This window comes from Trinickia mobilis, assembly GCF_017315705.1.
GTDB lineage: Bacteria > Pseudomonadota > Gammaproteobacteria > Burkholderiales > Burkholderiaceae > Trinickia_A > Trinickia_A mobilis.
Genome location: NZ_JAFLRF010000003.1, coordinates 112,926 through 163,131 on the forward strand (window position 1 = coordinate 112,926; position 50,206 = coordinate 163,131).

Here is a 50,206-nt window from a genome sequence, read left to right on the forward strand (position 1 = left end):
GGTGCGAGAACGGCACGCTTTGCGCACGCCCGGCATGAAGCGTATCGATGCGCTTGGCGCTGACGCCCCAGGCGAGCGTATCGGGCCGGTAGTCGATGTGCGGCAGCAGCGCGGCCATCGCCGCATGCAGGCGATCGGCCTTCTTTGCCTCGAAGCCATACAGGGTTCGCTTCGATCGCGCGAAGCCGCCCGTTGCCGGCGGCTGCCGATAGATCTGGCCGCCCCAGCGCGCGTTCTCGTCGAGCACGACCGGCGCGAGACCCGCGGCGACGAGCGTTTCGGCGGCGCGCACGCCGGCCGGACCGGCGCCGACGATCACGATGCGAGGGGCTTCGTTCGATGGCGAGCTCATCGGGCGGGCTCCGCGTTGGTGCTCGACCGGGCATCCGGCACGCCGGTGACGATCCGCATCCCGGCTTCGACGAGCGTCGAGCACGCGCGTATCCGTACGCCGTCTTCGGTTCTTACCCAGCAGTCCTGACACGCGCCCATGAGACAGAAACCGGCGCGCGGCGCGCCGCTGAATTCGCTGTCGCGCACGCGCTTGCCGGCGAGCAGGATCGCGGTCAGCACGGTGTCGCCGGCAAGTGCATCGACGTGGCGGCCGTCGAGCGTGAAGGCAACGGGCGCGCGGGCTTGTTCGGCAACGCGCACGAATTGCGGACCGTCGCCGCCGCTCGAATGCGCATCGCGTTCGCGATTCCCGGCAGCGCAGGTATCGGGCGAGAGGTGTGCCATGAGGGACGAGGAAGTCATCAGTGATGCCCGGCCAAAATGCGATTGAGGCCGTATGCCCGGTCGATCAGCAGCATCGCGCCGGCCGTGATGACGATCACGAGCGCGGAGACGGACGCCATCATCGGGTCGATCGATTCGGTCGCATACATGTACATGCGCACCGGCAGCGTGACGGTTTGCGGCGACGTGACGAAGATCGACATCGTCAGCTCGTCGAAGCTGTTGATGAACGCAAGGAGCCAGCCGCCGGTGATGCCGGGAACGATCATCGGCAGCGTGATGCGCTTGAACGTCGTCCATGGGTCGGCGCCGAGCGAAGCGGCGGCGTGCTCGACGCTGCGTTCGAGCCCGGCCACCGAGGCGAGCAAGAGCCGCATCATGAACGGCGTGACGATGATGATGTGCGAGACCGTGAGCCACACGAACGAGCCGGTCGCGCCGATCAGCGCGAAGAAGCGCAGGAACGCGATGCCGAGCACGAGGCTCGGAATCACGAGCGGGGACAGCAGCAAGCCGTTCAGCAAGCCGCGGCCGGGAAAGCGCATCCGTCCGATCGCGAGTGCGGCGGGCAAGGCGAGCGCAAGCGACAGCGTCGCCGACAGCAACGCGAGCTTCACGCTGTTGAAAAACGCGCTGATGAAATCCGGATAGTCGAGAATCGCGCGGAACCAGCGCAGCGAGAAGCCGTGCGTCGGCAGCGTCAGCGTTTCATCGGGTGTGAATGCGACCAGCACGACGATCGCAAGCGGCGCGAGCACGAACAGGATCACGAGCGTGTGAAATGCGAGCGCGATGGGGCCGTTTTTTCTCATTGCCGGAGTCCTCGTGACGCCTCCCGCCGGGCCGTCCCAAGGGAGGCGTCCGCCCCCTCGGGGGGCAGCGAACGTAAGTGAGCGTGGGGGTAGTTCATCTAGCCCATGCTGCGCTGATAACGTCGTTCGAGCACGCGGTAGTACGTGAGCATGATCGCGAGATTGGCGACGAGGAGCAGCACCGCGATCGTCGCGCCGAGCGGCCAATTGAGCGAACTCAGAAATTCGTCGTAGACGGCGGTTGCGGCGACTTTGAGGCGCCGTCCGCCCAATAGGCCGGGAATGGCGAACGCGCTTGCGGACAGTCCGAACACCATCAGGCTGCCGGACAGGATGCCCGGCGTCAGTTGCGGCAGGACGATGCGCCGCAGCGTGGTCGCGGGCGACGCCATCAGCGACAGCGCCGCGTTCTCCGTTTGCGGGTCGAGCTTTTGCAGCGACGTCCAGACCGGAATCACCATGAACGGCAGCATGACGTGAACGAGCGCGACGACGATCGCGAACTTCGTGTATTCGAGCCGATAGGGGCCGAGCCCGAAGACGCCGAGCGCCTGGTTCACGAGGCCGTTCGTATTGAGCAGCATGCTCCAGCCGAACGCTCGCACCACGACCGATACCAAGAGCGGCGCGAGGATCGCGAGCAAGAAGAGCGAGCGCCACGGATCGCGCATCCGGTAGAGCACATAAGCCTCGGGTGCGCCGATCAGCACGCACAGGAGCGTCGTCACAATCGCGAGGCCGAATGTGCGCGCGAAAATCTCGTGGTAATACGACGAGCCGAGCACTTGCGCGTAGTTGCCGAACTGGAACGCCGCGATCGGGCCGCTTTGAGGATCGAAGCGGTAGAACGTCAGCGCGAGCGTCATCGCGAGCGGCACGAGCACGAGCGTCGCGAACAGCACGAACGCCGGCGCGCACAGCAGCCATGCGGGCAGGAACGCGCGCCAGGGCGCTTGCGACGGCGAGGGGGCGGCGGAGTCGGCGGCCGCGGCGGCGCGAAGCGTGCTAGTGGGCATGGCGGACATCCTTTTCGATGAAGCGCACGGCGTCGCTCGCCCAGTCGACGCCGACCGCATCGCCTTCCGAGAACGGCTCGCCGCCTTCGTTCTGGCAGCAGACGAGCATGTCGCCGAGCGCGCTGTCGACGCGGTAGAGCCACTGGCTGCCGAGGAAGAAGCGGCTCGACACGCGCGCCGAGAGGCGGCCCGCATCGGGCGCGCACAGGCGCAGCTTTTCGGGGCGGATGCAGAGCGTGACAGCGTCGCCGAGGCCGAGCGGACGTTGAGCGCACGGCCCATGCGAGGCGTCGCGCGTCTCGCTCAGATCGTGGCCGAGGTCGATGCGGATCCGGTCGCCCGCGGCATGCACGACCACGCCCGGCAGCATGTTCGCCTTGCCGAGGAACTGCGAGACGAAGTGCGTTTGCGGGCGTTCATACGCGCGATACGGCGTATCGACCTGCGTGATGCGGCCGGCCTCCATCACGACGACGCGGTCGCTGATCGACAGCGCTTCCGCCTGATCGTGCGTGACCATCACCGTCGTGGTGCCGACCTTGCGCTGGATCGCGCGCAGTTCGAACTGCATGTCCTCGCGCAGCTTCGCGTCGAGATTCGACATCGGTTCGTCGAGCAGCAGCACGGGCGGCTCGATGACGAGCGCGCGGGCCAGCGCGACGCGCTGCCGTTGCCCGCCCGACAGCTCGCGCGGGAAGCGCTCGCCGAGCTTGTCGAGACGCACGAGGCCGAGTGCGTCGCGAATGCGCCCGGCGCGCTCGGCTTTGGCGACGCCGCGCATTTCGAGCCCGAAGCTCACGTTCTCGGCGACCGTCATGTGCGCAAAGAGCGCGTAGCTCTGGAACACGACACCGAGCCCGCGCTTGTTCGGCTTCACGTGCGTGATGTCTTTGCCGTCGAGCGCGATGCGCCCGCGCGTCACGTCGATGAAGCCCGCGATCATCTGCAGCGTCGTCGTCTTGCCGCATCCGGACGGGCCGAGCAGCGAGACGAACTCGCCTTTTTCCACCGAGAGATCGAAATCGGCGACGGCGTGCAGCGTGCCGTACGACTTCGAGAGATCCGTGAGAGTGAGGAACGACATGGTCTGGCCTCTGAGTGCGGCGGTGGACGAAAAGCCGGTGAAGCGACTCTAGCCAGCCAAATTACGCAACGTCAATTTCAAATTCCATTCAATGGGATAAAAAGTTAAAAAATTCCGTTGAATGGAATGAAAGAGGATTTGACGACTTTGCTTATTCCATTGTAGAAGTTCGCAGGAGGCCCGGAAAAATAGGGGTAAATGCCAATAAACGGCTTCCGGGCGGCGTCGGGCGCGAAGATTCCGTGCGGTTAGAAATTTCTATATGATTCCGCCCATTGGAATGAAGCCATGGGATAAGCGATGAATTCTGCCGACGATCAATCGAAGCCGGTGACCGGCAATGTGCCCGGCGCGCCCGCACCCGGCGCATTGCAGCGCGCGTTCTCGATCATCCGCGCGCTCGCGCATGCGCCGGCCGAAGGCGCGCGCGTCACGCGCATCGCCAAGGAGGCGGGGCTCACGCAGGCCACCGCGCATCGCATCCTGCAGTCGCTCGCGGACGAGGGCATCGTCGAGCAGGACGGCCACTCGAAGCTGTATCGCCTCGGCATCGATTTTTTCGCGCTCGCGGCGCAAGCGAGCAACCCGAGCGGCCTGCGCACGCTCTGCCGCCCGGCGATGCTGCGGCTCTGCGCGAGCCTTGGCGACACGATCTTCCTGCTCGTGCGAAGCGGGTTCGACGCCGTCTGCCTCGATATGTGCGAAGGCCCGTTTCCGATTCGCTCGTTCACCGGCGATATCGGCGGACGCGTCGCGCTGGGCGTCGGGCAGGGCAGCCTCGCGATTCTCGCGTTCCTGCCCGAAGCGGAGCGCGAAGAGATCATTCACTTCAACGTGCCGCGCTTGCGCGGCTATGGCGTACTCGACGAGGTGTATTTGCGCACGGAGATCGAGCGCGTGCGCCAGCTCGGCTACGCGGGCAGCAATAGCGGGGTGCTGGAGGGCATGGCGGGCGTCGCGGTGCCAATTTTGGACCGCGCGGGCGCAGCGGTCGCCGCATTGAGCGTCGGCACGCTGGCAAGCCGCTTGACGCCGGAGCGCCTGCCGACGGTCGTCGAATTGCTCAAGCGCCAGGCCGATGCGATCGGGCCGCGAACCAATCCGTTCGATGTCGCCTTGCGCCGCACGGCGCAACGTCCGGCCATTGCGCCGAGCCGCGACGGCATCGGGTGACGGCGCTTACCGCTCGGAGACGTTCGCCGCTCGATCGTCTCTGCCGATCAGCGGCTGCAGCGCCGGCGCAAGCGATTTGAGCAATTGCACCGCAAGCGCGCTCGTATAGTCGTAGCGCGCCGCATACGGCTCGTGCACGTACGCGGTCAGCGTGCCGTAGAAGTGCTGGCCGATCTCGAACACGAACGTCGCCGTGCGGTTCACCTTGCGCGATTCGATCAGCCGGTGGCCCGGCGCGAACACTTCGAAGCGCTGGTCGCCGGTTCCGGTTTTGCCGTACACGTCGAGCGTCTTGCCGTTGGCAAGCGGCATGCCGTCGGCGAGCCGCCTCGCCGTGCCGCCGAGCACGACGTCGCGCAGCAGTCCCTGCACGATCCCGACGATTTCCGGCGGCAACACCGGATCGGTCGGCCGGCTCGCATGCGCGAGGTGCGTTTCATACGGCGTGCCGGTCGCGAAGTCGAGGGAGCTGATGCTTTCCGTCGGCAGCATCTTGCCGCCGCTTTCGACGATGCCGATCAACTTCGCGAGCGCCGCCGGCCGGTCGCCCGACGCACCGATGGCCGCGGCAAACGACGGCGTGAGCGTCTCGAACGGATAGCCGAGCGCGCGCCACGATTGGCCGATTCGCTGATACGCCTGCAGCTCGACCATGTGCCGGATGCGGCGGTCCTGCGTCAGGTGATAGCGCGTCTTGTAGAGCCACTTGTACGTATAGAAGCGCACGTCGCGGCTCGCGTCCTGCAGTTGCGCCTCGGTCGCGTTCGGATGCTCGCGCAGGTAATTCGCAGTCCAAAGTTCGAGCGGATGCACTTTGGCGATGTAGCCGCGGTCGTTCAAGTTGAACTTGTCGATGCCGTATTTCTCGTAGAGCCGCGCGAGATCGTAAATGTCGAGCGAGGCGTCCGGCGTGCCCTTGAGCGCGGCGCGCATCTCCGCGCTGAACCACGTGATGGACGCGTCGGGGGCGACGCTGCGCAGCACCGTCGCGACTCTCTGCGGCGACTTGTGCACATGCGCGAGCAGCGTGGCGAGCGCGTCGTCGGGCGTCTCGCCGTGGTAGCGCGTGTAGAAGCGGTGCAGATAGACCTTGCTTTCCTGATCGACGAATTGCGCGAGATACGCTTGGCGCACTGCGGGATCGGCATACCAGCTCGCCGACGGCCCCGCCGCCTGAATCATTTCGTAATGGACGATGTCGCGCATCAGCCGCACGAACACGAGGTTCACCGAATGCTGGAATGCGCGGTGCACGGTGAGGATCTGGCTGTTGTCCGAGGCCTCGAAGTTCGTGAAGGTCTGCGCGCCGCCGCCCGTATAGAACAGTTCGCCCGTGCTTGCCGAATACTTGCGTTCGATCGCCGCATTCAGCATCGCCGAGAGAGAATGGTCCGGCGTGTGCAGCAGATAGTCGACTGCCCATTTGGTGAGCCCATCGAGCGGATCGGGCTCGACCTGCTTCAATTCGGCGTTGCTCATCGACGCATAGCGCGCGTGCAGCTCGGTCACGACCTGCAAATACGTGATCACCGTGCGCAGCTTCGCCGTCGATCCGAGGTTCAGGCGCGCGCCCTGATTGATGTCGAACGGCTCGTTCACGCTGTCGGTTTGCACGCGCATGAGGTTTTCGCCGTTGCGCCGCTCGAATAGCGTGAAGCTGAAGGTGATCTTCGACGGGTCGTCGCCCGGCCGCAGCATCTCGTAGCCGTAGAGGCCCGCGGCTTGGGCGCCGTCCTTGGTCGCGGCAAGCGCGAGACGGTCGCTGACGGCCTGCTGCACGGCGTTGTCGAGCGTCGCGCGGGCGCTCAGGTCGAGCCGGTCGAGATCGTAGAAGCTCTTCACGCCGAGCGTGCTCAATAGATGCGCGCGCAACGAAGTGACCGCCTTGCGCGCGATGAACGATTCGGGAGGCGGCAGCGTCGTCTTGCGCTTGAGCTCCAGGTGCGCGGCGAGCGCGGCGTCGCGCAGCGGCGCCGAGATCACGCCGTTGGCCGCCAGCACGCGCAGATAGCTGTCGGTCAGAGGCTCGAGTGCGGGGCTGTCGGGGCGCAGGAAGCTCGACGGCGCGCGTTGCGCGACGAGCAGCGACAGCACCTGCTTGAACGCGAGCGCCTGTTCGTCCAGCGTGCCGGGGGCGATCGGGCCGTTGCCCGTTTCGGCGCCGGTGTCCGCCAGAATCCGGTTCACCTCGTCGAAATCGCGCCCGTACCAGGCAGCGAGACCGTCGCCGAGACCTTCGATCTCGCCGATGCCGGGCTGCGCGGCAAGCGGCTCGGTGTTCAGGTAGTGCACGACGATCTCTTTGCGGGCCGGCAGCGTTTCGGGGCCGTCAAGGTAAGCGAGCACCGATGCCGACGCGATCTGCCGCAGTTTCTCAGGCGGCGTCGCGGTCCGACCGTCCGGCGAATGGCGGAATTTCTCGATCTGCGTGGCGAGCGTGCTGCCGCCCGGCGTGGCCTGACGGCGGTCGACGAACCGCACGGCCTGATCCATCAGCGCGCGCGAGAAGCGCCCCCAGTCGATCGCAGGGTTGCGGTAAGGCGCGTCGGGGTCGAGCAGATAGCGGTCTTCGATGAACGTCAGCGCGTCGACGACGAGCGGCGGAACCTGTTCGAAGCTGCCGTAGGTGCGAATCGGGTAGCGCGCGCTATAAAGCGGAGCCCCTGTCGCATCGAATAGCTGCAGGCCGGCGCGGTCCTTCTCGTCATAAGGGAGATAGAGGCCGCGGTCCGCAAGCGAGAGCATCGTCCGGGAATCGCGCGCTTGGCTCGTGATTGCAAAGCCGCGTTCGGTGAGGCGCGTAATGAAACCGGGCAGCGCCGCGTAGCCGAGGCGCACGTCGTAGGGGCCGCTTGCCGGGAAATGGATGCGGTCGCTCGGGCCGCGCTCGAGCGAGTAGGTGAGGTTGCGCGCAAGGTCGGACAGGTAGCGCGCCTGCAGCCGCGACGTTTCGATTTCGATGTCGGCGAAATGCGCCGCGATCCCGATGAGCACTGCCGCGACGAGCAGCAGCAGCCATTTGAGGCGCCGGCCGAGAGGCATCGTGGCGATGGCGCGAAACGGGAATCGAGCGAGAGGGCGGTTCATGGCGGCAATCCCCGACGGGCCACGGTACCGGGCTTCTGACGGCGGGACTGCGGCGCGGGGCCAAGCGCTGCCGGCTTCGTCAAGAGAATCCGGTGCTCGCACCCTCGCGCGTCGCGTGGTTCCGGCGCGCCCAGCACTCCATGTCTTAGTTTAATCATGCTGGATCGCGCTTGCAGCAGATGTGGGCTAGCGCACGCGGCGCGGGGAAGACAGATGCTCGAAAACCAGGGCTTTCCGGCAAAGTTTGGCGCCTTTCGGCCGGTGCCGGCGAGGGGGGCGGTAATGTTTGCTGTCGTGCAATAGCGACACGCCGCACCGCCGCCTTGCACACTGCGCCATTCGGAAGGCGCACGCCGGCTGACTTTCCGTCGATAAGCGCGCTTTGCCGGTTCTGTCCGTGCGCAACGACACGCTGTAGCTGTCAGAACTAGCAGTTGTAGCCGGCTTTTCCGGTGGGTGAAATCTAAAACTACAGCCACGAGCCGGAACGCACCCGCGGCGCGTTTCGGCAAGCGGCCTCGACAGCCGCCGGCGATGCCGCCCGTGCGCATATTAATCGGATGTTTGCCATTCAAAACGGGGGAGAGCGTCAATGGAGCTGAAAGCACACTCATTCGCGCGCAGTCATCATTCGTGCTGGACGGACGATCTGCTGGCCGACGCCTACGCGGGCGAAGTCGCGTGCGACGCCGCCGAGGACGCGCTCACGCACGGCGGCGTCTATCCGCTCGAGCAGATGCAGCAGGCGCTCGGCGCGTACGACCGGGCCGCGCTTGCGGTTCTGAGGCGTCATCGCGAGCTGCGCGTCGAGCCGCTGCCAGTCGTGCCGTCCCGAACGCTGGGCGCTGCTGCGCTGCTGTCGCTCTATATCAACGCGCACGGACGCCTGCATATTCGTCCGGCGTCGCACGCGAGGATCGATTGCGGCGGCGACGCTTGGATCGGTGTCGGCCAGGTTGCGGCCGGCGCGCCGGTGATGGCGGAAATCGGCGGCGTGCATGCTGCGTGGCAGCGCAGCGAAGCGGAGTACTTCGTGCAGGTTCGCGCAGCGGTGGAGCGCCTCTTTAGCGACGGCGGATTGCAGCGTGCGCTGGAGCAGGTGATCGACGAGATCGATTACATCGATTCGCTGTGCTTCTACATCGGCGACCGCTATGTGGCGCTCATCGACGAAGCAGGCCGCCCCGCTCTCCTGTATTCGCTGCGCGAAAAGTGCTACGCGAGCTGGGCGGACGACGAGGTGCTCATCGCTGCGGCACTGCATGTGCTCGTCCGCTCGGGACGCGCGTCGTGCTTCGACGAGTTCAACGGCGCGCTCCTTACCGCACGCGATCTGATCGCGCGCATCGAGCATTTCTCGCTCGGCGATGCGCGCGCAAGCCACGACCGTATGGCATTCGAAAGCCTGGACTTGTTCGAGCGCGTCGCGAAGATCCGCGCGCTCAAGCGCTTCTGATCTCGCGTATACCCTTCCCCAGCCGGCGGCGCAGCTGCGTGCGCAACGTGACGCCGCCGGCATGGCCCGCCATGTCGACTCATGCCGCCGCGATGCGTGTGCCCGCGTTCGCCCAGACGCGCTGCATTCTGTAAAGTGTGATCCGTCGCAACGTTCGCGATGCACCCTCAACCGGAGATCGATGATGATTCAGTACGCACTGTTCGCACGCTTTGAAGCCAAGCCCGGCAAGGAAGCCGAAGTGGCGGCGTTTCTTCAGAAGGGGCTCGAGATGGCGAATCGGGAACACACCACGCCGATCTGGTTTGCGTTGAAATTGTCCGACCAGGTGTTCGGCGTGTTCGACGCATTCCATAGCGAAGCCGACCGTCAGGCGCACCTGGACGGCGAAATCGCCAAGGCGCTGATGGCCAATGCACAGACGCTGTTCGTGCAGCCGCCTGCGATAGCAAAAATCGAGGTGCTTGGGATGAAGAACAATCCGTGAGCCTCCGCGTCGTCCGGCTTGGTTCTCCGCGCGCGCCGATCAATTCCGCCTGACTAGTCCGCCTAAGCCGCGGGTTGCAATCAAGCGCCGCTGCACACCGGCTGCAAATCCTCGGTAACGGCGCCGAGGATTTCCTTCGACAGCGCCGCGTCGCCAACCGCGCGCGACAACACCACGGCGCCGGCGAGTTCCGCCATCATCGCGATCGCCGTGCGGCGTGTGTCTGCGCTTGCCTCGCCGGGAAGCAACTTTTCGAGCGATCCGATCATCGACGTCACGCCGTCGGCGAAGCACTTGCGGATCTCCGGGCCTTCGCGCCCGGCGTCGCTGGCGAGCGCGGCGAGCATGCAGCCTTCGCCGGGGCTGTCGCGATGGCGCTCGGACAGGTAGTGGCCGATGAACGTCGAGAGCGCGCTATCGGGATTGCTTTGTCGCTGCTGGCTCCATTTTTCGACGGTGTGCGTCATCGACGCTTCGCTCGTCTTGACCGCGAGATCCTCCTTCGAGGCGAAGTGGCGATAGAAGCCGCCGTGCGTCATGCCGGCGCCGTTCATGATGTCGGCGACGCCGACGCCGTTGAACCCGTTCTCGCGAAACATCCTGCTCGCGACTTCGAGGATGCGTTCGCGATTTTCCAGAAACTGCTCTCGGGACACTTTCATCGTCTGGCTCCCTGATGTTGACATTTTAGATTGTACAAAACATCATTAATAAATTCGATGTTTATCCTCATCTATCAGGTGATTCTGCCATGGATATTCCGGCCCCGGTTTCAAACGAGCTCGAAGGGCTCGCGCAGTTGCGTCAATTGATTGCGTCCGGAAAGAAGCCGGGAATATTGGTGTCGCTGGGTTTCGACTTCGTCGAAGCCGATGTCGGCCGTGCGGTCTTTGCGGGCAAGCCGGGCGATCACGCCTACAACCCGCTCGGTACCATTCATGGCGGCTACGCTGCCACGCTGCTCGATTCGGCGTGCGGCTGTGCCGTGCATTCCTGTCTGTCGGCCACGCAGGCCTATACGACGCTCGAATTGAAAGTGGCCTATCACAAGGCGATGACGCGCGACACGGGCGTGGTGAGGGCGGAAGGGCGCGTGCTGTCGATCGGGCGGCGGGCGGCTTTTGCGGAGGCGAAGCTCGTCGACGCTGATGGGAAGCTGTATGCGTCGGCGACGTCGACGCTGATGGTTTTCGAGCGATAGCGCGTGCCGCGTTCTACCGCATGTGCCGATGGAATGCAGCACGGTGCGCGCCGCGCGTGCCATCGAGAGCCAGCTCATCAGGAGGCACGATGGAGGATAGGGAATCGCAGGCGCTCGGACCCGAACCCGAGCCGATTGCGCTGGCCGCGGCCGACGGCTGCCCGATCAACGGCTTTGTCTGGCGCCGTCCCAAGCGGGCGATGAGCGGGGAGCAGGTCGTGGCGCACGCTGCCGGCGTTGCCGCGCGGCCCGTGGTCGTCGTCAATGCGGCGACCTCGGTGCGCTGCCGCTACTACTTCAGGTTCGCGGAGTTTCTCTACCGGCAGGGATGCGACGCGATCGTCTACGACTACCGCGGCATCGGCGAATCGCGGCCCGCGACGCTGCGCGGGTTTCGCGCGTCGTGGCTCGAATGGGGCCAGCTCGATTTCGAAGCGGTGCTGCAATACGCGGCCCGCGAATTCGCGGGCCAGCCGATCGACGTCGTCGCGCACAGCATCGGCGGCTTCGTCGTCGGGCTCGCGCCGTCGAACGCGATGATCCGGCGCATCGTCACGATGGGCGCGCAATACGCCCATTGGCGCGACTATGCGCCGGCTCACCGGCGCGCGATGCTGTGGCGCTGGCACGTGCTGATGCCGGTGCTCGCGGCGCTCGTCGGCTATGTGCCCGCCAAGCGGCTCGGCTGGATGGAGGACACGCCCAAGGGCGTGGCGCTGTCGTGGAGCCGCAGCAAGGCGCGTTTCGAGGACACGTACCGGCGCGGCGCGTTCGCTCGCGGCGAGGCCGAGCGTGCGCGTCTCGTGGAGCAGTTTGCAAGGGTGCGCGCGCCGCTCCTGGCGATCAGCGTCACCGACGACGAGTTCGGCACCGTCCCCGCCATCGAACGCCTGCTCGGCTATTTCATCGGCAGCGCGTTCACGCATTTGCGCATCGCGCCGATGCAGATCGGTCACCCGGCGATCGGGCATTTCGCGTTCTTTCACAGCCGCTTTGAAGACAGCCTGTGGTGGATCGCGCTGGCGTGGCTGAAGACGGGAGCGCTGCCGCAGGACGCGCCGGGCAGCGTCGTGTTTCAGCGGTACCGTGCGCGGCGCGACGACGCGGCGGCCCGCGAGCAAAGCGCCAGCCTGGGCTGACTGCGGCTGGCGGATTGCCCGGTCAAACGCGTCGGCGCAGCCCGCTCGTCACGAGGGATTCGCGTCTGATTTGGCCGGCGATGCCGCAGGCGCCGGCTCGCGATCCGCTGCACCGCACTCGGCCGCGCCGTCCAGCATCGTCCGGTTGCGTCCCTCGGCCTTCGCCGCGTAGAGCGCGGCATCGGCGGCATCGATGAGCGCGCGCAGATCGGCAAAGCGGCGCGCCTCGGTGCTCGCCACCCCGATGCTGACGGTCAGCACCTGATGGGTGCTGGCCACGTGCCGCATGCCGAGCGACTGCACGGACTCGCGCATGCTTTCCGCGACGAGCCGCGCGCCCGCGATGTCCGTCGCCGGCAGCAGCACGACGAACTCTTCGCCGCCGTAGCGGGCGGCGTGATCGGCCGGGCGCCGCAAGCCGTTCTTGATGCAGTGCGCGACAGCCGTCAGCGCGTCGTCGCCCGCGGCGTGCCCATACAGATCGTTGAAGCCCTTGAAGTGATCGACGTCGATCAGGAGCACCGACAGCGGCTGCCCGCCGCGCCGCGCGAGACGCCATTCCTTGGCGCCGACTTCGTCGAGCGCGCGGCGGTTGCCGAGGCTCGTCAGGCCGTCGGTGCGCGCGAGCATCCGCAGCTCGGCTTCGACGGCGGTGCGGCGCCGCATTTGCTGCGAGAACAGCATGGCAAACCAGATGATGAGGACGTCGAGCACGGCGACGATCGTCCCGAAGACCCAGGCGCGGCGCCGCCAGTTCGCGTACATGTCGTCGGTCGAGAGCGCGACGTCGTAGATCAGCGGAAAACGCGCGACGTGGCTGAACGCATACCAGCGCTCGACGCCGTCGATCGCCGCGGTCCCGTAGAACGAGCCGCTTGGCGCCTGCGTGAAGCGCGTGTAGTTGGACGTGTTGAGGAGGCTGCGGCCGATGATGTTCGGGTCGTATGGGCGGCGCATCAGCATCGTGCCGTCGGCGAGCATCAGCGCCATCGAGCCGTGCGGGCCGAGCTTCATGCCGTCGAAGAGGCTATGGAAGTAGTCGAGCCGCAGCGTGCCGGCGACGACGCCCGCGAAGCTGCCGTCCGGATTCGACAGCCTTCGGCTCAAGGCGATGCTCGGGCTCTTGCCGGACAGACGCGGAATGAACGGGTGGCTCACGTAGAGGCCCGCGTCCGGTGTATCGCGCTGCACTCTGAAATAGTCGCGATCGGCGACGTTGAGCTTGCGCGGCGGCTCCGCGCGCGAGTCGTAGATCACGTTGCCCTGCGCATCGACGACGAGGATCGAACCCAGGTGCGTGGCCATGGCCGAACCGTCGAACAGCACCGCCTGCCGGATGGCGGGAGGCAGCTTGTCGAGGCCCGGCTGCCTGAGCCCGTCGATGACGGCTTGCAGCGACAGAGCGTAGATCTCGAGATTGCGCGCGGTATCCCGTTCCACGAGCAAGAGCAGGTTGGTCGCCGCGTCCTGCGCGCGTTGCGCCGCGTCCTGCCGCATCTGGATCAGCACCGAGACGCAGATCGCGAGGACGGTGCCCGCGAGCGCGACGCTGAGCGCGACGATCAGGGCTGGGCGGCGCGTCAGGATCAGCATCGCAGCGGCGCCGCGCTAACGGTGCAAAAAAAATGGGGCTCCAGTTTCATCGGACGTTATTGGGTCGATTGTTGCCGACGAGCGGCATCTGCGAGCGGAATCAGGTGGGGTTCGCAGGTACAGCGAAGCCTGGAAAGTATAGCGGCGAAGCGCCCGTTTGAAAGCGGCGAAAATGCGCGGGTTTACCGGGTGGTTCAAACTTTCGGCGGCGCCGGCCTGGCCGGATAAGGCGGCGCGCGGGCGCTGGGGAAAGGCGGGGAAAGCTGGGCGGCGGGCCGGCGGCGGCCCGCCCGGCCGGATGGTCGATCCGCCGGGGAGCGGGTGCCGCGCTTTTCGCCTGCGGCGGCAGTCGCGCCGCAGGCGGCCGCGTCAGGATTGCGTTTCCTTTAATTCCTCCGAAGGCGTGGCAGTCGTCCGTACCGCTTCCGCAAAACGCGCGAGCGCCGCCAGCGAACCGCTGACGCTCACGTATTCCTCGCGCCCGATTTTTCCGTCGAGCAGGACGGCCATGCCAGACTCCTTCGCCAGTTCAATGATGTTCACGTGCCGTTCTCCGTGCGTTTTGCGTGACTCACGCTTTGTCGCAGTTTGTCGTTCAAGGCGGCCGGATGGGTCCGGTCTCTTGCTTCTTTGAGTGGCCCGCGGTCGAAGCGGCCGGCTCACCTTCACTAAAGCATTGGCTATGCCCGTTGGAGCTTTTCCGGCTCGGCACCGCATGCGGGCGCGGCGGCCCGCCCGGCGCGCGAAACGGCGCAATTCCGGTGCGCCGGCGCATCCATCCTGGTGCGCGGCGCGCGCTGTCCTGGGGCGGATGGCGTAAGGGTTATCGCGGACCGTGGAGTTCTTTCAAAACTTGGGCCGGGACCGGGACGCCGTCCTGCCGCGCCGGCATTTTTATTTGCGGCGCAGTTGGGAGCAGCAGACAATGTGTCTATACAACTCGATGGAGGTCCGCCCCCACCTTCGATGAAGCCCGCCCACCGGCGTCGAATTTGCTGCAAAGCAAAAGAACAGGGATTCCCGGGAAATGAGAACGCTCGATCGCACTAATGGAAAGCCCTTATCCGGAAATCGCAAAAACAAGTTGTCTATACAAGATCGCAGCGCTAGACTGCCTTCACGTTTTCGATATGACAGGACCTTCGAACCCATGATGACTCTCACGCCCGGCCATCTGACCCTCCCGCAGTTGCGCCAAATTGCCCGCGGCCCTGTGAAACTGCAGCTCGATCCGGCCAGCTTCGGCGCGATCGACGCTTGCGCGAAGGCCGTCGCCGATATCGCCGCGAAGGGCGAGCCCGCGTACGGGATCAATACCGGCTTCGGGCGCCTCGCCAGCACGCATATCCCGCACGATCAGCTCGAACTGCTGCAACGCAATCTCGTGCTGTCGCACGCGGTGGGCGTCGGCGAGCCGATGTCGGCGCCCGTCGTGCGCCTCCTGATCGCGCTCAAGGTGTCGAGCCTCGGCCGCGGCCACTCGGGCATCCGCCGCGAAGTCATCGACGCGCTCATCACGCTCTTCAACCAAGACGTGCTGCCGGTGATCCCGGTGAAGGGATCGGTCGGCGCGTCGGGCGACCTGGCGCCGCTCGCGCATATGTCGGCGGCGCTGCTCGGCATCGGCGAAGTGTTCATCCGCGGCGAGCGCGCGAGCGCGACCGAAGGCCTGCGCGCCGCGGGCCTCGCGCCGCTGACGCTGCAAGCGAAGGAAGGCCTCGCGCTCTTGAACGGCACGCAGGCGTCCGCCGCGCTCGCGCTCTACAACCTGTTCGCGATCGAAGACCTGTACCGCACCGGCCTCGTGGCGGGCGCGCTGTCGGTCGACGCGGCGGCGGGCTCGGTCAAGCCGTTCGACGCGCGCATTCACGAACTGCGCGGCCACCAAGGCCAGATCGACGCGGCCGCGGCCTACCGCACGCTGCTCGAAGGCTCGGGCATCAACCTCTCGCATCGCGATTGCGGCAAGGTGCAGGACCCGTACAGCCTGCGCTGCCAGCCGCAGGTGATGGGCGCGTGCCTCGACCAGATGCGCCATGCGGCCGGCGTGCTGCTCATCGAAGCGAACGCGGTCTCCGACAATCCGCTGATCTTCCCCGATACCGGCGAAGTGCTCTCGGGCGGCAACTTCCATGCGGAGCCGGTGGCGTTCGCCGCCGACAATCTCGCGCTCGCCGCCGCCGAAATCGGCGCGCTCGCCGAGCGGCGCATCGCGCTCTTGATCGACGCGACGCTGTCCGGCCTGCCGCCGTTCCTCGTCAAGGACGGAGGCGTCAACTCGGGCTTCATGATCGCGCACGTGACGGCCGCCGCACTCGCCTCGGAGAACAAGACGCTCGCGCATCCGGCCTCGGTCGATTCGCTGCCGACTTCCGCCAACCAGGAAGACCACGTCTCGATGGCGACCTTCGCCGCGCGCAAGCTCGGCGACATCGCGGCGAACACCGCGCACATCCTCGCGATCGAATTGCTCGCCGCCGCGCAAGGCGTCGACCTGCGCGCGCCGAACCGGACCAGCGCCGCGCTGCAGCGCGTGATGGACACCGTGCGCGAGTCCGTGGCGCACTACGAGCTCGACCACTACTTCGCACCGGATATCGCGGCCATCGCGCGTCTGGTGGAAAGCGGCACGATCGCGTCGCACAGCCCGTTCTCGTTCGTTTCCGAGCAGCGCTGACTCACACGGGCCGAACGAAAACGAACCGGCCGAACCAGAGGGCACCGGCATGAACGCTCCCGCATACCTGGAAATCAAGAACTTCATCCTGGCGCGCATCGACGCGGGCGAATGGGGGGAGGGCGACCAGGTGCCTTCGGAAAACGAACTCGCGCGCGACTTCAAGGTGGCGCGCATGACGGTCAACCGCGCGCTGCGCGAGCTGACGTCGGAGCAGGTGCTCACGCGCGTGCAGGGCGCCGGCACGTTCGTCGCGCGGCCGAAATACGAGTCGACGCTGGTGGCGATCCGCAGCATCTCGGACGAGATCGTCGCGCGCGGGCATCGTCATCATGCGAGCGTGCTGCACTTGGGCGCGACCGTCGCCGACGACGCGCTCGCCGACGAAATGCAGGTGAGCGCCGGCAGCCCCGTGTTCCATTCGCGTGTGCTGCACTTCGAGAACGACGAGGCGGTGCAGCTCGAAGAACGCTGGGTCAATCCGGCCGTCGCGCCCGAGTACGCGCTGCAGGACTTCTCGCTGACCACGCCGAACCAGTACCTCGTGCGCGTCGCGCCGCTGCAGCGCGTCGAGTACCGGATCGAAGCGGCGCTGCCTGAAGACGAGACCCGCAAGCACCTGACGATGAACGACACCGAGCCGTGTTTGATGCTGCATCGGCGCACGTGGTCGCAGGGGGCGGTCGCTTCGGTGGCCAATCTCTGGCACCCCGGCAGCCGCTACCGTTTCACCGGACATTTCTGAACCGAATCCCGAAGCCGTTGCGGGGCGGCCCGCACGGTCCCTCGCGCACCCGACGAACCCGACGAACCAAAAGAGAGCCGACATGAACAACCCGAAGCACATCGACCCGCGTCTGGACCCGACCCGCACGATCCGCGCACCGCGCGGCACGGAAAAAACCTGCAAGAGCTGGCTGACCGAGGCGGCGTTCCGGATGATCCAGAACAACCTCGACCCGGAAGTGGCCGAGCATCCGCATGCGCTCGTCGTCTATGGCGGCATCGGGCGCGCGGCGCGCAACTGGGATTGCTTCGACCAGATCCTCGCGTCACTCAAGGACTTGAACGACGACGAGACGCTGCTCATTCAATCGGGCAAGCCGGTCGGCGTGTTCCGCACGCATGCCGACGCGCCGCGCGTGCTGCTCGCGAATTCGAACCTCGTGCCGCACTGGGCGACCTGGGATCACTTCCACGAGCTCGACCGCAAGGGTCTCATGATGTACGGCCAGATGACGGCCGGCAGCTGGATCTACATCGGCAGCCAGGGCATCGTGCAGGGCACCTACGAAACGTTCTTCTCGGTCGCGAATCAGCACTTCAACGGCAACCCGAAGGGCCGCTGGATCCTGACGGGCGGCCTGGGCGGCATGGGCGGCGCGCAGCCGCTCGCGGCGACGATGGCGGGCTTCTCGATGATCGCCGTGGAATGCGACGAGACGCGCATCGATTTGCGCCTGAAGACGCGCTACGTCGACAAGAAGGCGAAGACGCTCGATGAAGCGCTCGCGATGATCGAAGACGCGAAGCAAAGCGGCAAGCCGGTGTCGGTCGGTCTCGTGGGCAATGCGGTGGACGTGTTCGCCGAATGCGTGGCGCGCGGCATCACGCCCGATTGCGTGACGGACCAGACGAGCGCGCACGATCCGATCAACGGCTACCTGCCGCAAGGCTGGAGCGTCGAAGCCTGGCGCGAGCGCCAGAAGGTCGATCCGCAAAGCATCGTGGAGCCCGCGAAGCAATCGATGGCGAAGCAAGTCGAAGCCATGCTCGAGCTGCAAAAGCGCGGCGCGGCGACGCTCGACTACGGCAACAACATCCGCCAGATGGCGCTCGAAATGGGCGTGAAGAACGCGTTCGATTTCCCCGGCTTCGTACCTGCGTATATCCGTCCGTTGTTCTGCGAAGGCAAGGGGCCGTTCCGCTGGGTTGCGCTGTCGGGCGACCCCGAGGACATCTACAAGACCGATGCGAAGGTCAAGGAATTGATTCCCGACGACGCACACCTGCACAACTGGCTCGACATGGCGCGCGAACGCATCGCGTTCCAGGGATTGCCCGCGCGGATCTGCTGGGTCGGCGTGAAGGACCGCTATCGCCTCGGCCTCGCGTTCAACGAGATGGTGAAGAAGGGTGAGCTGAAGGCGCCGGTCGTGATCGGCCGCGACCACCTCGATACGGGTTCGGTCGCGAGCCCGAACCGCGAGACCGAATCGATGAAGGACGGCTCGGATGCGGTCAGCGACTGGCCGCTGCTGAATGCGCTGCTCAACACCGCGGGCGGCGCGACGTGGGTGTCGCTGCACCATGGCGGCGGGGTCGGGATGGGCTTCTCGCAGCACTCGGGCGTCGTGATCGTCTGCGACGGCACGGACGCCGCCGCGCGCCGCATCGAACGCGTCCTGTTCAACGATCCGGCGACAGGCGTGATGCGCCACGCCGATGCGGGCTATGAGCTCGCGCAGCGGACCGCGCGCGAAGCGGGTCTCAAGCTGCCGATGCTGGGGCGCTGATCGTGGCGGCCGGCGCAGGGGAAGGCACGGCTCAGGCGCACCCGGCGCACGCGGGGCGCGCAGGGGCCGTTACGCTGCTGCGCGCGGCCGATCTCGCCGCGACGCGCTGGAAGAACGGCGGCGGGCTCACGCGCGAGATCGCCGCGTATCCGGCGGGCTCTGACCTCGACACGTTCGTGTGGCGCGTGAGCGTCGCGGAGGTCGAAAAGCCGGGAGCGTTCTCGCGTTTCCCGGGCATCGACCGCACGCTCGTCCTGCTCTCGGGCAACGGCATGCTGCTCGACGAACGCGGCGGCATCACGTACTCGCTGATGAAGCCGCTCGACGCCGCGCATTTCAACGGCGAGACGGCGATCGAGGCGAGCCTGGTCGACGGCCCGACGCGCGATTTCAACCTCATGCTGCGGCGCGGCCGCGTGCGGGGCTTGATCGACGTGTGGCGCGGCAACGCGGAACACACGCTCGACGCCGATGTGATGCTGCTGTTTTGCGCGAGCGGGACGTTCGATGTGACGCTCGGCGTGGACGTGCAGGAAAGCGGCGCGCCGGTCACGCTCGGCGACACCGACACGCTGTGCATCGAAGCGCCCCGCGCGCTGTCGTGCGCGGTGGCCGGCTCGGGCGTGATGCTCGCGGTGTACATCCGCTACGTGTGAACGGCGCCTGGCGCGCACGCGCCGGCATGGCCGTCACGCTTTGCATGGTTTTTCCGAGCCTGCTACCGCAAACCGTTTCGAGCACCCGATGAACGATACAGTCTGGCAGCACTTCCATCTCTGTCCTCAAGGCGACCCCGATCACACGATCCGCGACGCAGCGCTCGCCGTGCGCGACGGCAAGGTCGCCTGGCTCGGCGCCGCGAGCGACCTGCCCGCCGAATTCGCGGCGTGGCCGCGCGAGAACCTGGGCGGCGCGTGGGTCACGCCGGCCCTCGTCGATTGCCACACGCACCTGGTCTACGGCGGCCAGCGCGCCGACGAATTCGCGATGCGCCTCGCGGGCGCCAGCTACGAAGCGATCGCCCAGCGCGGCGGCGGCATCGTATCGACCGTGCGCGCGACGCGTGCGGCGAGCGAGGCCGAATTGCTGCGTGCGTCGGCGGCACGCCTTGAGCCGTTGATCGCCGAAGGCGTCACGGCAATCGAGATCAAATCGGGCTACGGCCTCGATCTCGCGAGCGAGCGCAAGATGTTGCGCGTCGCGCGCGAGCTGGGCCGCCGCTATCCCGTGACGGTCTACACGACCTTTCTCGGCGCGCACGCCTTGCCGCCGGAATTCGCGGGCCGCGCCGACGACTATATCGACGAAGTCTGCCGCCGCATGCTGCCGGCGCTCGCGGACGAAGGGCTCGTCGATGCGGTCGACGTGTTCTGCGAGCGGATCGGCTTCACGCTCGCGCAAAGCGAGCGCGTGTTCGAAGCGGCCGCGCAGCGCAACCTGCCCGTCAAGATGCACGCCGAGCAGTTGAGCAACAGCGGCGGCGCCGCGCTCGCGGCGCGCCATCGCGCGCTCTCCGCCGATCACCTGGAATTCCTCGATGAAGCGGGCGTCGCCGCGATGAAGGCGGCGGGCACTGTCGCCGTGCTGCTGCCGGGCGCGTACTACTTCATCCGCGAAACGCAATTGCCGCCGATCGATCTGCTGCGCCGCTATCACGTGCCGATCGCAATCTCGACCGACAGCAACCCCGGCACGTCGCCGTCCACGTCGCTCGTATCGATGCTGAACCTCGCTTGCACGCTGTTCCGCCTGACCGTGCCCGAAGTGCTGAAGGGCGTGACACAGCACGCGGCGCGGGCACTCGGGCAGCACGAGCGTCACGGCGAACTCGCGGTGGGGCGTTCGGCGGACTTCGTCGCGTGGTCCGTCGACACGCTTGCCGAACTCGCTTACTGGATCGGGCGGCCGCTCGCGCAGCGCGTCGTGCGCGCAGGCGGCACCGTCCATCTGCGCGACGCCCATCCGATCCTGGAATCGTCACCTCTTCACGCTTTCGATCGATGACTGAAAATCACACGCTTTTTGCCGAGCACGCGTATTTGCCGGAAGGCTGGCGGCGCAATGTCTTGCTCGAATGGGACGACGCGGGCGTAATCGTCGCCGTGACGCCCGACAGCGCGCCGCGCCCCGATGCGGCGCGCGCAGCCGGCCCGGTCATGCCCGGCATGCCGAACCTGCATTCGCATGCGTTCCAGCGCGCGATGGCTGGGCTCGCCGAGTATCGCGCCAACGGTGCCGGCAACCCCGCGGACAACTTCTGGAGCTGGCGCGACCTGATGTACCGGTTCGCCGCGCGCATCACGCCCGAGGGCCTCGGCGCCATCGCGCGCTGGCTCTACGTCGAAATGCTGAAGGCGGGCTATACGTCGGTGTGCGAGTTTCACTACGTGCATCACACGGCCGACGGCAGCCGCTACGCGAACGCGGCGGAGCTGGCCGAGCGCGTCGTCGATGCGGCGGCGAGCACGGGCATCGGCATGACGATGCTGCCGGTGCTCTATCAGTACAGCGGCTTCGGCGCGCGCGCGCCGCGCGACGATCAACGCCGCTTCATCAATACGCCCGACAGTCTGCTCGATCTGCTCTTGACGTTGCGCCGCGCGCGGCCCGAGCACGCCGCGCTGCGCTATGGCGTGGCGCCGCATTCGTTGCGCGCGGTGTCGGAAGACTCATTGCGCGCGCTGCTTGCCGGACTCGACGCGAGCTTGCCGCAAGGCGCTCCCGTGCATATCCACATCGCCGAACAAACGGGCGAAGTCTACGACTGCCTCGCGACGACCGGCGCGCGGCCCGTGCAATGGCTGCTCGATCGCTTCGACGTCGATACGCGCTGGTGCCTCGTGCACGCAACCCACGTCGACGCCGCCGAGACCGTCTCGCTCGCGAGGAGCGGCGCCGTGACCGGCCTGTGCCTGACGACCGAAGCCAACCTCGGCGACGGCATCTTCCCCGCGCATGCGTATCTGGAAGCGCAGGGGCGCTTCGGCGTCGGCTCGGATAGCCATATCGGCGTCGACTGGCGCGCGGAATTGCGGCTCCTCGAATACGGGCAGCGTCTCGTGCGGCGGCAGCGCAATGTGCTGGCGTCGGACGCGCATTCGCACGTCGCGGACCGTCTCTTCGACGCTGCGTGCTCGGGCGGCGCGCAAGCAACAGGGCGTGCGGCGGGCGCGCTCGCCGCCGGGTGCCGCGCCGATTGGCTCGTGCTCGACCCGGAGCATCCGAGCCTTGCCGAGCATGCGCCCGGCAAGTGGCTGTCGGGTGTCGTATTCTGCGAGCATGGCGAGACGCCGATTCGCGACGTCTACGCCGGCGGCCGGCATGTCGTTCAGGCACGCCGGCATGTCGACGAAGCGCCGGCCTACGCCGCCTATCGCGCGGCCGTCGCGGATCTGCTCGAATGACGGCTTCGCCGGCTTTGCGGGCGATCTCTCGCCGGCAACCCCATCGACACCAACCCGTTCAGTGACGCGCACCGCCATGACCGCTTCCACCGATCTCCCGATTTTTTCATTGCATCGCGGCAGCTTGCCGCTGTTGATCTCGATCCCGCATCTGGGCACGCGCATAGCCGACGACATCGCGGCGACGATGACGGCTGCCGCGATGCGCGTCGACGATTGCGACTGGCATCTGGACCGCTTGTACGCGTTCGCGAAGCGGCTCGGCGCGTCGATCCTGAGCCCGACGTACGCGCGCTACGTGATCGACCTGAACCGTCCGCCCGACGGCGCGAACCTGTACCCGGGGCAGGACACGACCGGGCTTCTGCCGCTCGATACGTTCGACAAGGAGCCGCTGTACCAGGCAGGCCGCGAACCAGACGACGCGGAGCTCGCGCGCCGCCGCGAGCTTTACTGGAGGCCCTACCACGAGGCGCTCGCCGCCGAACTGGCGGCGCTCAAGGCGCGGCACGGCAAAGTGCTGCTGTGGGAGGCGCATTCGATCCGCTCGCACGTGCCGCGTTTCTTCGAAGGGCGCCTGCCGGACTTCAACTTCGGCACGGCTGACGGCGCGAGCGCGGCCGCGGGCCTCGCCGAGGCGCTGGCGGCGATCGTGACCGGGCACGGCGGCTACACGGCGGTCGCCAACGGGCGTTTCAAAGGCGGCTACATCACGCGCCGTTACGGCGTGCCGGGCGACGGCATTCATGCCGTGCAGCTCGAGCTGTCGCAAATCACGTATATGGAAGAGCAACTGCCGTATTCCTACGACGACACGCTCGCCGTAAAAATCGAACCCCTGCTTGAAACGCTGGTCGCGACCGCGCTCGAACGCGTCGCTTCGAGCTGATCCCTTCGCTCGAAGCGCTCGCCAGGCGCGCAAATTGCTCGCCTGGGCTGACGCCCGCCGCGCCGCGCTAGACGCGGCGTCCCGGCGCCTTGCCTGCGCCGGGACGCTGCCCCGAAGCCGCTGCCGGTAACGGATGTTTTCAATTTCCCGCATTGCCTGCGGCGCCGCATAGCGGCTACGCTTTCGTTCACCGAAGACACATTCCGAATCCGTGTGATGCGGTTCCGCCGACCGCGTCGCCCCCACCTCGGAGGCAATGAATCGATGGACGAATCGGCAATGGACGACTCCGATGAAGCCCTGGTCCCGGTCTGGCGGGCGAACCTTGGCGTGTTGACGGAAGCGGTCGGGGCGGTCACGCGCCTCGCGCGGATGATGTCGCTTTCCGCGAGCCTGCTGAAGCTGATCCTGGCCGGGCAGCGCGAGTTCAGCGTCGAGTTCGTGCGCGGCGTCGAATCGGTGACCGGGCTGCCGGCAAACTGGATGGACACGCCGCATCGCGCCGGCGAGGTTCCCGAGCGCACCCAAGCGGCGATCGACACCGAAACCGCGTTCGCGAAGTTTCGCGGCACCGTGCACCCGGTTCGCAAGAAGACCGTGCTGAAGAGCAGCGGCGATATCCTCGGGCGCAGCGAGGCGGCGCGGCGCGCGGCCGAGGCGGCGAGCGACGAAGCCGAGCAGAACCGGCGGCGCGCGCATTTCCGCAAGGTCCGCGATCTCGCGGCGCAAGAGGTGCGTAGGCTCGAATGGCACCTCAATCATCCGCCGGCCGAGCTCGCCGTGTTGCGCGCGAAAGTCGAAGACGTGATGGATGCCGGCACCGATCTCGACGAGCGCGTGCACGCCGATCTCGCCGGGCGGATCGAGCAGATCGAGAAGCATCACGATCTGCTCAAGCGCCATGTCGAGAAGCTCTACGCGCTGCTTACGCGGCTCGATCCGGCGGAGCGCGGGGGCGAAGGTCCGGAGTAGGGCCTGCGATCGGCGCGAAGTGGCCCTGGGCTCCGATCCGCGCTCGGCAGAGCGCACTCAAACCCGCAGCTCGCTGAGGATCTGCTCGGCCAGAAAATCGCACGGCGCACGGTTCGACCTCACGCTGCGAGCGAGCACGATCTCGAGCGCGGGCAGGGCGGGCAGGGCGGGCAGGCCGCCGGCGCGGCCCAGTTGCACGAAGCGCTCGGGCACGGCGCAGCGGGCATGCCGGGCACACCGCAATCCGGCGTTTTGAGGTAAAAGGGAGCGCATGACCGAACGCTCCCGACTCATACCGCTCATCGTTGCGTGCCCGCTGTTTCTGCAGAATCTCGATACGTCGATCATGGCGACGGCGCTGCCGTCGATCGCCCGGTCGCTCGATGTCGAAGCGCTGCACCTCAATCTCGCCATCACCTCCTACTTGCTGAGCCTCGCGGTGTTCCTGCCCGCGAGCGGCTGGCTTGCCGACCGCTTCGGCCCGCGCCGCGTGTTCTGCGGCGCCATCGTGTGCTTTTCTCTCGGCTCGGCGCTGTGCGGGCTCGCCCAGTCGATGCCCCAACTGGTGGCGTTCCGCGTGCTGCAAGGCATGGGCGGCGCGATGATGGTGCCGGTTGGACGCCTGATCCTGCTCAGAAGCGTGCCGAGCGCGCGCATGGTCGCCGCGATGGTCTGGTTCACCGTGCCGGGCGCGATCGGGCGGCTCGCGGGGCCGCTCTTCGGCGGGCTGATCGTCACGGTCGCGTCGTGGCGCTGGATCTTTCTGTTGAACATCCCGTTCGGCGTGCTCGGCGTGACGCTCGCGCTGATCTTCATCGGCGGCGACTACGAGCCCGTCATCGAGCGCTTCGACCTGACCGGTTTCGTGCTGCTGTCGACAGGCCTCGTCGGGATGGTCGGCGGGCTCGACACGGTCGGGCGCGGGCTCGTGCCGCACGCGGTGACGCTCGCGTTCGTCGGCACCGGCGCGCTGTCGCTGTTGGCTTATGGGCTCTACGGCCGCGCGCGCGAGCGCACGATCATCGATCTGGGCATCCTGCGCTACACCGCGTACCGGACGGCGGTGGTCGGCGGGATGCCGCTGCGCATCGCGATCGGCGCGTCGCCGTTTCTGATGCCGCTGATGCTGCAGCTCGGCTTTGGGCTGTCGCCGCTGCAATCGGGGTCGCTTTCGGTCGCAACGGCGGTCGGTTCGCTCAGCGTGCGCACCGTGATGACCACCGCGATTCGCCGCATCGGCTTTCGCACGCTGTTGATCGGCGCGACCTTGGCGACGAGCGTCTTCTACGCCTGCTATGGCCTGTTCCGGCCGACGACGCCCCATCTGCTGATCTTCGTCGTGCTGCTGTTCGGCGGCCTCTTCAATTCGCTGGCGATGGTGACGCTCAACACGCTCGGCTACGCCGACATGCCGAAGCCGAAGATGAGCCGCGCCACCGCGCTCTCGAGCATGATGCAGCAGCTGTCGGTGAGCCTGGGCGTCGCGTTCGGCGCATCGCTCGTCGCGCTGACCGCGCATCTGCACGGCGGCAGCGCCGCGCATCTCGCCGCCGACGATTTCTCGCCGGCTTTCGTCGTGGTCGGTGCGATGACGCTGTGCTCGCTGTTGTTCTTCGTGCGGCTCTCGCACGAGGAGGGCGCACAGCTGCGGCAGAGCTAATGCGCCCGAGCGCTTGAGCGCTCATGTGCCCGTGCGCTTCGCGAGGAATTCCCCTTCGAGACGCCACGCCGTCCCGCCCGCGTCGCGCGCGTCGCCGATCCAGTGAAACGAATCGGGCGTGATCTCCGTGAAGCGCCAGCGCGTCGCGGTGCCGTCGGCACGCGTGCCCAGCTGCACGATGCCGCTGCCTTCGCGGCGTCCGATCTGCTCTTCGCGATGCCCGTTCAGCGGGTTGATCCAGGTGATGCGCCACGCGCGCAGCGCCGCGTCCCAGACGCGCAGTGTCGTGCCGTACATATCTTTGGCCGGATTGGGCGGGGCCGTGCGCGCGCCGCGTGCCGGCATGATCCAGACGTCCTGTAGCGCGCGGCCTTCCAGCACCCAGCCGACCTGCACTTCGCCCTTGATCCGCTCGGCGCGGACATCTTCGCGAAAGTGCAGGACGTCGAGCGCCCAGCTGCCGACGAGCCAGCCGTAGAGATCGTCGGCGGCGTCGATGTCGGCCGCGCGGCAAGGCGCCGCGAGCGCCTTCAGGAACCCATCCGCCCCCTCGGGGGGAGCTTTGCATGGGACCGGAGTAAGCGCTAAAGCGCCAACTCCGGTCGACAGCGAACGAATGTGAGCGTGGGGGTCGTTCATACACCGGTTCTCCAGGGTGAGCGACGCCGCCGTGGCCGCGCCGCCGATGTGCTACAACGATCATAGACACCGATGCGAGGCGAATCTTGGGGAAAATTGCGGCCGAACTGGAACGCGCGCTCGCGCGCCGCGAAGCGGAGGGCGTCAAGGGCGCCGTGATGCCGCGCGTGCTGGCGCACGGCGCGGGCTGGTCCGTGGACGACGTGCTGTGCACGAGCGGACCGCGCGACAGGCCGTTCGAGGAGCGCCACGAGCATGTTTGCGTCGCGATGGTGGCGGCGGGCGCATTCGAATACCGCTCGCGCGCCGGGTCGGGGCTGATGACGCCGGGCGCGATCATGCTCGGCAACGCCGGGGCGTGCTTCGAATGCGGTCACCGGCACCGCGCGGGCGACCGCTGCATCGCCTTTCGCTACACGCCGGGCTGCTTCGAGCAAATCGCCGCGGACGCGGGCATTCGCAGCCGCGACGCGCGCTTCGCGGCGGTGCGCCTTCCGCCGTTGCGCCCGCTTGCGCCGCTCGTCGCGGCCGCGTGCGCCGGCGTCGTGTCGGAGGCCGGTGTCGCGTGGGACGAACTCGCGCCTGCCGTGGCCGCACTAGCGCTGCGGCTCGCGGCCGGCATGCCGGCCGAGGACCCGCGCGAAGTGCCCGCGGCGGCGCTCGCGCGCGTCGCGCCGGTCCTGTGTTTGATCGACAGCGCGCCTGACGACGGGCTGAGCGTCGAGCGGCTGGCGCGGCACGCGGGCTTGAGCCCCTACCATTTCCTGCGCACGTTCGAGCGCGTGACGGGCGTCACGCCGCATCAATACCTGCTGCGTGCGCGCTTGCGTGCGGCGGCGCAGCGGCTCGCCGAGGAGAGCGCGAAGATCGTCGACGTCGCGCTCGATTGCGGCTTCAACGACGTGTCGAACTTCAATCACGCGTTTCGCGCGGAGTTCGGCGCGAGCCCGCGCGCGTATCGAATGCGGATGCAGGGGTAGCCGTGCCCCTTGGCCGAGCCGACACCGCGAGGCGCGATCCCGGGCTTTTCCGTGACCGATCCCGCTACCTGTTGCGATGCGCGACGTGCGCGGCTGCGCTCTCATATTGCCCGCTTGCGCCGGCCCAGACCGCGGCCTCGCCCGGCAACCCGGCGCCGTTCACGGTCGAATCGGACGTGCACGTGTTCGTCGTCCAGCACGACGGGACCGTCGAAGAGCACGACGATACGACGCTGCGCGCCAACACCACCGCCGGCGTCGACGACATCGCCGAGCGTTATGTGTGGTTCAACAAGGACACCGAGAAAGTCGATCTGCTGACGGCCGAGTCGATCGATCCCGAAGGCCGCGCGCACCCGGTCGGTCCCGAGGCGATACGCGACGTGCAGGAGCCGCGCTCGGCCGGGGCGCCGACCTTCGAGGACGGCGTGCTGCGCACGGTGATCTTTCCAGGCGTCGAGCCGGGTTGGCGCGTGCATCTCGTGTTCGCGAAGACGCGCGTGAAGCCGTTGCAGGCGGGCATGTTCGAGTATTTCGACGAACCGGCGCGCGATCCCGTCGAGCATCAGCAGCTCATTTTCGACATGCCCGCCGACATGCCGCTCTATGCGGACGCGCGCGGCTACGTCGCGCTCGCGCCGCTGACCGTGAACGGACGCACGCGCTACGAATTCGACTACCGCCACGGGCCGTATCCGTCGATCGAAAACGGCGCGGTCGGGTACACGGAGTACGGCGACCGGCTGATGGTGTCGACGGTGCCCGACTTCGCCGCGTTCGCCGCGCGCTACCGGCAAGCCGCGGCGGACCCGAGCGCGAGCGACCCGGCCGTCGTGCGCTTCGCGCAGGCGCTCGCGGCGAACGCTCCGGACGCGCGCACGAAGGCGCGCGTGCTGTACGACTGGATGCGCGCCAACGTGCGCTACGTGGCGCTCTTTTTGGGCGAGACGGCGGCCATGCCGCACCGGGTGACGGACATCCTGCGCAACCGCTACGGCGACTGCAAGGACCACGTTGCGCTCTACGGCGCGCTGCTCGCGGCGGTGGGGATACGGAGCGAGCCGGCGCTGATCGGGCTCGGCCCGGTCTATACGCTGCCGTCGGTGCCCGGCTTCGGGGCGACGGCGATCAATCACGTGATCGTTTGGATTCCTGATCTAAAGGTCTTTGCGGATACGACCGCGGGCGGCACCGGGTTCGGCGACTTGCCGCCGATCCTGATGGACCGTCCGGCGCTCCTCGTGGACGAGGGCGTCCTGGCGCGCACGCCGGCCACCGAGCCGCGCGGCCGCACCGCGCGCTTGCAGATCGGTATCGCCGACAGCGGGGACGCGCGCTACGCTTACCGCGTGGAGGATTCGGGCTGGACCGCCGAGCTCGAGCGCAACATGTTCCGGCGCGCGACGCAGCAGCGCGTGCAGCAGATCGCTTTCGACCGCTTGAAGCAGACCGGCTTGCAAGGCACCGCGCGGCTCGATACGGACGATGCCGCCGCGACGGGCGGACCGTTTGCCGTCTCGATGACGGGCACGCTCGAGCACGTCGTGTGGCCCGCGGGCATGACGGCGGTGCCCGCGCTGTCGAGCCTGTCAGGCGGCATCGCGACCCAGGTCCAGAGCTGGCTCGCCGAGCGGGTGCGCACGCAGCCGTACGTCTGCATCGGCGGCGAATTCGACGAGACGGGGCAGATCGCGCTGCCCGGCAACGTGCGGATGGTGGGCCTGCCGGACGATCTGAGCGTGCAGGACGCGTTCTACGATTACGAATCGCATTACGTGTTCGATCCGGCAACGCGAGTCGTGCAGATCACGCGCCGCTTGCGCGCGAGATTCGGGCGGCAAGTGTGCTCGCCGCAGGATTTCGATGCAACGCGCGCCACGCTCGTGAAGATCGAACGCGACGCGCTGGCGCAAATCGTGGTGCAGGGCGCGGCGAAATGACGGCTTGAACAAGAAGCCGCGTCAAATCACATTGCTCTCGACGAGCGGCCGCCCCTGCAACACGCGCTCGAACCCCAGCGCCCCGAGATCGAGCGTGACGAACCTGCCGTGCAGGATCAACTCGGCCACGCCGCGCCCGGCGGCCGGCCCTTGCTGCAGCCCGTGTCCGGTGAAGCCGTTGGCAAACATGCAATTGTCGACATCGGGGTGGCGGCCGATGATCGCGTTCTGGTCGAACACGTTGTACTCGTAGTAGCCGGACCACGCGTTCTGAATCCGCAGCGCCTCGAAGTGCGGCACGCGGTGTGCGAGCGCCGGCCAGATCACGTCGTCGAAGATCGCGTAGTCGACTTCGTCGAGCGGCAGGTCGTCGGGGTCGTGGTCGGCCGAAGGCGAGGCCCCGCACAGGAAGGTCTTGCCCTCGGGCCGGAAATAGACGCCTGTGGGGTCGATCACGAGCGGGCACGGGCCGAGCTTCGCGGGCGAGGCCACGTTGAAGATGCTGCGCCGTCGCGCGAACACCGGCAGATCGATGCCGGCCATCTCCGCGATGCGCCGCGCCCACGGCCCGGCGGCATCGACGAGCACGTCGCAGTCGAACGCCTGGCCCTGCGCGGTCAGCACCTGCTGCACGCGGCGCCCTTCGCGGCGCACGCTTGCGACTTCCGCCGCGACGTAGCGCGCGCCGAGCGCCTGGGCCTTCTTGCGCAAGCCCTGCACGAGCCCGTAGCCGTCGAACCAGCCTTCGCCGGATACGCCGAACGTGCCCGCGACGAGGTCTTCGGCATTGAGCCACGGAAACGCCGCTTGTAATTCGTCATGCGGCAAGTAGCGGATCTGCGCCCCGAGCGAGGTCTGCAGCGCATGGTTCTCGCGCAGGATCGTTTCGCCGGCGGCGGTGGCGAGAAAGAGATAGCCGCCTTCGTGCAGTTCGATCGACGGCTTGTCTTCGCCGATCGCGAGACGCTCGCCGATCGAGCGTAGAAACTCGATGCCGAAGAGCGACATCTGCACCGACAGCGGCGTCGAAAACTGCTGCCGGATCGAAGCGGCGGATAGCGCCGATGAAGCGCGCGCATAGGTCGGGTCACGCTCGATCACGGTGACGTCGACCGTCGCATCGGACGCGCGCAGGAAATAGGCGATCGAACTGCCGATCACGCCGCCGCCTACGATTACTACCTTCGAGCTCATGCCGGCTCCACAAAGAAAAACACGACACCCGAAGGCGCCGTGCTGGGTTGATACGTTCTCCAGATGCGTCTTTGCCGTCTATCGTACAACCGGGACCGCCATCGGGATCAGAAAGCCTCAGGTCGCGCTCTTCGTCACGATCGTCACCCATTGGCCGTTTTTCACTTGGTAGAGCGTCGACAAACCGCTCTTGAGCGAACCGTCCGCGTTGAACGAGATCCGTCCCGTGATGCCTTCGAAGTCGATCTTCTTCAGATATGGCCGGTACGCGTCGGGCGAGGTCGAGTTCGCCGCCTGCATCGCCTTGATCGCGGCCCACGCCGCGTCATAGCCGAATGGCGCGTAGGAGAGCACGTCCACGCCAAAGCGCTTCTTGAAACGCTCGGCGAAGTGCTTGCCCTGCGGGAGGTCGTCGAGCGGACGTCCGTATTCCCATGCCATCGCGCCGTTGGCCGCATCGCCCGCGAGCTTGATGAACTCGGCGTCCTTCACGCCGCCGCCGCCCAGGAACTGCGCGGTCATGCCGAGCTCCTTCATCTTCTTCACGACGTCCGCGGCCTGCGTGTCGAGCCCGCCGAAGAAGATCAGGTCGGCATTGGTCGACTTGATCTTCGTGAGCTGCGTGCTGAAATCGACCGCCTGGTTGTTGGTGTACTCGCGCGCGACGATCGTGCCGCCGTGCGCCTTCACCGCCTTCTCGAACTGGTCGGCTTCGCCCTGGCCGAACGCGGTGCGGTCGTCGATGATCGCGATGCGCTTGGCCTTCGTCACGTCGACGGCATAAGCGCCCGCGTTGCCCGCGTTCTGTGCGTCGTTCGAGATCACCATGAACACGTTCGAGAGGCCGCGGCCGCTGATCGTCGGGTTCGTCGCGGCCGGGTCGATCATCGGGATGCCGGCCTTGTCGTAGATCGGCGAGGCGGGCAGCGTCGTGCCCGAGTTGAAGTGGCCGACCACGACGGCGACGTTCTGGTCGACGAGCTTTTGGGCGACCTGGACGCCCGCGCGCGGGTCGGCCTGGTCGTCTTCGGGGATGAGCTCGAAGGCCGGGGGCTTGCCGTTGATCAGGATCTTCTGCGCCTTGGCGTCTTCGAGCGCGAGCTGCACGCCGTCTTGCAGGTCTTTGCCGTAGCCGGCGTTCGCGCCGGTGAGCGGGGCGGCATAGCCGATCTTGATGGTCGCGTCCTGCGCGTAGGCCGCGAGCGGTGCGGCGGCGAGCAGGCTCGCGAAGGCTGCGGCGGCAAAAGCATAAGGCTGGATCGTCTTGCGAAGGCTCATGTTTTTTCTTCCTTTGGACTCTCGGTGGTCGTTGTCGGGGAAATTGCCACGTGTGCCGCCCGTGCTCGAAGGCTTGTTCGCTGGCAAGCCGTATCGTCAATCGAGGCGGTCACATGGCGCGAATATAGAAAGCCAATTTGGGCCCGTCTTGACTGTTCGCAACGTCCGGCATGCGCATTTCGGCACAAGCGAAAAACGCGTGGCAGTAGGGGTAATACTGAGGAAAGGCGGTACAGGAGGGCGTGCGAGCCGTTTCGTGCGCGCGCGTGGCGCGCGCCGTACCGAGCGGTCTCGGCACAGCGCAGGGCGGGTCGACGTCAGTGCGCTTGCTGCAGTTGCTGGAGTGTGTCGCGCAATTCGACGAGCGGCGCTTTGGTTTCGTCGTCGGCCCAATGGTCGAGATCGTCGAGCGCGCGCTCGCAGCCGTCGAGGAGCACGTCGACGTCGACCGGCACTCCGTTTGCGAGTGCGAAGCGCAGCGTTTGCTCGAAGCGTTCGCAGTCGTCCTCGCCGTACGAGATGTCGAGATTTTCCGCGATGATTTCGGCGATGTTGCTGCGCGCGCGGTCGTCTTCGTCGATCATGTCGATGATGCCGCGCGCTACCGCGGGCGCGTAGTAAAGCGCGATGTCGAGCCACAGCGCCGCGTCGAAGTCAGGTTCGCCGATCTGCGCTTCGAAGTATTCGATGCCTTCCTGTTCGTGCGCTTCGTCCGCATCGATGCTCATGCACAACTGCTCGAAATATTCTTCCCGCTCGCTGCGGATGTTGCCGCCCATCTGATCCTCGCTTGCTGTTCGTTCAATTGCGCCGCTCGCCATGCGGCCGGTGACGCCGCGCGGCGCGCAACGAATTATAGGCGCTTGGAACGTGCCGTTTGGCGGTGAAGCGGGGACCGGTGCCGTCGATTCTCAATTCGAGGTAATGAAATGCTTAATCGACACGCTCGCGACACACTCGCGCGTGCCGAGCCGCTTCACGAATGTTCGCACTAGAGACTTTCCTCAAGTATTGAAATTCCCAGCCGATATTCGCCCTAGAGGATCACGAGTCCTCGAACGCCTATTCGTCGGAAGGAACCCTCCCTCATGTTTGACTCAATCCGCTCGCGCGTGCTGGCAGCGTGTCTTGCGATCGTCGTCTGCTCGCTCGTCGTGAACGCCGCGCTCAACTACTGGGTCGTCAGCTCGTACGACAACGATTCGATCAACAACAACCTGATTGCGCTCGCCGACGGCCACGATGCCGGCATCGGCGACTGGGTCGCATCGAAGACGGCGGCGATCGTTTCGCTCGAGGACGTCGCGCTCACGGCGGACCCGGTGCCGACCTTCAAGCAAGTCGCCGCGGCGGGCGGTTTCACCAACGTATACGTCGGCACCGCCGACAAGACCGCGAAGTTCTCCGATCCGACCGGCGTGCCTTCCGACTACGATCCGACCGGCCGCCCGTGGTACAAGCAGGCGGCCGCGGCGGGCAAGCCGGTGGTGACGCCGCCCTATGTCGATGCGGGCTCGGGCAAGCTCGTCGTCACGTTCGCGGTGCCGATCGTGCGCGACGGCGCATTGAAGGCCGTGGTGTCGGGCGACGTCAACATGGATAGCGTGATCGCCAACGTCAAGTCGATTCACCCGACGCCCGCGAGCTTCGGCATGCTCCTCGACGCAAGCGGCACGATCGTCGCGCATCCCGATGCGAAGCTCACGCTAAAGCCCGTCGGCGACCTGATGACGGAGCTGAACACGGCGGCCATTGCGTCGCTCACCACGGCTGCGCGTCCTCTCGAAGTGCACGTCGACGGCCACGCGAAATTGCTGCGCGGCCAAGCGGTGCCGGGCACCGACTGGATCACCGTGGTCGCGCTCGACAAGTCCGAGGCCACGGCCGGCGTGCGCTCGTTCCTGACGACCTCGGCGATCGCGCTGATCGTGATCGTCGCGCTTGCGGCGGCGGTCGTGAGCGCGATCACCGCGACTGCGTTCAAGCGGCTTTCGCTCGTGCGCGACGCGATGGATGCGATCGGCACGGGCACCGGCGACTTGACCCAGCGCCTGCCGTCGGAGGGCAGCGACGAAGTCGCGCAGATCGCGCGCTCGTTCAACACGTTCGTCGACAAGCTGAACCACGTGATGCGGCAGATCCGCGATACGAGCGAATCGGTGCGCACCGCCGCCGACGAAATCGCAGCCGGCAACCTCGACCTCTCGGGCCGCACCGAATCGGCCGCGGCGAGCCTGCAGCAGACGGCGGCGTCGATGGAGGAGATCACGTCGACGGTCACGCAGTCGGCGAGTGCGGCGCGGCAGGCCAACGGGATGGCGGGCTCGGCGTCGGCGGTCGCTTCGCGCGGCGGCGAGGTCGTGTCGGAAGTGGTGAGCACGATGGGCAAGATCGAGACGGCGTCGGGCAAGATCGGCGACATCATCGGCGTGATCGACGGCATCGCGTTCCAGACCAACATCCTCGCGCTGAATGCGGCCGTCGAAGCGGCGCGCGCGGGCGAGCAGGGGCGCGGCTTCGCGGTGGTCGCGGGCGAAGTGCGCAGCCTCGCGCAACGCAGCGCGCAGGCGGCCAAGGAGATCAAGTCGCTGATCGAGTCGACGATCGACAGCGTCTCGTCGGGCTCGAGCCAGGTGCGGCGCGCGGGCGAGACGATGACCGAGATCGTCGGCAACGTGTCGAGCGTGACGACGATCATGGCCGAGATCACGAACGCCGCCGACGAGCAGACGCGCGGGATTCAGGAAGTCAATCGCGCGGTGTCGCAGCTCGACGAGATGGTGCAGCAGAACGCGGCGCTGGTGGAGGAATCGGCGGCGGCTGCCGCCGCGCTGCAGACGCAGGCGGTGCAGCTCGCGAGCGCGGTGGGGCAGTTCAGGCTCGATTGAGGGCGGTGCGTGGACCCGCGCGCGAACCGCGCGAGCGTCGCCGAGACGTTAGGTCGTTCAACGAACAAAATAGGATCGAATGCCGACGCGTAAAGCGGATCGCAGGATTACGCCGCGTCGGTCACCCAAGCCCCGAACCATTCGCTCGGCTGAGCGATTTCATTCTGCGCGGCGACGATTTCGAGTTCGTAGCGGCCGGCATCGTAGGTTGCCTTGACGACGGCGTGCACGGCCGCAAGCGTATGCTCGAACGCCGCGCGCACGGAGTCGCCCAGCAGGCGCCGCGCGACGAACACCGCGCTCGTCAGGTCGCCCACGCCGACCGGCTGCCGCGCGAACGGATAGAGCGGCCGCTGGCCCATCCAGGCTTCGTTTTCGGTCACGACGAGCATGTTGAAGCGGTCGGCGAGGCTGTTGCGGTCGAGCAAGTGCTTCACCAGGATCACTTGGGGCCCGCGCCGGACGATTTCGCGGCAGGCCTCCACGGCCTCCTCGACGGTCTCGATCTTGCGCCCCGCTAGCTTTTGCAGCTCGTTGTGATTCGGTGCCATGCCGTCGGCCACTTCGGGCATCTTGTCGACGAGGTACTCCTGAATGCCGGGCTCGACTTTGGTGCCGCCCGTCTGGCCCATCACCGGGTCGCAGAAGTACCAGGCGCGCGGATTGGTGGCCTTCACCGCGCGCACGATCTCGACTACCGCCTCGGCCTGCTCGGGCGAGCCGAGGTAGCCGGAGAGCACGGCGTCGCAGCGCCGCAGCATGCCGATCGCGCCGATGCCTTCGACGAGTTCCTGCATCTGAGAAGCGTCGATCGCGCTGCCGGCCCAGTGCCCGTATTGCGTGTGATTCGAGAACTGGACGGTATTGAGGGGCCACACGTTGACGCCGAGCCGCTGCATCGGGAACACGGAGGCGCCGTTGCCCGCGTGGCCGAACACGACGTGCGACTGGATGCTGAGGACGTTTTTCATAATTGACTTCGCTGCGCCAAGCGCGATCTGGGTTCGAAGGGCGGGGCACCCCTGGTGTTCGGGAAACGGGCGAGGCGGCGCCGCGATGCCGGCTTGCGCTCGGCAAACCGCTGCGTTGCATCAACCAGGGCTGCCCGGAGCAGACCGTTTCATCTACCCGCTGCGGCCGTTGCGGGCGCACCGCGCCGCCGCATACGAAACAACAATACATGACTTTCGGCCGGCGCAAAGCGTTCCGGCGTCGAAGTTGTTGCGCCGCGTCAGCGGATCGGTGAACGGGCGGAGCGTCTCGTGCGCGTCAGGCTGGGCATCGGCCGTCGCACGTGTGCGTCAAACGAGTTCGCGATAGAGCGCGAGATAGTGCTGCGCCGACGCGCCCCAGCCGAAGTCCTGCGCCATCGCGCGGCGCTGGGCGGCTTTCCATTCCTTGCGGCGCGCGTGGAGCGCGAACGCGCGGCGGATCGCCGCCGTGATCGAGGCCGGCTCGAAATGATGGAAGACGAAGCCGGTGGCGAGATCGTCGGCGAGGTTTTCGAGCGACGCGTCGACGACCGTATCCGCCAAGCCGCCCACGCAGTGCACGAGCGGCAGCGAGCCGTAGGCGAGCGCGTAGAGCTGCGTGAGCCCGCACGGCTCGAAGCGCGACGGCACCGCGACGACGTCGCTGCCCGCGATGACCGCATGCGCGAGCGCCTCGTCGAAGCCGAGCTGCACGGCCACGGCATCGGGGTGCGCCTGCGCGACCCGCAGGAGGCCGGCCTCGAGAGCCGGTTCGCCGCTGCCGAGCACGGCGAGCTGACCGCCGCGCTTGACGATCTCGGGCAGCACTTCGAGCAGCAGGTCGAGGCCCTTTTGCTCGGTCAGCCGCGAAACGACGCCGAACAGCAGCGCGTCGCTTTTCTGCGCGAGCGAGAGACGCGCCTGCAAGGCCGTCTTGCAGGCGCCCTTCCTGGAGAGCTTGGCCGCCGTGTAAGTCGCCGCGATCGACGCGTCCTCGGCCGGGCTCCACACCGTGTAGTCGACGCCGTTGAGGATGCCCGACAGCTCGTGCGCGCGGCCGCGCAACAGCCCGTCGAGCCCGGCGCCTTGCGCGACGGTGCGGATCTCGCGCGCGTAAGCCGGGCTGACGGTCGTGATGCGCTCGGCGAAGTGCAGGCCCGCTTTCAGGAACGAAAGCTGGCCATAGAACTCGACGCCGTGCATGTCGAAGAAGTCGTCCGGCAGGCCGAGCTGCCCGAACATCGCGGCTGGAAAGATCCCCTGGTAGGCGAGGTTGTGCACGGTGATGATCGAGTGCGCGAGCGGCTTGCCGTGCCGCCGCTCGGCCGCTTTCAGGTAGGCCGGCGCGAGCCCGGCGTGCCAGTCGTGCGCGTGCACGATCTCGGGCTTCCAGTCGGGATCGGCGTGCTGGGCGAGGAGCGCCGCGGTCCAGCCGAGCAGCGCGAAGCGCTGCGCGTTGTCGCCGTACGGCACCTGCGCGGCGTCGAGGTACGGGCTGCCGCCGCGGTCGTAGAACGAATCGGCGCGGATCACGTAGATGCCGACGTCGTTGGCAGGGAGCGTGCCGTATTCGAGGCGTGCGTCGCGCACGCCGAAGCGCGGCTCGAGCGAAGCGACGGGGCGCAGGTCGGCGACCCCCGCGACGACCGATGGAAAGCCCGGCAGAAGCACGCGCACGTCGGCGCCGTGCTCCACCAGGGCGGGCGGCAGCGCGCCGACGACATCGGCGAGCCCTCCGGTCTTCAGCAACGGATACAGCTCGCTTGCGACATGCAGCGCGCGAATCGTCATGGGCTTGGCTCCGATAGGGCGTGTCCTGATCTCCTGATCCCCCGGTCCCCCAACAGGACTTCCTGCGCCCCGAAGGAAGTGGCCTTGGGCCGCGGGGCGGGGGACTTTCCCCGGGGCGCAATGGGCCAAGGGTCGTGGCCGTGTCGCTGCGGCTTACCGCTTGAGCCGCGCGAGCGCGTCGCTCGTGACGAGCACGATGCCGGCTTCGGTCCGGTAGAAGCGCTCGTTGTCGAGCGCCGGATCGTCGCCGATCACCGTGCCCTCGGGAATCACGCAGCCGCGGTCGACGACCACGCGCTTCAGCCGGCACCCCTGGCCCACCTGCACCTGCGGCAACAAGACTGCCTCATCGAGATGACAGAACGACTGCACGCGCACGCTCGACGACACCACCGCGCGCGATACCTGCGAGCCCGCAATCACGCAGCCGCCGCAGACGAGCAGGTTCGTCGCGACGCCTTGCTCGCCTTTCAGGTCGCGCACGAACTTGGCGGGCGGCAATTGCTCCTGGAGCGTCCAGATCGGCCAGGTGTCGTCATACAGGTCGAGCGAGGGGATCGTCGAGGCGAGATCGAGATTGGCGGCCCAGTACGCGTCGATCGTGCCGACGTCGCGCCAGTACGGCTCGACGCTCTCGTCCGACGAGACGCACGACATCGAGAACGGGTGAGCGATCGTATTGCCGAGCGTCACGACGCGCGGAATGATGTCCTTGCCGAAATCGTGGTCGGTCGCGTGGTTCGAGATGTTCTCTTCGAGCAGGGAGTACAGGTAGTCGGCGTTGAACACGTAGATGCCCATGCTCGCGAGCGCGATGTCCGGGCGGCCCGGCATCGCGGGCGGGTCTTTCGGCTTTTCGACGAAGCCGGTCACGCGGCGGGACGCGTCCACGGCCATCACGCCGAACGCGGTCGCGTCCATGCGCGGCACCTCGATGCAGCCGACCGTGCAGTCCGCCTGGCTGTCGGCGTGATCGAGCAGCATGCGCATGTAGTCCATCTTGTAGATGTGGTCGCCGGCCAGCACGATGATGTACTTCGGCCTCATCGAACGGATGATGTCGAGGTTCTGGAACACGGCGTCGGCGGTGCCGCGGTACCAGTGCGCGCCTTCGACGCGTTGCTGCGCCGGCCACAGGTCGATGAATTCGTTGAACTCGCCGCGCAGGAAGCCCCAGCCGCGCTGCAGGTGGCGCAAGAGCGAATGGGCCTTGTATTGCGTCACGACGGCGATGCGACGGATGCCGGAATTCAGGCAGTTCGACAGCGCGAAATCGATGATCCGGTATTTGCCGCCGAAGTGGACGGCCGGCTTGACGCGCTTGTTGGTCAACGGGCCGAGGCGGGTGCCGCGGCCGCCTGCGAGCACGATCGCAAGCGTTTGGCGTTGGATCAGGTTGAGCCGGGGCGATGTCTCCATGCTTGTCTCCTGTGTCTCCTGTGTCCCATGCAACGCTTTCGTACAGGCGGCCCCCCAAGGCTGCGCTTGGTCTCGATTGTTTTTTTACACGGATTCAAACGTTTTAGCACCGAAACGCACGGCGCAGATAGTCGCGTTTTTCTGTAGACGAGACGTGCCGCCATTGCGCACTGCGGCAGCCAAGTTCAGCGGAGCGCGGGGCGGCTGTCTGTGCGCGAAGACGCTTTTCGGGCGAAACGCGGCGCTTGCGCCGAGTGCCGGGGCAGGCGGCCAGCCGCCGATCGAGTGCGCCGGCTCACGACGATCGAAAGCGCTCCCGGTACTGCATCGGCGTCACGCCGATGCGCTTCGTGAACACGATGCGCATGCGGTCGGGGCTGCCGAATCCGCAATCGTAGGCAATGGCCTTGAGCGCCGTGCCGCCGCTTTCCAGCAGCTTGCGCGCGGCGTCCACGCGGGCCCGCTCGATGAATTCGTGCGGCGTGATGTTCGTCTCCTGCACGAACACGCGCGCGAAGTTGCGCACGCTCATGCCCGCCACCTTTGCAAGCTGCTGCACCGTGAAACGCCCGCCGATGTGCTGCATCACGTGCGCCTGGACTTTCGCGACGGGCGACGTTCCGTCGGCGGGGGCGCTCAGGTACGGGCTGAATTGGGACTGTCCGCCTTGCCGCTGCGCGAACACCACGAGCCGCTTGGCGACGGCGAGCGCCACCTGCGGCCCGTGATCCTCGGAAACGAGCGCGAGCGCGAGATCGATGCCGGCCGTGACCCCGGCCGACGTCACGAGCCGTTCGTCGCGCAGATAGATACTGTCGAAGTCGACGTTGGCGCGCGGGAACTGCTCGGCCAGTTGCTCCGCGTGCTGCCAGTGCGTCGTCACGTTGCGGCCGTCGAGCAGGCCCGCGTGTCCGAGTGCGAACGCGCCGGTGCAGACCGAGCCGTAGCGGTCGCAGTTCGCGGCGACGGTCGCGAGCCAGTCGATGAGCGGGGCCTCGGGCGCCGCATCGGGCAAGGCGGGGCCGCCTGCGATCAGTGCGAGCGAGAAATGGCGCGCGGCGCGCTCGAAGGTATCGCCGGCGGCCATGCTCATGCCGTTCGACGCGGGCAGTGCGCCGGCCGTGGCGGCCAACACCGTCACTTCGTAGCGGTCCTGCGGCGCGATGAAACGGTTGGCCTCGGCGAAAACGTCCATCGGGCCCGCGACGTCGAGCGCCTGTACGCCGGGGAAGATCGCGATGGCGACGGTATGCATCGGTGCACCTTTTCTGCGTGTGTTCCAGCGCGTGAGGATACGCCACGGTATCGCGTCATCGCGCCCGATCAGATCGGCTTTTGCGAATCGAGCCAGCCCGCGCACTACCGGTACAGCGTCCAGCAGCTCGCGCACAACCCGCACGCGCAGCCTCGAACCGCCGTCCTTGGCTCGCCTTAGCGGCTGTCCGACACCCATTCCTCCCGGACGTGCGCGGCGATCTCGAACGAGCGCAGCCGCGCGACGTGGTCGTAGATCTGCGCCGTGAGCATCAGCTCGTCGGCGCCGGTCTCCGCGATGATCGACGCGAGCCGGGCGCGCACGGTGTCGCGCGAGCCGACTGCCGAGTAAGCAAGCAAATGCGCGACGCTCGACAGCTCCGTGTCCGTGGCGTCGATCCGGTCGACCGGCGGCTGCAGCGGCCCCGGCGTCCCGCGCCGCAGGTTCAAGAACTGCTGCTGCAGCGAGGTGAAGAGCCGCTGCGCTTCGGCTTCTGTCTCGGCGGCGAACAGGTTGACGCCGACCATCGCATAAGGCTTCGCAAGCGCCGCCGACGGACGGAACTGCGCGCGATAGACCCGCAGTGCGGTGAGCAGGTGATCGGGCGCGAAGTGCGACGCGAACGCGAACGGCAATCCGAGCGCCGCGGCCAGTTGCGCGGAAAAGAGGCTCGACCCGAGGAGCCAAATCGGCACGTCGAGCCCCGCGCCGGGCACCGCGCGCACGCGCTGGCCGGGCACGGGGTGAGCGAAATAGCGCTGCAGCTCGACGACGTCGTCCGGAAACGACTCCGCGCTATTGGCAAGATCGCGCCGCAGCGCGCGGGCGGTGGTCTGGTCGCTGCCGGGCGCGCGGCCCAGGCCGAGGTCGATGCGGCCGGGGTAGAGCGAAGCGAGCGTGCCGAACTGCTCGGCGATCACGAGCGGCGCGTGGTTCGGCAGCATGACGCCGCCTGAGCCGACGCGGATCGTCTTCGTGCCGCCGGCCACGTGGCCGATCACGACCGCCGTGGCCGCGCTTGCGATGCCGGTCATGTTGTGATGCTCGGCGAGCCAGTAGCGCAGGTAGCCCCAGCGTTCGGCGTGCTGCGCGAGGTCGAGCGTGTTGGCGAAGGCTTGCGCGGCCGTCGAGCCGGCGGCGATCGGGGAAAGGTCCAGCACGGAAAAGGGGATCATCGGGCGGGGTCCGGTGGGGTTCGTGCGCCGCAGTCCGCGCGGGCGGCCAGCAGGGCCGGCCAGGCGGGGCGAACGCGGCGGCGCCAGGGGGATGAGCCCGATTGTGCCAAAGGGCGGGCGCGGCTGCTGGCGGGCCCGGCAAGCCCATGGGCGCGGGAGGGATGCTGGCTCGCCGGTCGCCGCGGCGGTCGAATTCGGGACAGATTGTTTTCGGGAGTGCCCGCCGCCCCCATCAAGCCGCGCCGCCGTTTGGAATCGACGAACAACGCAATTCCCGTCGTCGAAGCAGGGCTATTGTCAAGACGGAGTTAATCCGGTGTCGAAGCGCGGCGCCCGCGGGATGGGCGCTGAGGCCCGCCGCAAAAGCCCGCCAGGCGGGCGTTTTGGCGAATCTGGAGCGATTCTCCGAGTCATTGCCGCCGTTCTGTGACGTCGCATGGAAACACTGTTTCAGAAGTTTCCGAGCGTAACTCAGCGTTTTCACGGATGTCCTGCTAAAATTTCACGATTCCAAAAACCAACTTGCGGTTTCCGTTCGATCGAATGAACGCGCGGTGCGTTGCGCGCGCCTGTTCGAGAACTCATTGCATTCGCAGCCTTGCTCCGCATCAACAGAATAGAAAGCATCTTGCCAACGGCTTGCCTATCGAATTGCCCCGATGAATTGCTGGCTAGTCCCACGCTTTCGCATTCTGTCGCGTTGCGCTCGCTGCGCCCGCACCGCAAAGCCGGAAACCGGCTGTGTGCCGCACCGATGCCGCGCCGCCGGCTGTCGCGGCGCCGCAACAGCACGCAAAACGAAGGAGCAGCGAACGTGTCAATTCACAATTTGAACAGCCAGGCGCCCATGAGGGCGGCGGCCGCGCGCGTCATGCGGGCCCGGGGAGGCGGGCAATGACGGTGTCTTCCGTGTCGGACTACCTGCTGGTCCTGCTGTGCTGCGTGGCGACGATCTATGTGGTGGTGGCGGCCGCGGCCTTGTCCCCGGGCCGGGCGGCGCCGGAGCGCGCCCGGCGCCGCGCTCCGGCGCCCGCCGCGCTGTCGGTCAGCGTGCTCAAGCCGCTGTGCGGCGCCGAGCCCCGCCTCTACGAGAATCTCGCGACGTTCTGCGAGCAGCACCATCCGCGCTTCCAGTTGCTCTTCGGCGTCTCCTCGCCGACCGATCCGGCCATCGGGGTCGTGCGCCGGCTGCAGGCGGCGTACCCGTCGCACGATATCGAGCTGGTCGTCGATTCGCGCGTGTACGGCCAGAACCTGAAGGTCAGCAACCTGATCAACATGGTCTCGCGCGCAAAGCACGAAGTGATCGTCGTGGCGGACAGCGACATCGCGGTCGAGCCCGACTACCTCGAAACCGTGACGGCGCCGCTCGCGGACCGCGACGTCGGCATCGTCACGTGCCTGTACCGGGCGGTCAGCGTGGGCGGCTTCTGGCCGCGCGTCGGCGCGCTGTTCATCAACGAATGGTTCGCGCCTTCGGTGCGCGTCGCGCACGCGGGCGGCTCGACCGATTTCGGCTTCGGCGCGACGCTTGCGCTGCGCGCCTCGACGCTCGAACAGATCGGCGGCTTTCACGCGCTGAAGGACGATCTCGCCGACGACTACTGGCTCGCCGAGCATGTGCGCCGCCTCGGCCTGCGTACGGTGCTGTCGGAGGTGACGGTCGCCACCGATGTCGTCGAGCCGGATCTGGCCACGCTGTGGCTGCGCGAGACGCGCTGGCTGCGCACGATCCGCTCGATCAATCCGCTCGGCTTCGCGTTCCTGTTCATCACGTTTACAACGCCGTGGCTCCTGGCCGGCGCGCTGCTCGCGCACGGCTTCGAAGGCTTCGGCGGCTCGTTGCGCGATATCGTGCTCTTGGCCAGCACCGGCGCGGGCGTGCTCGCGAAGATCGCGCTCCATGCGCGTAGCGCGTGGCAAGGGAGGAACGGCACGTTCTGGCGCGATTTGCCGCTCGTGCCGCTGCGCGACATTCTGCTCGCGCTGGAGTGGCTCGTCGCGGCGTTCGGCTCGTACGTCGTCTGGCGCGGCTCGCGCGTGCCGGTGGTCGGCGCGACGCGGGCGTCGGTGGTCGAAGGGTCGGACGGTTCGTAAGACACATTCGGAAAGCGGCGGCCGGCGCAAGCGGCCGCTCGAACGCTATCGAGCCTTATCGCCCATAAGGTGCCCATAAGGCGCGCATAAGGTGCGCATAAGGTTCCTTGGTTTAAAGTTCTCACTCATCTAGTTCAAGCCCCATGCAAGTTGCCGGAGCACTCATGAAAACGCTGTTTTTGCAGGCCCCGTCCTATGACGGCTTCGATGGCGGAGCCGGTTCGCGCTACCAGGCAAAGCGCGAAATCCGTTCGTTCTGGTATCCGACATGGCTCGCACAGCCCGCCGCGCTCGTGCCGGGCAGCCGCGTGATCGATGCGCCCGCCGACGGCATGTCGGTCGAGGAAACGATCAAGATCGCCGAGCAGTACGACCTCGTCTTCATCCACACAAGCACGCCGTCGTTTCCGACGGATGCGCTGTTTGCGCAAGACCTGAAGAAGCACAAGCCGTCGATCCTCATCGGCATGGTCGGCGCGAAGGTGATGGTCGATCCGCACAACTCGCTCACGGCGACCGAAGCGATCGATTTCGTTTGCCGCGAAGAATTCGACTTCACCTGTAAGGAAATCGCCGAAGGCAAGCCTTTCCCTCAGATCAAGGGCTTGAGCTGGCGCGCCAAGGACGGCTCGATCGAGCACAACGAAGCGCGTCCGATGCTCGAGAACATGGACGAGCTGCCGTTCGTCGCGCCCGTCTATAAGCGCGATCTCAAGATCGACAACTACTTCATCGGCTACCTGAACTATCCGTACGTCTCGATCTACACGGGCCGTGGCTGCAAGTCGCGCTGCACGTTCTGCCTGTGGCCGCAGACGGTCAGCGGCCACCGCTACCGCACGCGTTCGGTCGAAAACGTGATCGAGGAAGTGAAGTGGATCCGCGACAACATGCCGGAAGTGAAGGAGATCATGTTCGACGACGACACCTTCACCGACGACACGCCGCGCGCCGAAGAGATCGCGCGCGGGCTCGGCAAGCTCGGCGTGACATGGTCGTGCAACGCCAAGGCGAACGTGCCGTATTCGACGCTCAAGATCATGAAGGAAAACGGTCTGCGCCTCTTGCTGGTCGGCTATGAGTCGGGCGACGACCAGATCCTCGTCAACATCAAGAAGGGCCTGCGCACGGATTTCGCACGCCGCTTCAACGCGGACTGCAAGAAGCTCGGCATCAAGATTCACGGCACCTTCATCCTCGGCCTGCCGGGCGAGACGAAAGACACGATCAAGAAGACGGTCGAGTACGCGAAGGAAATCAATCCGCACACGATTCAAGTGTCGCTCGCCGCGCCGTATCCGGGCACGACGCTCTACAACCAGGCCGTCGAGAACGGCTGGCTCGAAGAGAACAAGGTCATCAACCTCGTCAGCAAGGAAGGCGTGCAGCTCGCCGCGATCGGCTACCCGCATCTGTCGCGCGAAGACATCTATCACGAGCTCGAGAAGTTCTACCGCGAGTTCTACTTCCGCCCGTCGAAGATCTGGGAAATCCTCCGCGAAATGCTGACGAGCTGGGACATGATGAAGCGGCGCCTGCGCGAAGGCGTCGAGTTCTTCCGCTTCCTGCGCGCGCACGAGGCGTAAAGCGGGATGCCGTCGACGGGACCGGCGCCTTTGTTATCGGCATCGGTTGAGCGCGCGCTCATTTTCACGGCCGACGACTTCGGCCTGCATCCGCGCGTGAACTCGGCGGTCGAGCGCGCGCATCGCGACGGCGTGCTGACTGCCGCAAGCCTGATGGTGAGCGCGCCGGCGGTGCTCGATGCCGTCGAGCGCGCGCGCCGGTTGCCGAGCCTGCGCGTGGGCCTTCATCTGGTGCTCGCCGATGGCGCGGCAACCTTGCCGCATGCCCGGATCCCGGCGCTCGTCGGTCCGAGCGGGCGCTTCGGCGACGCGATGGTCAAAGACGGGTTCCGGTTCTTTTTTCTGCCTTCCGTGCGTGCGCAGCTCGCCCATGAGATCCGCGCGCAATTCGAAGCGTTTGCCGCGACCGGCCTGCCGCTCGATCACGTCAACACGCACAAGCATTTCCATCTGCATCCGACCGTGCTGTCGCTGATCCTGTCGATCGGCCGTGAGTACGGCCTCGCCGCCGTGCGGCTGCCCGCCGAAGCGAATGAGCCGTGGTGGATCAAGCCGTGGATCGCGCTCGTGCGCTCGCGGCTCGAGCGCGCCGGTGTCGCGCATAACGACTACGTCGTCGGCATCGCGAATACGGGCGGCATGGACGAAGCGGTGCTGCTCGATGCGATCGCGCGCCTGCCGCGCGGGGTCGGCGAGATCTACTGCCACCCGGCAGAGGCGGGCGATGCTCCGCTCACGCCGTCGATGCACGCGTACCGGCACGCCGACGAGCTCGACGCGCTGCTCTCGCCGCGCGTCGCGGCGGCGCTCGCCGCAGCCGGCATCGGGCCGGGCTCGCGCGGCGGCTTTGCCGACGTGTTCGGCAAGGGGCGGGCCCCGGCAGCCGTTCAAGGAGCCCGCGCGTCATGATGGTATGGATCAAGCGCGCCGGCTGGCCGGTCGGCATCGCCGTCCTGATCGCGCTCGTGCTGCGCGAGGGCGTCGGGGATGTGATGCACGTGATCGGCCAGGCCGGTTTCGTGCTGCTCTGGCTCGTGCCGTTCCACGCGCTGCCGCTCCTGCTCGATGCGTACGCCTGGCGCCTGCTGCTCGCCCGGCGCGCGCCGCTCGCTTTCCTCTGGTGGGTCGCGACCGTGCGCGAAGCGGTGTCCCGGCTGTTGCCGTCGGCGGGCATCGGCGGCGAGATCGTCGGCATCCGGCTCGCGCGCTGGCGCGTGCGGGACGCGAGCTTCGTGACGGCGTCGGTGATCGTCGAGGTGCTGGTGACGATCGCCGTCCAATACGCGTTCTCGGCGCTCGGGCTCGTGCTCATCATTGCGTCGACACAGAACGGCGGCGCGACGGCGATCGGCCTCGCGCTGCTCCTGTCGCTGCCGCTGCCGGTGCTCGCGGTCGTGCTGCTGCGGCGCGGCGGCGTCTTCCACGCCATCGAGCGCTTTGCGGGGCGCGCGCTCGGCAGCGAGCATCGTCTGCTGCAAGGCATCGACGGCAAGCGCCTCGACGCGGAAATCGACATCTTGATGGGCCGAGCCGGCCTCGTATTCCGCTCGTTCCTCTGGCAGCTCGCGGGCTACGTGATCGGCTCTCTCGAAACCTACTGGGCGCTCGCGATGCTCGGCCATCCGGTATCGATCGGCGGCGCGGTCGCGATCGAGGCGCTGACGCAGGCCGTGCGCCACGCGGCGTTCATCGTGCCGGCGGGGCTCGGCGTCCAGGAAGTGGCGGTGGTGCTGCTCGCCCAGATGTTTGGCGTCGGTCACGACGTGGCGCTGTCGCTCGCGCTCGTCAAGCGCATGCGCGAAGTGCTGTTCGGCTGCCTCGCGCTCGGCTCGTGGCAGTTCGCCGAGCTGCGCCGCACGCGCCGCCACGTGCTCGCCCAGCGGGACGAGCGCGCGAAGGTGCCGGCCGCGGTGCCGGTGCGCGGCGTCAGCCGCGAGTCCGAGGCGCAATCCACGCGCTGAGCCTTCCCGCGGAGCGAAACAGCCGGCCGCGTTCGGGTGCGCGCCCGGGCCGCCCGGAGCATGCGGAAAACATTACCGTTCGGGCAGCGAAATAATCATCTGATTCGGTGTAAACACTCTCTGGCTGGCGAACGACGATACGTCTAGATTAAGTGCACTGGGCACGATATCCCACCAAGGCTAGACGACCGCGAGCAGAGGTCACATCCGAGGGGAGTGCGCGTGGGCGAGGACGCTTCGGTTCCCGCCGCCGCACGCGGAAGACGCTGCGAATTTCTTGACGCCGATCGGCCCTGTGTCCAGCCTATGTTGCCGACGTATATTTTGCGTCGCGCTTCAGACGCTTACCGGCCGCCTACGCGATGTGACGGCCGGTTTCGTTTTTTCGGCATGTAGAGGCGCGAGCCGCCAGCCGTTATCCTATGGGCCATGACGCGCCCTCTATTGCTCACCGATGCCAACCCGTAACCGGCTCCTCACGGCGGCGGTGCTGTGCGCGTCGTTGGCGCTCAGCGCGTGCAACGATCGACAAAACGAACTCGACGTGCAAAAACTCAAAGACTGGTTCAACTCGATCAAACCGGAATCGATGCTGCTGCGAGGCTTGACGCCCGGCGTCACGACCGAAGCCCAGATCCGCGACCAGATGGGGCGCCCGGAGACCGAGCGCGACTACCCGGACGGCGCCAAGCGCCTCGAATATCCGCGCGGCCCGGCTGGCCTGAAGACCTTCATGGTGGACATCGGCCCCGACGGCCGATTGAAGGCGATCACGCAGGCGCTGACGGCCGCCAACTTCGCGAAGATCCACGCCGGCATGAGCGAGGACGAAGTGCGCGAGCTGCTCGGCAAGCCGACCGAGATCGCCGTCTACCCGCTCAAACCGGAGACGGTCTGGAGCTGGCACTGGTTCGAAGGCGGCGTCGATCAGGACGCGTATTTCAACGTGCATTTCGCGCCGGACGGGCTCGTGTACACGACCTCGCGCTCGGACGTGATCCGCGGCCGCTGAATATCGAAAAAGCGACCCAAAACTCGTAAAAACGCGGCGCGGTGCGCGTCGCGAACGCCGAGGCGTACGGGTCGGACAAGACCGATTTTGCCGCTCCCACAAGCATTTGCCGCCCGTCCCCAGGGCGGTTCGCGTCATGCTGCGATGCAGCACGCGCATCCCTTTCAGTTTGAGCAATTTAAATTCGCTTGCGAGTATCCGCTCCAGGCCCAAGCGGTCGCGCGGCGCATCACACGCGCGGCGCCGCGCAGGCCCACCCAACCCCAAAATCAGACGGAGACGCGCGTGTTCCTCTACGGCTTTGGCCCGGTGCTGCTGGCCGGCACGATACAGACGATCAAGCTGTCGGTGCTGTCGCTGTCGGCGGCCGTCCTGCTCGGTCTCATCGGTGCGGTGGCGAAGCTCTCGCACAACCGCGCGCTGCGGTCCACGGCGACCGCCTACACGACGCTGATCCGCTCGGTGCCCGATCTCGTCCTGATGCTCTTGCTCTTCTACAGCATCCAGATCGCGGTCAACCAGATGACCGACGCGCTCGGCTGGGACCAGATCGACATCGACCCGTTCGTCGCCGGCGTGCTCACGCTCGGCTTCATCTACGGCGCGTACTTCACCGAGACGTTCCGCGGCGCGTTCCTTTCCGTGCCGCGCGGCCAGCTGGAGGCGGGCAGCGCGTACGGCATGAGCGGCATGCGCGTGTTCGTGCGGATCATGTTTCCGCAGATGATGCGCTTCGCCCTGCCGGGCATCGGCAATAACTGGCAGGTGCTCGTGAAGGCCACGGCGCTCGTGTCGATCATCGGCCTCGCCGACGTCGTCAAGGCGGCCCAGGACGCCGGCAAGAGCACCTTCAACATGTTCTTCTTCATCCTCGTTGCGGCGCTCATCTACCTCGCGATCACGACGGTGTCGAACGTCGTGCTCCTGTGGCTCGAAAAGCGCTATTCCATCGGCGTGAGGCACGCAGAACTATGATCGAGATCCTTTCGCAATTCGGGCAGGCGTTCCTCTACTGGGACGGCCAGCGCTTCTCCGGGCTTGCCGTGACGGCGTGGCTCCTGGCCGCGTCGATCTCGATCGGCTTCGTGATGGCGGTGCCTCTCGCGGTGGCGCGCGTGTCGAAGAAGCGCTGGCTCTCGACGCCGGTGCGCCTCTACACCTACGTGTTTCGCGGCACGCCGCTCTACGTGCAGCTGCTCCTGATCTACACGGGCGTCTACAGCCTCGAATATGTGCGCTCGCATGAGCTGCTCAACACGTTCTTCAGGAGCGGCTTCCACTGCGCGATTCTCGCGTTCGCGCTGAACACCGGCGCCTATACGACGGAGATTTTCGCGGGCGCGATCAAGGCGACGAATTACGGCGAGATCGAGGCGGCGCGCGCCTACGGGATGGGGTGGTTCACGATGTACCGCCGCATCATCGTGCCGTCGGCCTTGCGCCGGGCGCTGCCGTTGTACAGTAACGAGGTGATCCTGATGCTGCACGCGACCACCGTCGCCTTCACCGCGACCGTGCCCGACATCCTGAAGGTCGCGCGCGACGCCAATTCGGCCACGTACCTGTCGTTCCAGGCGTTCGGCATCGCCGCCCTGATCTATCTTGCTGTATCGTTCGCACTCGTCGCGGCGTTCAGGCGGGCCGAACAGCACTGGCTCGCGTACCTGGCCGTCGGCCGCCACTGACCGCCCCCTCGGGGGGCAGTGAACGAAGTGAACGTGGGGGCTGTTTCATTTACAACGGGAGAGCATGGTGTCCCAGACCAATCCATCCGCCGCTGCCAAACTCGCGGCGCTCGACATCCACAAGCGCTACGGCGACAACGAAGTGTTGAAGGGCGTGACGCTGACCGCGAAGGCCGGCGACGTCATCAGCATCATCGGTGCAAGCGGCTCGGGCAAGAGCACGTTCCTGCGCTGCATCAACTTTCTGGAGCGGCCGAACGCGGGGCAGATCGTCGTCGACGGCGAGACCGTGAAGACCAAGGCCGATCGCGCCGGCAATCTCGAAGTCGCGGACCACAAGCAACTTCAGCGCATCCGCACCAAGCTTTCGATGGTGTTCCAGCACTTCAACCTGTGGGCGCACATGAACGTGCTCGAGAACGTGATCGAAG

42 protein-coding genes and 2 pseudogenes (1 of these 44 running past the window's edge) are annotated in these 50,206 nt (G+C 66.8%); 25 read left to right on the forward strand and 19 right to left on the reverse strand.

The features are described from left to right. The 5 genes from J3489_RS05565 to J3489_RS05585 all read right to left on the reverse strand — a co-directional run. Positions 1–352, reverse strand: the 5' portion of a protein-coding gene (locus tag J3489_RS05565) for an FAD/NAD(P)-dependent oxidoreductase (RefSeq protein ID WP_206996714.1). Its footprint begins 1,100 nt before the window's first position; the window shows 352 of its 1,452 coding nt (coding positions 1–352); it begins with the start codon at positions 350–352; the stop codon falls past the left edge of the window. Next, on the reverse strand, positions 349–756 hold the full coding sequence (locus J3489_RS05570) for a (2Fe-2S)-binding protein (RefSeq protein WP_206996715.1): 408 nt from the start codon (positions 754–756) through the stop codon (positions 349–351). The genes J3489_RS05565 and J3489_RS05570 overlap by 4 nt, the downstream gene beginning before the upstream one ends. Continuing rightward, on the reverse strand, positions 756–1,550 hold the full coding sequence (locus J3489_RS05575; protein WP_206996716.1) for an ABC transporter permease: 795 nt from the start codon (positions 1,548–1,550) through the stop codon (positions 756–758). The genes J3489_RS05570 and J3489_RS05575 overlap by 1 nt, the downstream gene beginning before the upstream one ends. A gap of 98 nt (positions 1,551–1,648) precedes the next feature. Next, positions 1,649–2,566, reverse strand: a complete 918-nt coding sequence (locus J3489_RS05580) for an ABC transporter permease (protein WP_206996717.1) — start codon at positions 2,564–2,566, stop codon at positions 1,649–1,651. Further along, entirely contained in the window at positions 2,556–3,650 is a 1,095-nt protein-coding gene (locus J3489_RS05585; protein WP_206996718.1) for an ABC transporter ATP-binding protein, read from the reverse strand. The genes J3489_RS05580 and J3489_RS05585 overlap by 11 nt, the downstream gene beginning before the upstream one ends. 300 nt (positions 3,651–3,950) lie before the next feature. Here J3489_RS05585 and J3489_RS05590 point away from each other — a divergent pair, with 300 nt between their 5' ends. Then, positions 3,951–4,823, forward strand: coding sequence for an IclR family transcriptional regulator (locus J3489_RS05590; protein WP_206996719.1), 873 nt, complete (start codon positions 3,951–3,953; stop codon positions 4,821–4,823). Between the two features lie 6 nt (positions 4,824–4,829). Here J3489_RS05590 and J3489_RS05595 read toward each other — a convergent pair whose 3' ends face one another. Beyond that, a complete protein-coding gene (locus J3489_RS05595; protein ID WP_206996720.1) occupies positions 4,830–7,910 on the reverse strand; it encodes a transglycosylase domain-containing protein in 3,081 nt (1,026 codons plus the stop codon). Positions 7,911–8,502: 592 nt separating this feature from the next. On the opposite strand from J3489_RS05595, the gene J3489_RS05600 reads away from it, so the two are divergent. Continuing rightward, positions 8,503–9,366 (forward strand): hypothetical protein, encoded by an 864-nt coding sequence (locus J3489_RS05600; RefSeq protein ID WP_206996721.1) that lies wholly within the window; start codon positions 8,503–8,505, stop codon positions 9,364–9,366. Between the two features lie 184 nt (positions 9,367–9,550). Next, a complete protein-coding gene (locus J3489_RS05605) occupies positions 9,551–9,853 on the forward strand; it encodes a putative quinol monooxygenase (protein ID WP_206996946.1) in 303 nt (100 codons plus the stop codon). 80 nt (positions 9,854–9,933) lie between these two features. On the opposite strand, the gene J3489_RS05610 is transcribed toward J3489_RS05605, so the two are convergent. Continuing rightward, positions 9,934–10,515 carry a TetR/AcrR family transcriptional regulator gene (locus tag J3489_RS05610; RefSeq protein WP_206996722.1) on the reverse strand — a complete coding sequence of 194 codons (582 nt, stop codon included), beginning with the start codon at positions 10,513–10,515 and terminating at the stop codon, positions 9,934–9,936. An 89-nt stretch (positions 10,516–10,604) separates the two neighbouring features. Between J3489_RS05610 and J3489_RS05615 the strand changes: the two genes are divergently transcribed. Both J3489_RS05615 and J3489_RS05620 read left to right on the forward strand, forming a co-directional pair. After that, positions 10,605–11,054 carry a PaaI family thioesterase gene (locus J3489_RS05615; protein ID WP_206996723.1) on the forward strand — a complete coding sequence of 150 codons (450 nt, stop codon included), beginning with the start codon at positions 10,605–10,607 and terminating at the stop codon, positions 11,052–11,054. A gap of 89 nt (positions 11,055–11,143) precedes the next feature. Continuing rightward, the gene (locus J3489_RS05620) at positions 11,144–12,193 is read left to right on the forward strand and encodes an alpha/beta hydrolase family protein (RefSeq protein WP_206996724.1); all 1,050 of its coding nucleotides are present in this window, start codon (positions 11,144–11,146) and stop codon (positions 12,191–12,193) included. Positions 12,194–12,241: 48 nt separating this feature from the next. On the opposite strand, the gene J3489_RS05625 is transcribed toward J3489_RS05620, so the two are convergent. Further along, entirely contained in the window at positions 12,242–13,786 is a 1,545-nt protein-coding gene (locus J3489_RS05625) for a sensor domain-containing diguanylate cyclase (protein ID WP_206996725.1), read from the reverse strand. A gap of 369 nt (positions 13,787–14,155) precedes the next feature. After that, the gene (locus J3489_RS05630) at positions 14,156–14,329 is read right to left on the reverse strand and encodes a hypothetical protein (protein ID WP_206996726.1); all 174 of its coding nucleotides are present in this window, start codon (positions 14,327–14,329) and stop codon (positions 14,156–14,158) included. Positions 14,330–14,936: 607 nt separating this feature from the next. On the opposite strand from J3489_RS05630, the gene hutH reads away from it, so the two are divergent. From hutH to J3489_RS05670, 8 genes are all read left to right on the forward strand, one after another. After that, entirely contained in the window at positions 14,937–16,463 is a 1,527-nt protein-coding gene (gene hutH / locus J3489_RS05635) for a histidine ammonia-lyase (protein WP_206996727.1), read from the forward strand. Between the two features lie 49 nt (positions 16,464–16,512). Then, positions 16,513–17,208 carry a histidine utilization transcriptional repressor HutC gene (gene hutC / locus J3489_RS05640; protein ID WP_206996728.1) on the forward strand — a complete coding sequence of 232 codons (696 nt, stop codon included), beginning with the start codon at positions 16,513–16,515 and terminating at the stop codon, positions 17,206–17,208. Positions 17,209–17,290: 82 nt separating this feature from the next. Next, on the forward strand, positions 17,291–18,979 hold the full coding sequence (gene hutU / locus J3489_RS05645; RefSeq protein ID WP_206996729.1) for a urocanate hydratase: 1,689 nt from the start codon (positions 17,291–17,293) through the stop codon (positions 18,977–18,979). Between the two features lie 2 nt (positions 18,980–18,981). Then, positions 18,982–19,635: a HutD/Ves family protein gene (locus J3489_RS05650; protein ID WP_206996730.1), complete on the forward strand. Its 654-nt coding sequence runs from the start codon at positions 18,982–18,984 to the stop codon at positions 19,633–19,635. A gap of 88 nt (positions 19,636–19,723) precedes the next feature. Beyond that, the gene (hutI, locus tag J3489_RS05655) at positions 19,724–20,983 is read left to right on the forward strand and encodes an imidazolonepropionase (protein ID WP_206996731.1); all 1,260 of its coding nucleotides are present in this window, start codon (positions 19,724–19,726) and stop codon (positions 20,981–20,983) included. Continuing rightward, positions 20,980–22,383: a formimidoylglutamate deiminase gene (locus tag J3489_RS05660; RefSeq protein ID WP_206996732.1), complete on the forward strand. Its 1,404-nt coding sequence runs from the start codon at positions 20,980–20,982 to the stop codon at positions 22,381–22,383. The genes hutI and J3489_RS05660 overlap by 4 nt, the downstream gene beginning before the upstream one ends. Positions 22,384–22,459: 76 nt before the next feature. Further along, on the forward strand, positions 22,460–23,272 hold the full coding sequence (gene hutG / locus J3489_RS05665; protein WP_206996733.1) for an N-formylglutamate deformylase: 813 nt from the start codon (positions 22,460–22,462) through the stop codon (positions 23,270–23,272). 279 nt (positions 23,273–23,551) lie between these two features. Then, on the forward strand, positions 23,552–24,244 hold the full coding sequence (locus J3489_RS05670; RefSeq protein WP_206996734.1) for a hypothetical protein: 693 nt from the start codon (positions 23,552–23,554) through the stop codon (positions 24,242–24,244). Between the two features lie 57 nt (positions 24,245–24,301). Here J3489_RS05670 and J3489_RS05675 read toward each other — a convergent pair. After that, positions 24,302–24,493 (reverse strand): annotated as a pseudogene (locus J3489_RS05675) (LysR family transcriptional regulator); the annotation flags it as partial. 22 nt (positions 24,494–24,515) lie between these two features. On the opposite strand from J3489_RS05675, the gene J3489_RS05680 reads away from it, so the two are divergent. Beyond that, on the forward strand, positions 24,516–25,904 hold the full coding sequence (locus J3489_RS05680; protein ID WP_206996735.1) for an MFS transporter: 1,389 nt from the start codon (positions 24,516–24,518) through the stop codon (positions 25,902–25,904). A gap of 21 nt (positions 25,905–25,925) precedes the next feature. Here the strand turns inward: J3489_RS05680 and J3489_RS05685 are convergent, their stop codons facing one another. Continuing rightward, complete coding sequence (locus J3489_RS05685; protein WP_242539802.1) at positions 25,926–26,543, reverse strand: hypothetical protein; 618 nt, start codon at positions 26,541–26,543, stop codon at positions 25,926–25,928. Positions 26,544–26,629: 86 nt separating this feature from the next. Here J3489_RS05685 and J3489_RS05690 point away from each other — a divergent pair, with 86 nt between their 5' ends. Together J3489_RS05690 and J3489_RS05695 are read left to right on the forward strand one after the other, a co-directional pair. After that, a complete protein-coding gene (locus J3489_RS05690; RefSeq protein WP_206996736.1) occupies positions 26,630–27,523 on the forward strand; it encodes a helix-turn-helix transcriptional regulator in 894 nt (297 codons plus the stop codon). 68 nt (positions 27,524–27,591) lie between these two features. Then, positions 27,592–29,463, forward strand: a complete 1,872-nt coding sequence (locus J3489_RS05695; protein ID WP_242539825.1) for a DUF3857 domain-containing transglutaminase family protein — start codon at positions 27,592–27,594, stop codon at positions 29,461–29,463. A 21-nt stretch (positions 29,464–29,484) separates the two neighbouring features. Here the strand turns inward: J3489_RS05695 and J3489_RS05700 are convergent, their stop codons facing one another. From J3489_RS05700 to J3489_RS05710, 3 genes are all read right to left on the reverse strand, one after another. Further along, positions 29,485–30,657 (reverse strand): NAD(P)/FAD-dependent oxidoreductase, encoded by a 1,173-nt coding sequence (locus J3489_RS05700; protein WP_206996738.1) that lies wholly within the window; start codon positions 30,655–30,657, stop codon positions 29,485–29,487. A gap of 117 nt (positions 30,658–30,774) precedes the next feature. Further along, positions 30,775–31,935, reverse strand: coding sequence for a branched-chain amino acid ABC transporter substrate-binding protein (locus tag J3489_RS05705; RefSeq protein WP_206996739.1), 1,161 nt, complete (start codon positions 31,933–31,935; stop codon positions 30,775–30,777). Positions 31,936–32,252: 317 nt separating this feature from the next. Next, positions 32,253–32,714 (reverse strand): hypothetical protein, encoded by a 462-nt coding sequence (locus J3489_RS05710; protein WP_206996740.1) that lies wholly within the window; start codon positions 32,712–32,714, stop codon positions 32,253–32,255. Positions 32,715–33,023: 309 nt separating this feature from the next. On the opposite strand from J3489_RS05710, the gene J3489_RS05715 reads away from it, so the two are divergent. Continuing rightward, positions 33,024–34,823, forward strand: coding sequence for a methyl-accepting chemotaxis protein (locus J3489_RS05715; RefSeq protein ID WP_206996741.1), 1,800 nt, complete (start codon positions 33,024–33,026; stop codon positions 34,821–34,823). A 107-nt stretch (positions 34,824–34,930) separates the two neighbouring features. On the opposite strand, the gene pdxY is transcribed toward J3489_RS05715, so the two are convergent. From pdxY to J3489_RS05740, 5 genes are all read right to left on the reverse strand, one after another. Beyond that, positions 34,931–35,794, reverse strand: a complete 864-nt coding sequence (pdxY, locus tag J3489_RS05720) for a pyridoxal kinase PdxY (protein WP_206996742.1) — start codon at positions 35,792–35,794, stop codon at positions 34,931–34,933. 330 nt (positions 35,795–36,124) lie between these two features. Beyond that, positions 36,125–37,585, reverse strand: a complete 1,461-nt coding sequence (gene glgA / locus J3489_RS05725) for a glycogen synthase GlgA (RefSeq protein WP_206996743.1) — start codon at positions 37,583–37,585, stop codon at positions 36,125–36,127. Positions 37,586–37,738: 153 nt separating this feature from the next. After that, positions 37,739–39,004: a glucose-1-phosphate adenylyltransferase gene (glgC, locus tag J3489_RS05730; RefSeq protein ID WP_206996744.1), complete on the reverse strand. Its 1,266-nt coding sequence runs from the start codon at positions 39,002–39,004 to the stop codon at positions 37,739–37,741. 295 nt (positions 39,005–39,299) lie between these two features. After that, positions 39,300–40,259 (reverse strand): GlxA family transcriptional regulator, encoded by a 960-nt coding sequence (locus J3489_RS05735; protein WP_206996745.1) that lies wholly within the window; start codon positions 40,257–40,259, stop codon positions 39,300–39,302. 176 nt (positions 40,260–40,435) lie between these two features. Next, positions 40,436–41,434, reverse strand: coding sequence for an LLM class flavin-dependent oxidoreductase (locus J3489_RS05740; RefSeq protein ID WP_206996746.1), 999 nt, complete (start codon positions 41,432–41,434; stop codon positions 40,436–40,438). Between the two features lie 894 nt (positions 41,435–42,328). On the opposite strand from J3489_RS05740, the gene hpnI reads away from it, so the two are divergent. From hpnI to J3489_RS37410, 8 genes and pseudogenes are all read left to right on the forward strand, one after another. Beyond that, positions 42,329–43,531 (forward strand): bacteriohopanetetrol glucosamine biosynthesis glycosyltransferase HpnI, encoded by a 1,203-nt coding sequence (gene hpnI, locus J3489_RS05745; protein ID WP_206996747.1) that lies wholly within the window; start codon positions 42,329–42,331, stop codon positions 43,529–43,531. A gap of 164 nt (positions 43,532–43,695) precedes the next feature. Beyond that, entirely contained in the window at positions 43,696–45,117 is a 1,422-nt protein-coding gene (hpnJ, locus tag J3489_RS05750; protein ID WP_206996748.1) for a hopanoid biosynthesis associated radical SAM protein HpnJ, read from the forward strand. Positions 45,118–45,123: 6 nt separating this feature from the next. Further along, complete coding sequence (gene hpnK / locus J3489_RS05755; RefSeq protein ID WP_206996749.1) at positions 45,124–46,026, forward strand: hopanoid biosynthesis-associated protein HpnK; 903 nt, start codon at positions 45,124–45,126, stop codon at positions 46,024–46,026. After that, the gene (locus J3489_RS05760; protein WP_206996750.1) at positions 46,023–47,078 is read left to right on the forward strand and encodes a lysylphosphatidylglycerol synthase domain-containing protein; all 1,056 of its coding nucleotides are present in this window, start codon (positions 46,023–46,025) and stop codon (positions 47,076–47,078) included. The genes hpnK and J3489_RS05760 overlap by 4 nt, the downstream gene beginning before the upstream one ends. Positions 47,079–47,532: 454 nt before the next feature. Beyond that, the gene (locus J3489_RS05765) at positions 47,533–48,090 is read left to right on the forward strand and encodes a hypothetical protein (RefSeq protein ID WP_206996751.1); all 558 of its coding nucleotides are present in this window, start codon (positions 47,533–47,535) and stop codon (positions 48,088–48,090) included. Between the two features lie 285 nt (positions 48,091–48,375). Continuing rightward, complete coding sequence (locus J3489_RS05770) at positions 48,376–49,065, forward strand: ABC transporter permease (RefSeq protein ID WP_206996752.1); 690 nt, start codon at positions 48,376–48,378, stop codon at positions 49,063–49,065. Continuing rightward, positions 49,062–49,775 carry an ABC transporter permease gene (locus J3489_RS05775; protein ID WP_206996753.1) on the forward strand — a complete coding sequence of 238 codons (714 nt, stop codon included), beginning with the start codon at positions 49,062–49,064 and terminating at the stop codon, positions 49,773–49,775. Before J3489_RS05770 ends, J3489_RS05775 begins: the two co-directional genes overlap by 4 nt. Before the next feature lie 64 nt (positions 49,776–49,839). Beyond that, positions 49,840–50,206, forward strand: a pseudogene (locus J3489_RS37410) (ATP-binding cassette domain-containing protein); the annotation flags it as partial.

What these genes read in the sequence shown, in the direction of transcription:
- J3489_RS05620 (WP_206996724.1), top strand. Translation starts at nt 11,144, where the DNA reads ATGGAGGATAGGGAATCGCAGGCGCTCGGACCCGAACCCGAGCCGATT.
- hutC (WP_206996728.1), top strand. Translation starts at nt 16,513, where the DNA reads ATGAACGCTCCCGCATACCTGGAAATCAAGAACTTCATCCTGGCGCGC.
- hpnJ (WP_206996748.1), top strand. Translation starts at nt 43,696, where the DNA reads ATGAAAACGCTGTTTTTGCAGGCCCCGTCCTATGACGGCTTCGATGGC.
- J3489_RS05685 (WP_242539802.1), bottom strand. Translation starts at nt 26,543, where the DNA reads ATGAACGACCCCCACGCTCACATTCGTTCGCTGTCGACCGGAGTTGGC.
- J3489_RS05660 (WP_206996732.1), top strand. Translation starts at nt 20,980, where the DNA reads ATGACTGAAAATCACACGCTTTTTGCCGAGCACGCGTATTTGCCGGAA.
- hutU (WP_206996729.1), top strand. Translation starts at nt 17,291, where the DNA reads ATGAACAACCCGAAGCACATCGACCCGCGTCTGGACCCGACCCGCACG.
- J3489_RS05710 (WP_206996740.1), bottom strand. Translation starts at nt 32,714, where the DNA reads ATGGGCGGCAACATCCGCAGCGAGCGGGAAGAATATTTCGAGCAGTTG.
- hpnI (WP_206996747.1), top strand. Translation starts at nt 42,329, where the DNA reads ATGACGGTGTCTTCCGTGTCGGACTACCTGCTGGTCCTGCTGTGCTGC.
- J3489_RS05570 (WP_206996715.1), bottom strand. Translation starts at nt 756, where the DNA reads ATGACTTCCTCGTCCCTCATGGCACACCTCTCGCCCGATACCTGCGCT.
- hutI (WP_206996731.1), top strand. Translation starts at nt 19,724, where the DNA reads ATGAACGATACAGTCTGGCAGCACTTCCATCTCTGTCCTCAAGGCGAC.
- J3489_RS05615 (WP_206996723.1), top strand. Translation starts at nt 10,605, where the DNA reads ATGGATATTCCGGCCCCGGTTTCAAACGAGCTCGAAGGGCTCGCGCAG.
- J3489_RS05600 (WP_206996721.1), top strand. Translation starts at nt 8,503, where the DNA reads ATGGAGCTGAAAGCACACTCATTCGCGCGCAGTCATCATTCGTGCTGG.
- J3489_RS05595 (WP_206996720.1), bottom strand. Translation starts at nt 7,910, where the DNA reads ATGAACCGCCCTCTCGCTCGATTCCCGTTTCGCGCCATCGCCACGATG.
- J3489_RS05700 (WP_206996738.1), bottom strand. Translation starts at nt 30,657, where the DNA reads ATGAGCTCGAAGGTAGTAATCGTAGGCGGCGGCGTGATCGGCAGTTCG.
- J3489_RS05715 (WP_206996741.1), top strand. Translation starts at nt 33,024, where the DNA reads ATGTTTGACTCAATCCGCTCGCGCGTGCTGGCAGCGTGTCTTGCGATC.
- J3489_RS05775 (WP_206996753.1), top strand. Translation starts at nt 49,062, where the DNA reads ATGATCGAGATCCTTTCGCAATTCGGGCAGGCGTTCCTCTACTGGGAC.
- glgC (WP_206996744.1), bottom strand. Translation starts at nt 39,004, where the DNA reads ATGGAGACATCGCCCCGGCTCAACCTGATCCAACGCCAAACGCTTGCG.
- J3489_RS05610 (WP_206996722.1), bottom strand. Translation starts at nt 10,515, where the DNA reads ATGAAAGTGTCCCGAGAGCAGTTTCTGGAAAATCGCGAACGCATCCTC.
- hutG (WP_206996733.1), top strand. Translation starts at nt 22,460, where the DNA reads ATGACCGCTTCCACCGATCTCCCGATTTTTTCATTGCATCGCGGCAGC.
- glgA (WP_206996743.1), bottom strand. Translation starts at nt 37,585, where the DNA reads ATGACGATTCGCGCGCTGCATGTCGCAAGCGAGCTGTATCCGTTGCTG.
- J3489_RS05735 (WP_206996745.1), bottom strand. Translation starts at nt 40,259, where the DNA reads ATGCATACCGTCGCCATCGCGATCTTCCCCGGCGTACAGGCGCTCGAC.
- J3489_RS05680 (WP_206996735.1), top strand. Translation starts at nt 24,516, where the DNA reads ATGACCGAACGCTCCCGACTCATACCGCTCATCGTTGCGTGCCCGCTG.
- J3489_RS05605 (WP_206996946.1), top strand. Translation starts at nt 9,551, where the DNA reads ATGATTCAGTACGCACTGTTCGCACGCTTTGAAGCCAAGCCCGGCAAG.
- J3489_RS05625 (WP_206996725.1), bottom strand. Translation starts at nt 13,786, where the DNA reads ATGCTGATCCTGACGCGCCGCCCAGCCCTGATCGTCGCGCTCAGCGTC.
- hpnK (WP_206996749.1), top strand. Translation starts at nt 45,124, where the DNA reads ATGCCGTCGACGGGACCGGCGCCTTTGTTATCGGCATCGGTTGAGCGC.
- J3489_RS05765 (WP_206996751.1), top strand. Translation starts at nt 47,533, where the DNA reads ATGCCAACCCGTAACCGGCTCCTCACGGCGGCGGTGCTGTGCGCGTCG.
- pdxY (WP_206996742.1), bottom strand. Translation starts at nt 35,794, where the DNA reads ATGAAAAACGTCCTCAGCATCCAGTCGCACGTCGTGTTCGGCCACGCG.
- J3489_RS05590 (WP_206996719.1), top strand. Translation starts at nt 3,951, where the DNA reads ATGAATTCTGCCGACGATCAATCGAAGCCGGTGACCGGCAATGTGCCC.
- J3489_RS05705 (WP_206996739.1), bottom strand. Translation starts at nt 31,935, where the DNA reads ATGAGCCTTCGCAAGACGATCCAGCCTTATGCTTTTGCCGCCGCAGCC.
- hutH (WP_206996727.1), top strand. Translation starts at nt 14,937, where the DNA reads ATGATGACTCTCACGCCCGGCCATCTGACCCTCCCGCAGTTGCGCCAA.
- J3489_RS05575 (WP_206996716.1), bottom strand. Translation starts at nt 1,550, where the DNA reads ATGAGAAAAAACGGCCCCATCGCGCTCGCATTTCACACGCTCGTGATC.
- J3489_RS05580 (WP_206996717.1), bottom strand. Translation starts at nt 2,566, where the DNA reads ATGCCCACTAGCACGCTTCGCGCCGCCGCGGCCGCCGACTCCGCCGCC.
- J3489_RS05585 (WP_206996718.1), bottom strand. Translation starts at nt 3,650, where the DNA reads ATGTCGTTCCTCACTCTCACGGATCTCTCGAAGTCGTACGGCACGCTG.
- J3489_RS05760 (WP_206996750.1), top strand. Translation starts at nt 46,023, where the DNA reads ATGATGGTATGGATCAAGCGCGCCGGCTGGCCGGTCGGCATCGCCGTC.
- J3489_RS05670 (WP_206996734.1), top strand. Translation starts at nt 23,552, where the DNA reads ATGGACGACTCCGATGAAGCCCTGGTCCCGGTCTGGCGGGCGAACCTT.
- J3489_RS05740 (WP_206996746.1), bottom strand. Translation starts at nt 41,434, where the DNA reads ATGATCCCCTTTTCCGTGCTGGACCTTTCCCCGATCGCCGCCGGCTCG.